The organism is Pseudomonas imperatae (assembly GCF_057128625.1).
Genome location: NZ_JBSKHP010000021.1, coordinates 1 through 57,671 on the forward strand (window position 1 = coordinate 1; position 57,671 = coordinate 57,671).

A 57,671-nucleotide genomic window follows, 5' to 3' on the forward strand; every position below is an offset into this window, starting at 1 on the left:
TGGCCAACGCCTCCAGTCGGCCCTGGCGCTTTATGGGGCACACAATCAAGATCAAAGGCCGCACGGGATCAAGATCAACAGCGGAACGCGGTGCGGCTCTTGGCTCACTTTAAATAAATTTCACCCCCGGACGCGGCGTTTCATCCACCACCAACTCGAAGACATCCGGCCGCGAATAGTGCCCAACCACGTCGAAATCATAGCGAGCACGCACTAAATCCTCACTGTCGATTTCAGCCACCAGCAACCCTCGTGCCCCCACCAACGGCCCCGCCAGCACATCCCCCAACGGCCCGATAATGACACTGCCACCATTGATCAACGGCCGTTCCGACGGCCAGTTGGCCACCTCGGTGCCCAGGGCCGCAGGCGAATCCTGCACCTGGCAGGCGCTGACCACGAAGCAGCGCCCCTCGCAGGCCACGTGGCGCATGGTCACCTGCCACATCTCGCGTTCATCCACCGTGGGCGCGCACCAGATGTCCACGCCCTTGGCATACATGGCCATGCGCAGCAGCGGCATGTAGTTTTCCCAGCACACCGCGCCACCGATGCGCCCGGCCGCGCCTTCCACCACCGGCAGGGTGGAGCCGTCGCCCTTGCCCCAGATCAGCCGCTCGGTGCCGGTGGGCATGAGTTTGCGGTGCTTGGCCACCAGGCCCTGTTGCGGACAGAAGTACAGGACGGTGCAGAACAGTGTGTGGCCGCTGCGCTCGATCACCCCCAGCACCAGGTTGGCGCCGGTGCGCTGGGCAAGGCCGGCCAGGGCCTCGGTTTCAGCGCCAGGCACGTCGATGGCGTTGGCGTGGTAGCGGGCGAAGGCGTCGCGGCCCTCGGGCAGGCGGTAGCCCAACTGGGTGCCGAAGGTCTCGCCCTTGGGGTAGCCGCCCAGCAGCGCTTCGGGCATGACCACCAGTTGGGCGCCGGCGTCGCGGATGGCGTCTTCGTAGCTGAGGATGTGCGCCAGGGTGTCGGCCTTGCCGCCGGGCAAGGCGCCGATTTGCAGGGCGGCAACGATGGATTTCGACATAGCAGGTAGCTTCCGTGTGCAGGACTGTTTGCACATTGTCGGCGGCTGGTGAATCATGAATAAAGCCCCATTCAATTCTGAATGATATGAACCAGATGAATATCGTCGACGTCGATCTCAACCTGCTGAAAGTCTTCGAAGCCTTGCACGACGAAGTCAGCGCCAGCCGTGCGGCCCTGCGCCTGGGCGTGACCCAGTCGGCGGTGAGCGCGGCGTTGCGACGCCTGCGCGAGGTATATGGTGACCCGCTGTTCGTGCGCACCGGGCGCGGCCTGGCGCCGACCCTGCGGGCCAACCAGTTGAAGCCGCTGATCAGCGAGGCGCTGAACAAGTGCAGGCAGAGCCTGACCTTGCTCGATCCCAACGCCAGCGACTACCGGGGCCGCGCGGTGAGCCTGGGGCTGTCGGATGATTTCGAGATTGCCTTCGGCCGCGCACTGATCGAGGAAGTGGAGCGCCGGGCGCCGGGGCTGCGCCTGATCTTCCGGCAAACCCACACGCAGATCGTCGCCCAGGCCCTGAGCGAGCGCACCCTGGACCTGGCCATCACCGCCGGCGGCTTCAACGAACGCATGCTCAGCCGCCAGGTGTTGGGTGAAGGCGATTACTTGAGCCTGGTGGACCCGGCCAGCCTGGCAGCTGGGCAGGCCGAGATTGAAGTGGACGAATTCGTCGCCCGTGAGCAGATCCTGATTTCCTCAGGTGGCTTCATCGGCATCATCGACGAAGCCCTGGCGGCCTTGGGCCGCACCCGACAGGTGCAGGCCTCGACCACCCACTTCGCCGCCCTGCCCTACCTGCTCAAGGGCTCACGGGCGATTGCCACGGTGCCGGCGCATGCGGCGTGGCGCATTGCCCAGGTGTGCGGGCTGGCGACCCTGCCCTGCCCGTTGAACCTGCCGCGCTACCCCATCGAAATGGGCTGGCGCACCCACGCGCAGATCGACCCGGCGCTGCTGCGCGTCCGCGAGGCCATCAGTGCCTGCGTGGGCGATGCGTTACTTGTTGGCGGCCATTAGCCGGTTGACCTCGGCACGTACCATGTTGGCGTACTCAGGCGGCGACATGCCATCAAGCTCTGCGCGTACCCATTCGGCCCAGCGGCCCTTGCGCTTGGACTTCTCGCTGATCAGGCGCGCGGCGTCGGCCTTGGCCTTGCCCAGGTTGGACTGCCAGAGGTCGAACAGGCGGGATTTCTCGTCCTCGATCATCGCCCGCTCGGCGAGGCTCATGTTGGCCAGATTGAAACTCATGGGGTAACCCTGCAGCGTGAAAATTGGCCGCTATCTTACACTGTCGGGCAGCCGGACCTGAACACCGCTGCAACTTTCGCCCACTGCTGCAATCCATTGTTCACTGCCATCAATTACCAGGAGCAACGCATATGGCCCGTAAAACTGCCTCGCAAGCCGCCGATCAGATCAAGGATCAAGCCTTCAGTGAACTGCAGGCGCTGATCGAGGAATCCGAAGCCCTGCTCAAGAATGGCGCGGAACTGGTGGGGGAAGAAGCCGAGACCTGGCGTGAACAGGTTGGCTTGAAGCTCAAGCAAGCCCGGGAGTCGGTCAGCGGCGCTCGCGACCGTGCCCAGCCAGTGGTGGAAGCCACCCAGGAATACATCGGTGGCCACCCCTGGCAGACCGTGGCCATTTCCGCCGGCTTCGGCCTGGTGGTGGGCCTGCTGCTGGGCCGCCGTTCGTAACGGGCGCGCAGGACGCCGCCTGACGGCAGCTGCTACACACTTCCCCCGTAGCAGCGGCCGCAGGCCGCGTCATTCACGCAGCGCCAGGGCCTGCAGGCGCGCCAACTCTTCCACGCCAATCTGCACACCTTCCTGTCGGGCCTTGGCCCGCGCGCGATAACGCCGCTCCCCGGCCATCCGCGTTACCCCCACTTCCTGCATGCGCTCCACCAGCTCGCGACTGCGCGCGGCGAAGTCATTGCCGGCCGCCTTGCTCGGGTCGATGACAATGATCAGCTGGCCGGTCCAGGGCGTCTGCGCCCCAGGGTGCTGGCTCCAGTCGAAACCAAAGGAGAAGTTGCCACCCGTCAGCGCAGCGGCCAGCAACTCGACCATCATCGACAACGCCGAGCCCTTGTGCCCGCCGAACGGCAACAACGCACCGCCATCGAGAATGGCCTTGGGATCGGTGGTGGGCTGGCCGTGGCGATCGACGCCGGTGCCGGGCGGCACGACCGTGCCCTGGCGCGCGGCGATCTGCACGTCGCCATGGGCCAGGGCGCTGGTGGCCATGTCGAAGACGATCGGATCATGGCCTTCACACGGCGCGGCGAAGGCAATGGGGTTGGTGCCGAACAGGGGCTTCTGGCCGCCATGGGGCACCACGCAGGTCATGCTGTTGACCACGCTCAAGGCCACCAGCCCCTCACGGGCGAAAGGCTCGACATCGGGCCACAGCGCGGCGAAGTGGTGCGAATTGCGAATCGCCAGCACCGCGATGCCGGCTTCACGCGCCTTGGCCAGCAGCAGCGGCCGGGCCGCCGCCAGGGCTGGCTGGGCGAACCCGCGCGCAGCGTCCACACGCACGAATCCCGACGCCACATCTTCGACCACCGGCACCGCTGCACCATCCACCCAGCCGCTCGCCATGGACGACACATAGCCCGGCACGCGAAACACGCCGTGGCTGTGGGCGCCGTCCTGCTGGGCGGTGGCACAGTTGTGCGCGAGCACCTGGGCCACCGAGGCCGAGGCGCCATGGCGCTGGAATATCTGGCTTAGCAACGGCACCAGCTGGTCGAAGGCCAGGGTCGTGGTATGTGGAGTGTCGACAGCAGGCATCACAAGCTCCTAGCAGGGGGGATAGCCGATTAATCACACCGCCCCCGCTCCCGTGTCAATAGCAGAGGCGCCGGAGGGGCGGTGGTACACAACTAACGCCGCCAACAGGCATGGAAAAACTACTTTGGGCGCCCATTTCGCGGCAATTGGAGCCGTCATGCCTACCCCTATCGTTCATGTGCCGTTTTTCCACCCCGACCTGCTGCGCAGCCGGTTTATCAGCAACGTCAGCCAGGCCTTCAGAGACGAACGCCTCAGCCAGGTGGAGCACGACTGGCTGCTGGCCGACAAATCGCCTGATACCTTGCGCGTCGACCAACCGCTGCTGGCCCCCGACCAGCGCCTGGACCCGCAGCTGGCAGGCGCCATGGTGTTCAGCCACCCCGACCCGGCAAACCCCTCCGTTTACCTGTGGACGCTGCTGGACGGCATCCAGCCCTTTACCGACCGCACGGCCCTGGAGACTCGCCTGCGCACATTGCAAGGGGCGCCGCAGGCGCAGTTTGAACTGGAGCAGGTGCAGCAACCCTTGTTCGACAGCATCAGCGCCACCTATGTGTTGCAACGCGCCGACCACCTGGCCGAAGCAGCCCGCTGGTTCGGGCAACTGCCCGCGCTGGACAGCCAGTTGCAGAACCGTGTGAAAGCAACCCTGACAGCGCAATACCCAGGCAAGGCCAACGACCCCGATAATGTCTGGCTGCAATACGTCAACAAGCAGGATGGCAACGTCAGCCAGACCCTTACCCTCGCCGAATATCACCTGCAAGTGTTCGCTGGCCAGCAAGCGCACAGTGAACAGCACCTCAAGTGGCTGCCCCATGACGACCAGCCAATGAGCGACAAGGCCCGCGATGCGCTGCAGGCGACTCTCGACGGCAGCTTCGCCGCCGTGCCCGATAGCTATGTCAAGGCCCTGCAGGAGGCCTGGCAGGCCCAGCGCGCAAGCCTGGCCCAGTTGTATGGCGCAGCCTTCTACCAGGCCTTGCTGCAAGCGCGCGCCAACGGTCAATTGCTGGGCGACCACTGGCCCTGGCTACGCGCGGCCCTTGTCGAGGGCCATGCCTGCGGGCTGGCCCTGGCAGAACATGGCGAATCCACGCCACTGGTGACCGTGGCGGGTGCACTGCTGATCGCCGACCCTGCCGGGCCCTCGGTGTATGTCTACGATGGCCAGGGCGAACTGCAGCGCCACGCCAGCCGTATGTCGTTGATGCTTTACCTGACCACATTGCCTGAAGCGCCTGCCGCCGTGGCGCGAGCCGACCATGAGGCATGGGCAGGGCTGGCACGCCCGCAGCTGCTGACCCCGCCCTTGGGCCCTACCCCGCTGCTGGCGTGCATGGACGCCATCGCCCAGTGCCAGGCGCGTAACCTGCGCAGTTGCCTGCAGCAACGGGGTGGGAGCCCGGGCCGCGCCATGGTGCTGGTTGACCAGGCCCTGGACGTTCGTGGGCTGCTCGACCAGCGTCTGCTGAACCTGGACCCAACGCGGCGCTGGCGGCCATTGCCGCTGCTGCAGCAAGGCGTGCTGCTGGCGCGGCCCGGCGCGCTGAAACAAACCGCCCAGTGGATGAAGCAACTCCACGAGTTCAACAACCGCCACCAAGCCTTGCGGGGCGGGACTGCCGACCTGGAGGAAAGTGCTGCCGATGTACTGGACCCGGCCTTGAGCGTGATCAGCGCACACCTGTCGAGCCAGTCAGTGACCTTCGACCTGAGCGCCCCGGGGGACGAACAACCGCTGTGGGTCAGCCTGGCGGACGTCCTGGTAGAGCGCGTCAGCCGCCCCGAAGGGCGCCCGCGCTGGCTGCCAGCGGCCCAGGAGCAACACGGTGGGGCGCTCCAGGCACTGCCGAAAAGCCTGGTGACAGCGCTGCTGAACCACGCAGGCTCACGCCTGGACAAGACCTTTAACACGGTGCTGGAAGCCGACCGCGGCTTGCGCCTGCAAGGCCTGTGGGCCTGGCCCCAAGCCGAATCCCGGCAGATCCGCGAGGGCCTGCTGCGCCTGGAGCTGGGCATGCAACGGCGTTTTGGCAAGCTTGCGGCCGGCGCCCTCGACCAGTTGCAGCAGGTATTGGACTATCCATTGGAACATCAGCGCCCCGCTGGGACGGGCCGGGCCAAGGCCCATGGTGTCAGTGTGCGCTTCAACGACCGGCCCGAGGCGGTGCTGAGCAACGTGTTCGTGGTACACACCGACGGCGATGATTCTGGCCAGGTGCTGCTCTGGTCGGTGCTGGCAGGCGTGGAGGTATTCAGCACCCGCACCTTGCTGCTGCAATCGCTGGGGGACCGCCTGCGTACCCCGCCACTGAACGTCGACTGGCTGTCGTTGTTGCCACCTGACGATGATGAAGCCTTGAGCCGGGCGCTGGGCCGCACACCCGAGGTGCCCCTGAGCCTGTCGACCTGGCCGATCACCGATTCGGTGCCCCGCCGGTTGCAACTCGATGAACGCCGACGTCAACGCCAGGCCGCCCGCAGTGCCTATCAACTCACCTGCACACTGCGTTTCAGCGGTGAGCTGGTTCGCCGCTACGTGCACCTCACCGCGGTCAAGGACGCCCTCACCACCTACCTGCAGGGACTGGATACTGCCCTGGACTACTGGCACCTGAAGACCACCCTGCCAAGTTGGCTCACCGATGCTTCCTCCCAGGAGCTCACCACCTATACCGCGCTGGTTGGCACCTGCGCGCGCCTGCAGGCATTGGGCGAGGACTATCTGTTCGACATCCCCGACCTCAGGACCTTCACCCGTGGGCGCGTGACTGAAAGGCTGCAGCAGGACTTGGGCGACAAGGCGCCGCAACCGGACGATGTGCTCATCACCCTGCGCCACTTTACCCCCGGCCTGGTGGGGGCCGGTGAAATCCCCTCGCAACTGCCTGCCGCTACCCAGGTGCAACGCGAGACCCTGACCACCGCCGCCATCGACCAGTTGACCTTGCTGCCCGGTACGCCTGCCATCCTCGAGATGACCGACGCCAGCCCATTGCCGGCGGGGCTGGACAGCGACTACGTCCGCAAGATGGTGGCCAGCCTCGACGTCGCCAGCCAGTATCGCCAGCTGCTGGCCACCCGCCTGAGCCCCGACGATGCCGACTACGCGACCCGACAGTTGCGCTACAGCCGCCAGCTGACGGCAGAACTGATCACCGCGGCCTATCAGCAAAAAATGGCGAAGCGCCTGAGCGATACTGCGTACCGCTATGTGGCGGCCGTGCTGACCATGCCCGATGCCCTGGCGCGGCAACCCTTGGCCGGTGTCGATGTGGTGATCCGCCCCCTGCAGTTTCAAGCCGCCAGCTACCTTGACCCGGACACCGCGACAGGCATGCACCTGATAGGCCCCAAGGACATCACCCACGGGCCACTGGTGCTCTACACCCCCTACAACGACCAATCGATGTTCCGTGAGTACGCCAACGCCGACGACCTGCTGGCCAAGTTGCGCGCCGACACGGCCATGCAGACCGAAGTCATCGCCCAACTGGACCCGGCCATCAGCAACCGTTACGCACGCCACGGGTTTAATCACCCCCACTTGCCCATGCTGGGTGAATCGCCCCTGGACGTGGAACTGCGGCCCGATGGCACCCAGCTCCACGCCGCCGACCCGGTCGCCGGCAGTGCGTTGCACTACCTGTTCCGGGATAACCTGGCGGTATTGAAACGCGTCAACAAGACGGCCACGGTGACCACCGAGGAAGCAAACTGGACGACCTTCCGCTACCTGATGACCCTGGGCATCGAGCAGGGCTCGATCCTCCTGCCAGGCTCCCTGGCCAAAGTGCTCAACCTGTGGCAGAGCGAGAGCTGGTTCCAGGCTTCGATCAACGCCGCGTCCCGGCAACGCTGGGGCGAAGCCTTGACCGACTTCGTTGCAGCCCTTGGCCTGCTCGCCGGCTCGGAAAACTCTGCCGAGCACATGATGGGCGTCGGCCGCCGCCTGTGGCCCGCCGCCCCGCGCCCTGCGCCAAGCCTGCCGGCTATTCCGAACTTCCGCCTGGAGGCGGCGAAAATAGAGCGCATCAGCCTGTTCGAGGCACAGGGGGTAGACCTGCGGCGCATGACCTTCGACGCCACCCGCAACGTCTATGTCTACGCAAATGAACTCTACGTAGTGATACAGGGGCGCGTATGCAAGGTGCGTGAGGAAAACGGCCAGTGGTTCCTTACCCGCGACCAGCGCGAGGGGCCACGCATCGAATGGCAGGCGAGCGGCGCTTGGGAACTGGTGATATCGGTGCCACCGTTGAGCAACGGCTACAACATCCTGCGCATCCTCGACCAGCATGGCACTGACCAGCAGATCAACCGTGTATTCATCACCCAGTACAAAGGCATGGCGCGCTTATTTACTGGCGACCCCGCGAAGGCCCAGCAGGTGTGCGCAGCCCACGCCCAAGCCTCCCATTACCTGATAACAGCCCTGGAGAACCTCAATGCCCGCCAACCGCAAAAGTCGCTGCCGGCCCGCACCGAATCGCTGTTGATGGACATGTTTGGCGTAGCCGCCACGACCCCGAAACTGCTGCACCAGGTGCGTCGTGCCCTGACCAGCGTGCTGTCGGGGCTGCAAGAGCGGTCGCTGGAACCGCTCAATTCCCAGCGGCTGATATTCGGCCTGAATCGGCCAGGCTACACCCGCACTCATGGTTTCGTGTTTCGCGGCGATCACCACCGGCGCATCTTCCTGACCGAACAGTTCTTTCAGCTGGACTTCAGCATCCTGCTCAACGTCGATCCGCTCAAGCGGGTGATCGACCCGTTACTTCACGCCCAGGCCACCACCCTGATTCATGAAGTGTCACACCAGGCCAACCGCACCACCGACATCGCCTACCTGAACTCCGGCTACCCGCCGGTCGATACCCTGTACAACACCAGCGCCGGCCAGCAATTCTTCATCCAGCAGCTGAACATGCACCGGCGCGGCCTGTCGCTGCAGACGCCTCATAACCGGCTGTTCAAGGTGGAAGACCGAACGAGCGGCGTGCTGCGTGATCTGGCCGACGCGGACGGCAAGGGGCTGGAGCGGGTGTACAAGCACACCGCAACCACGGAACTCGACGCGGCAAGGGAGGTGTTCATGCTCGACCCGTTGCGCCGCGCCCAGGTGATTCTCGACAACGCCGACTCCGTCACCCTGCTGGCAACGTCGCTGGGGCGTGAGCTCTGGTAACCCGCTTGCGCCAGCCCCCTGGCCACGGCAGCAGGGGGCCTCGATAAACAATAAGTGCGGGTCTATAAGCGAATTGCCATGATTGCGGGTTCCAGCCATTCGAGGCCAGGGGTTAGAATGGCGCATTGCTTCTGGAGCCTGCCATCGAAATGCCCGCCACCCCTGACCACTCTGACGCCATCACCGAGGCCGCCGCCCAGTGGTGCATGCGCCTGCACGCCGAGGATTGCTCGGCCCAGGAGCGCGCGCAGTTCGAACAGTGGCTGGGCGCAGACCCCTTGCACGCCCGGGAATATGCAGCCATGGCAGAGATCTGGACCCTGTCCGATCAGCTGCCGCGGCCTGCGCCAGCGGTGGTGGTGGCAATCCCCGCGCGCCGTCCTGCCCTGCGGCGCTGGGCCGTGGCTGCGGCCATCAGCGCCGTGGCACTGCCCCTGGCGGCCTACACCGGCTGGAGCGCCGGCTGGCTGCCGGATGCGTACCAGCACGAGACCAGCCAGGGCGCCCTGCGCCACGTGGTGCTGGGCGACGGCACCCGGGTCGAGCTGAACCTGGACAGCGAGCTGAGCTACACCAACTTCAAGGACCACCGCCAGGTGCGCCTGAGCCGCGGCGAGGCCTTCTTCGAGGTCACTCACGACGCCCAGCACCCCTTCGTGGTCAAGGCCGCCGAGGGCCGCATCAAGGTCACCGGCACCCGCTTCAACGTGTGGAAATACCAGGACCAGGTGCGCGTGACCCTGGTGGAAGGCTCGGTGCTGGTGAGCAGCATCAACGCCGACCCGGACGGCGGTTTCCGCCTGGGCCCGGGCATGCAGGCGCGCTACAAGGCCGGCGACTACGAGCCGCAGCTGAGCCAGACCTACGCCGGCGACAACAGCCTGGCCTGGCGCGACGGCAAGCTGATCCTCGACAACCTGCCGCTGGCCGATGCCCTGCCGCTGATCAACCGTTACCTGGAAAAGCCCCTGGTGCTGGGCGACGACCACAGCGCACACATCCGCATCGGCGGCATGTACGACACCTCGCGCATCCGCAACCTGGTGGCCAGCCTGCCCAAGGTGCTGCCCATCTACCTGACCCAGAACAACGAAGGCAACACGGTGCTCAACAGCATTCCTGCCCAGCCTTGATGTGAATCTTTTCCAACCTGTACACGGGGAAATCACGAATTTTCCACAGTTGGGGGTTCATGATTCAAGCGGTCCATTCGTCCTATACGTAGGAGCGATATTTCACCGGACCAGCTCTGGAACAGGAGTTTTCCCATGCACAACTCGCCAATGCCCACCCCCGCCCTGGCCGCAGCGCGCCCGCAAACCGCGGCGCAGCCCTTGCCCGAGCGCTGCAGCAACAGCCAGATCAAGGTACTGCTCAAGGCGTATGGCCTGCGCACCAGCCTGATCCGCCTGAAGGTGATCGACGCCCTGCTGGGCGCCGAGCGCGAGGGCCGCAGCATTGGCGTGCGGGCGGTGCACACGCACCTGCAGGAGCTGGACATCCCGCTGTCGTTCCTGAGCGTGCGCGAGGTGCTCAAGCGCCTGGGCAGCGAAGGCGTGATCGAGATGCACCCCGACAAGACCTACGGCCTCAGCGAGCACGCCCTGGGCATGCTGCGCCCGCATTGATCTCCACGGGTGTAGCCGCTGCCGCAGGCTGCGCTGGCCCGTTTGAACCCAGAAGATCTTCAGCGAGGCATAAGGCCAGCGCAGCCTGCGGCAGCGGCTACGTTGTTGTCATGGCCCTGCCGTCAGGGCTTGACCTTGCGGCGCATGATGCCGTTCAACACGACCACTACCACGGCGACGCCAATGGCGATGTACTGGAACAGTTTCTCGCTGATCAGGCCGTCCTTCTGCATCCACGACAGGCCCAGCATGATGGCCAGCACGGCGATGGAAATGAAGACGGAATAGATCAGGCGTTGCTTCTGGGTCATGGGGTACTTCCTGGTTCATTTGTATCGAATGGGTGTCAACAGCCACACCAAGCACATACCCGATCGCGGGGATGCGCCGGGGTTTTCAGGGTCTCATAGTACAGTGCCCATCCTGCTTTGTGGACGGGTGCTTCACTCTATGAGGATTTACCCATGTTGCGTCGAATCACTCTGCTGATTCCCCTTCTCATGATCGCATCGCTGAGCGGTTGCTGGATGTTCATGCCACCAGGCGGTGGCGGCGGTGGCCACGGTGGCGGTGGTGGCGGCGGTTTCGGTGGCGGCCATGGTGGCGGCCCCGGCTTCATGCAAGGACGCTGATTCCGGAAGCGAGCCTGCGGGCTCGCTTTTTCCATGCCCGTGGCAGCTTTTTTTATCCCTCCCCCATGCTTTCAGCACCCTCACGCTAGCGGCTAAACGCCACAACGCCTGTTTCTGCGCCCCTCCTCCTTGACACGCCGATTCGCACTACACAACAACGCCCATTTTCCTACCGCACACATCACCGTTGCCGTCTGTAGCTGCGCGCGATACGCCTTAGAATTTGCCTGGCACAACCCCCTATCTGGAAGGGCATCCAGCTCCTTCGCCATTACAAGGACGTCAGCATGGACATCAATGACCTCAAGCAAGTCGATATCAGCCAACTGCCCCATTCGCTGCAACGCCTGATCGACTGCATTGGCGTGGAGAACGCCTATCACCTCACCTGCCTGTACGGTGGGCGCCCCAAGTACATCCCCAAGCATGCGCAGCGCACGGCGCTGGCCAAGCACTTGCCGCCCGAAGCCCTGGCACGGCTGATTGAACGTTTCGCCGGGCTGGCGCTGGAGATCCCCAAGGCCGATCACTTCAGCCGGCAATTGCGCAACCGGCAGATCCAGGAGGAAAGTTCCAAGGGCAGTTCACGCAGTGAGCTGGCGGACAAGTACGGCCTGAGCCTACGCCAGATCGGCAATATCCGTCGCCAGGAAGCCGCGGCCCTGGCCGACCCGTCGTAAGCCATGGCAGCGGGTCCCGTAGCCGCCCACGGCGACTACGGGTTTGTCGAAGGCAGCGGTCAGAAATCGCGCTTGTAGAAGATATCCAATGAGCTGGCCACGCCGCTGGCCACTTCCACGTACACCTTCTTGCTCAGCTTGTAGCGCAAGGCAATGGTGTTGGCGGGCTCGAACACCCCCACGCCGTAGCGCAACGTGAGCTTCTCCGACAGGTTGCCGCTGGCCACCACGCTGGTGGTGGTGCCGCTGCCCTGGGTGTCGAGTTGGAAGTCCTGGATGCCCAGGTCCTTGGCCAGCGTGTCGGTCACCTTCGAACTGCCCGCCAGCCCCAACCCCAGCGCCGCCTGGGCGAGCATGTTGTTGTCCTCGCCGGTGGTGCTCAACGGGCGCCCCAGCACCAGGTAGGACAGCGCCTGCTCCTGGCTCATGGTGGGTTCGGAGAACACCTCGGTGGTCGGCTGTTCGGCGCTGCCGCTCAGGCGAATGCCGGCGATCACGTCATCGGTCTGGCGAATGGCTTCGATGTCCAGGTACGGCTGGGCGATGGGCCCGGCGAACAGCAGCCGCGCGCGGCGAATGGTCAGGCGCTGGCCATAGGCGCGGTAGCGGCCGTCGTTGAGGTTCAGCTCGCCGCGGGTGTCGAGGTTGTCACCGATGTGCAGGTGGCCGGCCAGGTTGGCGCTCAGGCCGAAGCCGGTGAAGGTCAGCTTGTCCTGCCCCACCTCGACGTTGATGTCCATGGCCATGGCCATTGGCGCGGCCGCAGGCGGCGCCTGGTGGCCGATGATCACCGTGTCCTCCGAGACCTTGACCGTGGACGGCGGCAGCTCGCGCACGGTGATCGCCCCCGTGGGGATCAACACCTTGCCGGTAACCGCCAGCTTATCGTCGGCCAGCACGATGTGCAGGTCAGGTGCGGCCTCAAGCTCGGCGTAGGGTTCGACGGTGACCGGCAGGCGCGTGCCCTTGAGGCTGATGTCCGCCGCCAGCGCCTGGCCCCACTGCAGTTGGCCGCCCAGGCTGCCCTGGCCGGCCTTGCCGCTTTTCCAGTCGCCCTGCAGGTGCAGGCTCTCGCCGGCGATCTGTGCCTGCACCTGCAAGTCGGTGAAGCTGACCGGCAGCTGCGCGCCAGCGATCTCGCCGCCGCTGAGCTTGACCGTGCCATTGACCTGCGGGGCCACCAGGGTGCCGGCCAGCTGGCCGCTGCCGTCCAGGCGCCCGGCGAGTTTCTCGACCATGGGCGCAAACGGCCGGGCGATGCCGATGTCCAGGCCCTGCAGGCGGAAATCGCCGCTCAGTGGCTTGTTGCGGGCCAGCGGGTCGATGCGGGCGTTCACCTGCAGTTGCCCCAGGCGCTCGCCCTGGAACTGCAACTGGGTGTCGATGCGCCGCGGGCCCAGGGTGCTGCTCAGACGCAGGACCTGGTAGGGGAAATCCAGCCATTGGTCCTTGTCCTTGAGGCGCAAGGTGCCACCGCTGGCGTCCACCAGCACTTGGCCCTTGGGCCCGCTGGCGGGCAGGTCCAGTTGCAGGTCGGCGTTGAGCAGGCCCTGCCAGGCGAAGTCCTTGGGCAGCCATTGGGCCAGGCTTTGCAGCGGGAACTGCTTGAGGTGGTAACGCAGCTTGGGCTCGGGCATCAGCCGCTGGTCTTCGCCACACAGGCTGGCGCCGCCCGACTGGAAGCAATGGGCGCCCAGGTTGAGGGTGCCGTTGGCCAGCCGCTCCAGCTTGGCGGGGCCGGCCAGGCGCCAGTCCTGGCCGCCGGCCTGAATGTCGGCGCTGGCCAGGCGGCCGCGCCAGTTGCCCTTGTCCAGGGTGCCGTCGAGGGCGGTGGCGAGCACCAGTTGCGGGCCCTTGAGGTCCAGTTGCAACTGCTGCTTGCGCAGGTCGCCGGCGGCCTTGGCGGTCAGCGTGCCCAGGGCGGTTTCGCCGGCGCGAATGCCGGAGGCCGTCAGGGCCAACGTACCCTGCTGGGCCTTGCTGAGCGTGGCCGCCAGGTCGATGGCCTGCAGGCGGTTGTCGCCCAGGCCCAGGCCCTGCCCCTTGAGGGCGAACTCGCCCTGGGGCGCCTGCAAGGTGCCGGCGGCATCGATGCGGCCCTTCAACTGGCCCTGCAACTGCGGCCACAGCTGGCCCAGGCGTGGCAGGTCGAGGTCGATGCGCCCGGCCAGGCGCTGGTCCAGGCTGCCGCTGCCGTTGATGTGGTTGTCGCCCAGGCGGATGTCGAGGTTGGCCAGGGTCCAGCGCTGGTCGGCGCCCTGGGCCTTGGCCTGGAGCACCGCCGGCTGGCCGCGCAGGCGGCCCTTGAGGTCGAGGTCGGCGTCCAGTTGCAGCTTGCCGCCGGCCAGCTCGCCCTTGCTGCGCAGAGGGCCCGCCAGGTTGCCGGGCAGCTCCGCGACCCAGAACGCAGGGTCCAGGTTGCTCAGGTCCAGGGCGGCGTCCCAGCGCACGGCATCGGCGAAATACAGCTTCAGGCTGCCGCTGGCGGTGCCCTTGCCGGCCGCAAGGTTGAGCTGGGGCAGGAATACCGCGCCCAGGTCGCCGCTGAACGGGCTGGCCAGGCTGAAGGCGCCGGCGGGGCCGTTGAAGTCGCCGCTGAAATTGCCCATGTACTTGCCGTTGCGGTACGCCACTTCAGTGCTGAAGCGGTGCACGCTGACCTGGGGCTCGGCGACGTCGGGGTACAGGTGGTGCCAGGGGAAGTCCAGCCAGTCCAGGCGCGCGTCGGCGCTCAGGCCGCCCTGCCAGCTCAGCTGGCCGTCGAGCTTGACCCGCTGGTTGTCGTTGGCGCCCAGTTGCAGGCCCTGGACCTTGGCGCCCTTGGCATCGGCGACGCCGGTCAGGGCCAGGTTCATGGCCTCGCCTTCGGCGGGCAACTGCGCCTTGCCGACGATCTGGTAGCCCGCCTTGAGGTCACCCTTGGCGCTCAAGTCCAGCTGGTTGAGCTGCAGCGTGTCAGGCAGGCTGGGCGCCGCCTTGAACGCAGCGGAGACGATATGCAGCTGGGCCGGAAGGTTGTCGGCCAGCGGCTGCAGCTCGCCGCTGACAGTGGCCGGCAGGTAGCCGCTGCTCTGGCCGTGCAGCTGCAGGCTGTCGAGCAGGTTGCCGTCGATGTCCAGCGCCAGCTGCCACGGCTGCTCGCCCACCTTGGGCAGTTGCAGCTGGGCGGTGGCCTTGAGCGGCCAGCGCCCGCCCGGGGCGATGGTGCCGCTCAGGTCCAGGGCCAGGTCGTCGCGCTGGGCGTGCAGCGAATCGATGCGCAGGCCATCGGCGGTCCATTGGGCGGCCAGTTTGAGCTTCTGCACCTGCTCGCTGCCGTCGATGGACAGGCTACCCAGATAGATCTCGCCGACTTGCAGCTTGATCGGCAGCTTCAGGTCCGGCAGTTGCAGCGGCCCGCTGTTTTCGGACGGCGCGCTGGGCGGCAGGGTCAGGCTGATCTGTTCCACTTCCAGGCGTTCGATGCACAGGGTCAGGTGCAACAGGCACGAGGGCGACCACTCCAGCAACGGCGTCTTGAGCAGCAGGCGCGTGCCGCCCTGCTCCCAGCGCACCTCGTCGGCGCTCCAGTGGCCACCCAGGTGGCCGCGGAAGTTGTCCACCGCAAGGCCCGGCACCTGGGCCAGGGCCCAGCGGCTGCCGCCAGTGGTTTCCAGCACCAGCACGGCGCCCGCCACCACCAGCCCCGCCACGACGGCCACGCCGCCACCGGCCCACAGCAGGCCGCGTTTCAACACCCGGTTCAAAGCTCAGGCCCTATGGAAAAGTGAATGCGGAAGCCGCCCGGGTCTTCCAGGGCGTGCGCCAGGTCGACGCGAATCGGGCCCACCGGGGACACCCAGCGGATGCCCACGCCGACGCCGGTCTTGAGGCTGGGCAGCTCCAGGTTGTTGAACGAGTTGCCCTGGTCGACGAAGGTTGCGATGCGCCATTTCTCGGCGATGGAGTACTGGTATTCGACGCTGCCGGCCACCAGGTAGCGGCCGCCGATCTTGTCGCCGTCGGAGTTTTCCGGCGACAGGGTCTGGTAATCGTAGCCGCGCACGCTCTGGTCGCCACCGGCGAAGAAGCGCAGCGACGGCGGGATGGCCTTGTAGCCGTTGGTGAGGCTGCCGCCGAACTGCACGCGACCCAGCAGGCGATGGTTCTCGCCCAGGGTGGTGAGGCCCTTGAGCAGGACGTTGCCGTGCACCAGGTTGGCATCCGAGCCCAGGCCTTCCTTGGCCACCTGGGTGTCGAACTGCAGGCGGTAGCCGTTGTGCGGGTCGACCTTGTTGTCGCTTTTCAGGTACGAGTAGCTGATGCCCGGCATCAGCAGCGTGCTCAGGCCGCTGTCGTTGCCCAGGCGGTATTCCTCGCGCTGCCACTTGAGCGAGATCACCCGCTGCCAGCCGCTGGGCAGTTTGCTGTGCCATTCGGGGCCCACGGTCAGCAGCTTGCTGAGGCTGTCGGTGTCGGCGATTTCCTCGTACTGGTAGCCGGCGGCCCAGCGCAGCTTGTCGGTGAGCGGTGGGTCCAGGGGGCGGTCGTACCACAGGCCGATGTTCTGCCGCGGTGCGGACACCTCGGCCTCGGTGCCGTAGCTGTCGCCGTGGGAGTTGACCCAGTGGCGCGTCCAGTTGGCCTTCACCCGCGGGCCCACGTCGGTGGAATAGCCGGGGCCGATGCCGATGGTGCGCGGCTTGCGGGTCTTGAGTTGCACGTCCACCGGTATCACCTGGCCTTCGGCGGAGGTAGGCGCGGCGTCCACGCGCATGCTTTCGAAATAGCCGCTCGATTGCAGGGCCTGGTTGAGCTCGGCCACCAGCTGCGAGTCATAGGGGGTGCCGGGCTTGAACGGCACCATGCGTTGCAGCAGGTCGTCGTCGAACGGCGTGTCGCCTTCGAAATGCACGGCGCCGAGGGTGAAGCGCGGGCCACTGTCGTACACCAGCTCGATGTCGGCCACGCCGGCGACCGGGTCCACGGCCAGCCGCTGCTGGGTGAAGTGGCCCTGGAAATAGCCGTAGCGCGAGGCCTGGTTGAGGATCAGCTGCTTGGCGTCCTGGTAATGGCCGTGGTTGAGCACGGCGCCGGGGCGCAGGTCAGCGCTGTTGGGCAGGCGGAAGCCCTTGAACTGGCTGGCCGGCCCTTCGACGCGAATGGTGACGTTGCGCAGGTGAATGGGCTCGCCCGGCTCGATGCTCAGCACCAGTTGCGGGTTCGCGCCGTCCTTCACCCGGCTGGCAATGTGCGCCTGGTAGTAGCCCAGGGCCTGGGCGGCCTTGGCGGCCTGCTCTTCGGCGCCGTGGCTGAAACGCTCGAGGGCTTCGGCGTCACGGTCGCCGAGGCTGCCGATGTAGCCTTCGACATTGGCCTTGAGCTCGGAATTGGCTGGTTTTACCTGTACCACCAGTTCGCTTTGCGCGTGCGCGGCAAAACTCGTGAACAGCAACACCAGACCGCGGGTAAATCGTCCTGAAAACTTCATGGCGCGGATGCTATCACGGTAAAGCGGCGTTTTAAGAGCGGATCGGCCCTCGCAAGATTCTGATTCTAGACACGAATGTGTTCCAAATGTTGCGGGCTTGCATGAAAAAACACATGTTCGCGGACCGGTCCCACGGCAATCTCGCCAATTTCCTCGTAGCCCTGGCGCTGGTAGAACGCCAGGTAACGGGGGTTGCCGGTGTCCAGCACGACCCCGTCGGAATGCTCGTCATCGGCGCACCAGTTGTGCACGGCGGTGAGCAACTGCTCGCCAAAGTGATGCCCCTGGTACTGCGGGTGCACCGCCAGCAGGGGCAGCACATGCACCGCTTCGCTGGGCAGGCAGGCCAGCACCGACTGGTAGTATTCCAGGTAGCGGCGCGTGCAACCCAGGCCGGTGCTGAGCAGCATGCGCAGGCGCCAGGCCCAGCTTTCGGTGATGCCCAGGCGGCGCTGGGGCGGTGCGATCAGGGCCACGCCCACCAGGCGGTCTTCATGCAGCAGGCCGATGCCGGGCAGGTCCTGGAAGAAATGCTGCTTGACCAGTTCGCGCACCGTGGCCCGCACCCGCTGCTCGTAGCCTGTGCGGTCGGCCTCGAACACGTAGGCGAAAGTCGGTTCGTGGCGATAGGCGTGGTACAGCAGCGAACGCACCTCGCTGGCGTAGCCGCCGTCCAGCATGACTACCTGGGCTGTCTCGGTGGCAGACTGGGACATGGTCAAGCTCCTGTGCACACGGCGCCGCTTGAGTGCGGCGCGTTCTTGTATTGGGGTACGGCAGGGTCGCGAGGTTCCATCCAACTGGACCTTAGCAGTGCCGGCCCCAGCTCGCCATGCTGGCCCCAACCGGGCCCATCCGTTAGCATCGGCGTTTTACCCAGGACTGCCGCCTCCATGAAGATTGTCTCGTTCAACATCAACGGCCTGCGCGCCCGGCCCCATCAGCTGGCGGCGCTGATCGAAAAACACCAGCCCGACGTCATCGGCCTGCAGGAAACCAAGGTCAGCGACGAGCAGTTCCCGCTGGCCGAGGTGCAAGCCCTGGGCTACCACGTGCATTACCACGGCCAGAAGGGCCACTACGGCGTGGCCCTGCTGTCGCGCCAGGCGCCGCTGGCCCTGCACAAGGGCTTCAGCACCGATGAAGAAGACGCCCAGCGCCGGTTCATCTGGGGCACCTTCGCCGACGCCAACGGCAACCCGGTAACCATCATGAACGGCTACTTTCCCCAAGGCGAAAGCCGCGACCACCCCACCAAGTTCCCGGCCAAGCAGCGCTTCTACGCCGACCTGCAGGCGCTGCTGGAAGGCCAGTTCAGCAACGACCAGGCGCTGGTGGTGATGGGTGACGTGAATATTTCCCCCGAGGACTGCGACATCGGCATCGGCCCGGACAACGCCAAGCGCTGGCTGAAGACCGGCAAGTGCAGCTTCCTGCCCGAGGAACGCGAGTGGATGGCGCGCCTGAAGAACTGGGGCCTGGTGGACAGCTTCCGCCACCTCAACCCCGACGTCGCCGACCGCTTCAGCTGGTTCGACTACCGCAGCCGCGGCTTCGAGGACGAACCCAAGCGCGGCCTGCGTATCGACCTGATCATGGCCTCGCACGGCCTGCTGCCACGGGTGGCGGATGCGGGCGTGGACTATGAACTGCGCGGGATGGAAAAGCCGTCGGACCATGCGCCGATCTGGTTGAAGTTGAGCTAGGCGTACAAACCCCGGCGGGGCGGCAGGGAGGCTGCCCCCGCAGGGATGCTGTGCTTGTTTAACCGATTTTCTAAACGTTTTGCTGCAAAAAAGCCCTTTTCTAATCGTTTTACTTCAGCTCTAATCGTTTTACTCATTTCCATCCCGTTTCTCCCCCTCGTACAGCACGCCTTTCAACAGGTAAACCACCCATGCCCGACATCGGTTATACCTGGATTGCAAAACACACCGGCATCTCGCCCGTGCAACCCTTCGCCGTGGTCAGCCAGGTCAACGGCCGCCGCGCCACGATGTACGACGGTGACCTGCGCAAAGAGCTGTACCCCGAGCGCTATCGCCCCCAGAACCTGCTGATTGACCAACTGGTGTTTGCCCTGCGCTACGAGGGCATCCACCTCGAGTTCCTGGCGCGGCTGTTCGCCCGCGATGCCATTCGCGAGCAGCTGGAACACTGGATCAACGCCGAGCCATCGGGCATCTACGCACGCCGGGTGGGTTTTTTCTGCGAATGGCTGACAGGCCGACAGCTGACCCTCAGGCAGCCTGTGCAAGGCAATTACATTGATGCACTGGACCCCGCTTATTACGTCACCGGCACAGCCACCCGCGTGCCCCGTTGGCGGATTCGGGACAACCTGCCTGGCTCCTCGGACTACTGCCCGTTGATCCGCCGAGTGGAAAAAGTCGTCGCCATTGAACATTACGATATCCGTGCCCGGCTGGACGACCTGCAGGCCGACTTCGGCCTCGACCTGCTGTTGCGCAGCACCGTCTGGCTGACCGTGAAGGAAAGTCGAGCCAGCTTCCTGATCGAACACGAACACGATCAGGAGGACCGAATCCATCGCTTCGCTGCGGTAATGGAGACCGAGTGCGGGCGCCATCCCGACCCGCTGGCACCCAACATCCTCGAACAACTGCAAGCCAGCATCCTGGGACCATCGGCATTGCGCTACGGGTTGAGAAAATCACCTGTCTACGTGGGCCATGTAGCGAGGTTCGCCCCCGTGGTGGATTACATTGCCCCCCACTGGGAAGCCACAGCCGGGCTGCTCGCGGGCTTGAGCCAGTTCCTGCAGCGAACCTCGGCCACCCACCCGATCATTCGCGCGGCAGTAGCCTCCTTTGGCTTCGTCTACGTGCACCCGATGGCGGACGGCAATGGGCGCATGTCTCGTTTCCTGATCAACGACATCCTGCGGCGCGACGGTGCCGTGCCGGCCCCCATCATTCTTCCCGTCTCGGCGACCATCACCAACAGCACCTTCAACAAGGCCGCTTATGACCAAACCCTTGAACGCTTTTCCCGGCCCTTGATGCAGCGCTACGCGGGCGCCTATCACTTTGGCGAAAAGCGCACCGGGCAAGATGGCGTCGAGTACAACCTGCACTTCGATGCCTACGACGACGCCCTGCCCGCGTGGCGCTACCCGGACCTGACGGCTCACGCCATCTACCTGGCCCAGGTGATCGACACGACGCTGACCCACGAAATGCGCCAGGAAGCCCAGTTCCTGCAAAGTAATGAAAACGCGCGCCATGCCATCAAGCAGTTCCTGGAAGCGCCGGACAACGAACTGGACAAGCTCATCCACTCGATCCGGGGGAACGGCTATGTGCTCTCCGGCAAGCTGCGCAAGCAATACCCCTTGCTCGAGCAGCGCCCTGGGCTGGCTGAGCGCCTGGTCGAGGCCGTTCGCGATGCGTTTGCCCCTGGGCCTGATCGGCCGCGACAAGCACCTGTCACACCCCCGTAACCCCGCTGTCTTATTCTCCCCGGCACCCCTTCGGCCTCCCCGGTGCCTGCGACGATGTCCCGCCTCCCCCGCCTGCTGTTTTTCATCTGCCTGGCCCTGCCCCTCACGGCCTGGGCCGAGGTGCCAGTCCTGCGTATCCAGGGTTCCAATACCATCGGCGCCGAGCTGGGCCCGGCATTGGTGCAGGCGATGCTGCAGGACCAGGGGTTGAAGCAGGTCAAGGTGGAGCCCGGCGCCCACGCCAACGAACAGCAGGTGTCGGCCGTGACCGTGGATGGCCAGCAGCTGCGCATCGAGATTGACGCCCATGGTTCCAGCACCGGTTTCAGCGCGCTGGAGCATGGCGAGGCCGACCTGGCCGCCGCCTCACGGCCCATCAAGGACAGCGAGCTGGTGGCGCTGGACCGCCTGGGTGACCTGAAGAGCGCCGAGGCCGAGCAGGTGATCGCCATCGATGGCGTGGCGGTGATCGTGCACCCCGACAACCCCTTGCGGCAGCTGAGCACCGAGCAACTGGCGCGGATTTTCGCCGGCGAGGTGCGTGACTGGGCCGAGGTGGGCCTGGGCCACGGCCCCATTCACCTGTACGCACGCGATGACCAGTCCGGCACCTGGGAGACGTTCAAGGAGCTGGTGCTGACCCCGCGCGGCAAGAACCTGGCGCCCCAGGCCCTGCGCCTGGAGTCCAGCGAACAGCTGTCGGACGACGTCAGCCGCGACCCCCAGGGCATCGGCTTCATCGGCCTGCCCTACGTGCGCCAGGCCCGCGCCCTGGCCATCGGCGACGGCGCCGCGCAAGCCATGGCGCCCACCATCAGCCTGATCGCCACCGAGGATTATCCCTTGTCGCGGCGCCTGTATTTCTACCTGCCGCCGGCGCGCAACAACCCCTGGGCCCAGGCGCTGGTGCGTTTTACCCAGAGCGACAAGGGCCAGGCCATCGTCGCCCGCTACGGTTTCGTCTCGCAGACCGTGCAGGCCATCCAGGTGCCCGCCACGGCGAACATGCCCGCCGACTATCGCCAGCTGGCAGCCGACGCCCAGCGCCTGTCAGTGAATTTCCGTTTCGCCGAGGGCAGTGCCAGCCTCGACAACAAGGCCATGGCCGACGTGCAGCGGGTGCTGGCCTACCTGCGCGCGCGCGGCAAGACCTTCAAGGACGTGACCCTGGTGGGCTTCGGCGATGCCAAGGACGACAGCGCCCGCGCGCTGCTGCTGTCGCGCCTGCGGGCCATGACCGTGCGCCGCGAGCTGGCGCGCAGCGGCGTGGTGCTGCGCGACATTCGCGGGCTGGGGGCAGAGATGCCGGTGGCGACCAACGATATAGACGAAGGCCGCATCAAGAACCGGCGGGTGGAGGTGTGGGTGTATTGAGTGCGGACGCGGCCTGCGGTCGCTGCTACGGGTGCGGTGTGCGATCTGTAGCAGCGGCCATGGGCCGCGTCCTGGCCCGCGCGGTGCCCGGGACGCGGCCTGCGGCCGCTGCTACGGGGGCGGTGTGCGCAGGATTTCGCGCTGCCGCAGAGATAGCCGCAGCAATCTGCGCCAAGACAGTTGCTGCTACACCGCTGGAGTCAACCCTGCTCGCGCGCGCTGCGCAGCAGCTCCTTGGGCACGTACTTGCCGATCTCGTATTTGCCAATGGCCGCGCGGTGCACTTCATCCGGGCCGTCGGCCAGGCGCAGGGTGCGCTGCATGGCGTACATGTAGGCCAGCGGGAAATCCCCGCTGACGCCGGCGCCACCGTGGATCTGGATGGCGCGGTCGATCACCCTCAGCGCCACGTTGGGCGCCACCACCTTGATCTGCGCAATCTCGCTCTTGGCCACCTTGTTGCCGGCGGTGTCCATCATGTAGGCGGCCTTGAGGGTCAGCAGCCGGGCCATGTCGATTTCCATGCGCGAATCGGCGATCTTGTCGATGTTGCCGCCCAGCCGCGCCAGCGGCCGGCCGAAGGCGGTGCGCTCGACCGAGCGCTTGCACATCAGCTCCAGCGCCCGCTCGGCCATGCCGATGGAGCGCATGCAATGGTGGATACGGCCCGGGCCCAGGCGCCCCTGGGCGATCTCGAAGCCGCGCCCCTCGCCCAGCAGCACATTGTCGTAAGGCACGCGCACGTTGTCGAACAGCACCTCGGCGTGGCCGTGGGGTGCGTCGTCATAGCCAAACACCGGCAACGGCCGCACGATTTTTACCCCGGGGGTGTCCACCGGCACCAGAATCATCGAATGCTGCTGGTGACGCGGCCCGTCCGGATTGCTCAGGCCCATGAAGATGAGGATCTTGCAGCGCGGGTCGCAGGCGCCCGAGGTCCACCACTTGCGGCCGTTGATCACCCACTCGTCACCCTGGCGCTCGGCGCGGGCGGCCATGTTGGTGGCGTCGGACGAGGCCACGTCCGGCTCGGTCATGGCGAACGCCGAGCGGATCTCGCCGCGCAGCAGCGGCTCCAGCCAGCGGCGCTTGTGCTCCTCGCTGCCGTAGCGCACCAGCACCTCCATGTTGCCGGTGTCGGGCGCCGAGCAGTTGAACGGCTCGGGCCCCAGCAGCGAGCGGCCCATGATCTCGGCCAGCGGCGCGTATTCCAGGTTGGTCAGGCCGGCGCCCAGTTCCGACTCGGGCAGGAACAGGTTCCACAGGCCTTCGGCGCGGGCCTTGGCTTTCAACTCCTCCATGATCGCGGTGGGCTGCCAGCGGTCGCCTTCGGCCACCTGGCGTTCGAACACCGGCTCGGCTGGGTAAACGTATGCATCCATGAACGCGGTCACGCGTTCACGCAATTCCTGAACCTTGGGCGAATAAGCGAAATCCATGGGGCAGCTACCTTTGAGCAAGGGTTGTCGTGGGCATGGATTCGATGCTAGAACAGGCACCAAGATTTATCTAACCTATTCTCGGCGTCTATTATCATTCATCACCGATATAGGATGACGCGATGCATCGGCACAACCACAACAAGAGCGCTGCCACATGAATCTGAGCAAGGTCGACCTGAATCTGTTCATCGTCTTCGACGCCATCTACACCGAGGCCAACCTTACCCGCGCCGGGCAGATCGTCGGCATCACCCAGCCGGCGGTGTCCAACGCCCTGGCCCGGCTGCGCGAAACCTTCAATGACCCGCTGTTCGTGCGCACCGCCCAGGGCATGGTGCCCACGCCCATGGCGCAGAACATCATCGGCCCGGTGCGCAACGCCCTGTCCCTGTTGCGCGTGTCGGTGCAGGAAAGCCGCATCTTCAACCCGTTGCAGGCCAGCAAGACCTTCCGCATCAGCATGACCGACCTCACCGAGGCGGTGATCCTGCCGCCGATGTTCCAGCGCCTGCGCCGCCTGGCACCCGCCGTGGTGATCGAAAGCTTCCTGTGCAAGCGCCGCGAGACCACCAAGGAGCTGGCCGCCGGACGCCTGGATTTCGCCGTGGACGCGCCGTTGAACACCGACCCGCAGGTGCGCCACGTCAAGTTGATGGAAGACCAGTACGTGTGCGCCCTGCGCAAGGGCCACCCGCTGAACAAGGAAAAGATCACCCTGGACGACTACCTGGCGCTCACCCACATCCACATCTCCAGCCGCCGCAACGGCCTGGGCTACGTGGACCTGGCGCTGGGCAAGATGGGCCTGCAGCGCAAGATTGCCTTGCGCTCGCAGCATTACCTGATGGCCTCCCAGGTGTTGCAGCAGACCGACATGGTGATGACCGTGCCTGAGCGTTTCGCCCGCCGCCACGACCTCAACTACGTGGCGCTGCCGGTGAACGACGTGCCGCCGGTGGAAACCCACCTGTACTGGCACGAAAGCACCGACCAGGACCCGGCCAACCGCTGGATGCGCGAGCAGATGATCGAACTGGGCCAACTGGTGAGCCGCGCCGACCACCTGCCCCAGGCCGCCAGCGCCGGGCGCTGACGGCCATGGCGGTCACGGTTCCAGCGGTTGGAAATACTGGCGCGCCTGGGCCGGGCTGATGGGGCTGCGCCACACCCTGGCCGGTGCATTCTGCGCTTCCCATTGCGCCCCCAACCGCGCCTGGTCAGCCCGCTTCACATGGGCCGCGGCGAAGTTGTCGAAGGCGTAGCGCAGCTTGCCGTAGTGGAAATGCGCCACCCACAGGTCCCCCCCGCTGGCCACGTCGACCATCACGTATTCCTGCAGGAATTGCTGGGTGTCCAGTTCCGGCACCCGCCCTGCACGGCGCTCCAGGCGAATGGCCTGCTGGCCCAGCAGGTACTCGGCGTGCGCCATGGTGGGATGCGGCATGGCCTTGGTCAGGCGAATGCGCAGGCGCGTGGCTTGGGCGACTAGCTCCGTGCCCCGCCCCCGCAAGCGCTCCACCAGTGCCACCGTGTCATCGGCGGCGGTGGACAGGCGTTCAATACTCGTCGCCAGCTGCAGCAGCCCGCGGCCTTCGTTGCTGATCAGGTCATCGATGCTCGCCAGGACCATGCCACGTCGGGCGTAGCCTTCGGCGCGCAGCACCAGGGCCTCGCTGCTGTCGAGCTGCACCCGTGCCTGTGCCTGCAGGTCCGCCAGGCGCGCCTGGGTGGCCGCCGCTTGGCGCAGGGCCCAGCGGTTGTCGGCTTCAAGGTCGTAATGGCGTACCGTGCCATCGCCCAGTTCCACGGCCATGGAGCGCTGGGCCCCCGTGCCACTTTCGGTGCCGATCAACACCTCGTCATCCACCGTTTCGAACACCCGCCTGCGCGGGCCGCCCTCCGGCTGCGGGCGGCGTGGCCGCTCGGGGCTTGCCGCCAGCCCGCGCGTGGCCTCATCCACCAACGCCTTGAGGTGATTGACCAGGCGCTTCTGGTAACGCAGGTCGATGTACTGGGCGTAGACACTGGTCCACTCCTCCAGCCGCCAGCGGAACAGCTCCGTGGCCGTGGCAAACTGTGACAGCACGCGCTGGCGCTGGGCAGCACTGAGATCGACCACCTCGGTGTCGCGCCAGGTGGCGAGCAGAATATCCAGCTGACGCACATCGCGTATCACCAGCTGGCCCAGCAGCAAGCGCTCCGGGCTGGTGGACAGCTGCGGCTTGAGCACCAGCTTGAGCAGTATTTCTGCCTTGACCGCACCGTCCATCCGGGGTCGGTAATCGTAACCGCCCTCGCGCATCAGGCGCTCGATTTCCGCCCGCCGTGGCGCATCCAGCGAAGCGCTGTGCCACTCACTTTCAAACCGCGCGCTCCATTCATGAATGAAATCGGCAATTTCCAGCAGCTTGATCCGCACCTCCTGGGTGGCCCCCAGCGTGCGGTTCATGGCATCGGTAAAGGCGCCGAGGGTCAGCTCCCCGCGTTCTGCCGCGTCGATCAGGGTCTGGTGCGCCGCCTGCCGTACGCCGAACTCTTCGCGCAGTGCCTGGCGGCGAATCTTGCCCATGCGTATCAGCAACTGCATGCGGTCCATGCCCTGGTAACGGGTGCCCTGGTAAGCGCGGCGATAGACGCCCTCGGGCAGGTACGCGCGGTGCTCCGCAAGGCTTGCAAGGTAACGCTCGCAGGCTTTCACCTCTTGAATGGCCAGGTCGACCACGGTCTTGCGCAGCGCCTCGTCGGGCACACCGGCCGCGGCAAAACGTGAGCGAGCCGCTTCGGTGGCACGCAGCCGTTGGGTGGTGTCACGCTCGTCGGCGATCAGCCGGCTGAAAATCCGCCGTTGCCGGCGCACCATGGCGTCGCCTAGCCAACGCGGCAACCGCGCCTGGATCGCCAGGGGCAGGCGTTCCACCAGGCTGTCGGCCACCGCGCTGACCGCCGCACCGCCCCCTGCCAGCCCGCCGTCCACCAGGCGTCCGGAAATTGCGCCGTGGGTTTGCCACTGGCCACGGGCATCCAGCCTGACTGGCTGGCGGTAGGTTTTCAACGCGGTGCCGCGCAACCTCCAGGTGTGGTAAGTAGCGTCCCATTGCACCGCGTACGCATGCCCACCGCGCAGGATGTACTGCCCACCGGCATAGCGGTAAATCCCTTGCTCGGCTGTCTGCAACAAGGCAATCGCCAGGTCGCTTTCATAACCGCGAAACGCCGACACATGGCCTGGGCCATCCAGCGGCGCCAGGCGCGCCACCGCCTGGGCCTGGCGGGCACGGACCCTGGCACGCAGCCCCTTCACGTTGCCAAGGCCGCCGGCCACGGTACCGGGCAGTATGTCCATGGCCGCGCCCACCAGGGACGCCAGCATGTTTTCCAGCTCCAGCAGACCGTTCGCCCCCTCACCGCGACGGAACGCCTTGACCGCTTCGACGGCACTGTCGAAAGCGTCGTAGACCGCCACCACGGAGCCGGCGAATGGCAGCAGCCCGACCAACACCTTGATAACCATGAAAATACTGTCGTGACTGCGCGCGGCGGCTTCGAGCCACAACTGGTCCTGGGAGCGCGCGGTGGCGCGGTGATTGCTGATCAGGCGGCCCATCTGCAGGTTCAGCTGGTACTCGGCCACGCTGCTGGCCACGCCGATGCGCTCGCCGGGCACCAGCCAGCCATCGAAGTTGCGTAGCTGGGCCTCACGGATGTAGGCGCCGTGGTCGCTGGCCAGCCCGCTGGTGACCAGCGCTGCCAGATAGTCGACCATGCGTGACTCCAGGCTCATCTGCACCAGCCGGCGGCAAGCCTCGGCCATGCTCCCGTGCTGGGTCAGCACCTGGCCGTTGGGCGCGTCAGGCAGGTACAGCACCGTCAGCCCGGTGCCCGGGTCGTTGATCAACACCGCCCCGGCCAAGGCGCTGCCAGCGGGCGTGCCGGTGCCCTTGAACAGCACCCAGTGCAACCGGGCCTCAGGGTTGTCCAGCAACGCCAGCGCCTGGGCATCGAGCCGCGAGCGGCGCAGGGCCAGTTGGCCGTGCAGGCGCAGGCTGGCCTGCCAAGGTGCCAGCAAGGCAGTGCGGCGGGCCAGGATGGCTTCCTGGCTTTCACCGGGCAAGCCCTTGAAGGCATCGCGCAGGCTGCGCTCGTAGCGAGCCGGCAGATCCAGTTCCTCGAACAGCACCCGCAGTTGCGCCAGTGTCGGCAGCGCCACGCTGGCCGCCATGCCGCGCGATTCAACGTGGGCAAAATGCAGGCGCTTGGCGATTTCTTCGTCTACGCCGGCAAGCGCCAACTGCACCAGGGACAGTTGCTCACGAGCTTCGCTGGGCCGGGTGATCATGATCAACGGGGTGCCGGGCGCCCCTGAGCCGGGGACTGTCTCGCGCACCGTGGCCAGCGAGACGGGCAGGTCGATGACCAGGTTTTCCGGTTGCAGGCCGAAATCCTTTTGCAGGCGCTGCGCGAGGGCTGCGCCAGCGAACTCGTCACGCGGCGGCACGTCGCGCGCCAGCAGCCCCTGTGCCTTGTCCAGGGCGGCGAGGTAGTCGGCCAGGCGCTGGCTCAACTCTTCCTGGGCCTGCGGGTTCAACCCGCGCAACCAGGTTGGCAAGCCCTCGGCCAGGGTTACGGTCTCGTGCTCGAACAGCACGTCGAAGAACGCCTGGTCACGCGCGTCGTGGCGGGGCGCCTCCAGCGCCTGCAAGGCTTCCTGGCGCCAGCGTTGCATCGACGCTGCGGGCGAGTCGGCATCAGCGTAGAAGCGCTTGCCCTGCTCGATGGCCAGGGCATGCTGATGCAACTGGCGCCATTGGCGCTTGAGGCCTACATCGAAGGCGTTACCCACGATAGGTGCGTAGGAAAACGACACCTGCGCAGGCAACGTCGGGTCGGCCTCGGCAAGCCCCTCCAGCACGGCCATCTGGAAGGCGTCCAGCGACTCGAAATATGCCAGGCCGCCGTGGGTGCCGGGCCAATACACCTGCACGCCCCAGGTGCCGGCGGTGTCATGCACGGCGCTGGCATGGGTAATGACCATGACCCCAGCCAGCACATCGTTGCCATCGGCACCCAGCAACGCCACATCGGCAACCAGGGTGTTACCGACGGGCCGCTCGGCATCGTCCGGGTGGTCCAGCAACGCTTCCAGGCGGCTGGCCTGCTCGCCCTTGAGCTGCCCCAGCGCCTGCATCATATCGAACTCGGCGCGCAGGGCCTTGGCGTGGGCCGCGCTGAGGGTGTCGAAGAGGATATGGCCAGGGGCAAGCTCAGCCCAGGCGTCGCTGCGGCCGAGCAGCGGACGCGCGGCCAACAGGCAGGCCTCACGCGCGGCCCCGATCGCCTGTTGGTAACCGCTAAGGGTGCGCCATAGCGCCGACTTCAAGTCGGCATTGTCACCGACAGTAGCGCGGACGGCCGCCTGCTGCTGGCTGACTTGCCAATCACGCCAGTACGGGTCGATTTCTTCGGCAAAGGCGCCAAACAGCAGCGCGGGGGGAGCAAGCGGTAGATCGGTCATGGGCTGCAGTCCTTGCAGGGGAATGAGCGCCCATTGGGCCCGGCTGCCCGGCGTGCCAGGTGGTAATTACCTAACGGCCCTGCTTGACGTTAACGTCAAGCAGGGTTTACGTTGACGTCAACCATCCTGTCGAGCCTGACCATGACGTACAGCATCTCCGACCTGTCCCGCGAACTGGACATCACCACCCGCGCCATCCGCTTCTATGAGGAGCAAGGCATGCTCAGCCCCGAACGGCGTGGCCAGGAACGCATCTACTCACCGCGGGACAAGGTCACCCTGAAGCTGATCCTGCGCGGCAAGCGCATCGGTTTCTCCCTGGCCGAGTGCCGCGAGCTGATCGAGCTGTACGACCCCAGCGGCAATCACAAGCAGCTGGCCAGCATGCTCGCCAAAATCACCGAGCGCCGCGCGCAACTGGCCCAGCAACTGCTCGACATCCAGCAGATGCAACTGGAACTGGACACCGCCGAGGAGCGCTGCACCCAGGCCCTTGCCGAGCTCGGCGCCCACCCTGTTACCGCCCAGGAGTAACACCATGGCCCTGCCCCACAGCGTGCGCCTGGTCGAAGTCGGCCCCCGCGACGGCCTGCAGAACGAGGCTAGCCCCATCAGTGTCATCGACAAGGCGCGGCTGGTGAACGAGCTGGCTGCCTGTGGCTATGCCTATATAGAGGCCGGCAGTTTCGTCTCGCCCAAGTGGGTGCCGCAAATGGCCGGCTCTGCCGAGGTGTTCGCCAGCCTCCAGCGCGTGCCAGGGGTGAGCTACGGCGCGCTGACACCCAACCTGCAAGGCTTCGAGGCGGCACTGGCGGCTGGCGCAGACGAGGTGGCGGTGTTCGCCGCAGCGTCCGAGAGCTTTTCCCAGCGCAACATCAATTGCTCCATTGCGCAGAGCCTGGAACGCTTCGCGCCGGTGATGGCAGCGGCCAAGGCCGCCGGTGTGCCGGTGCGCGGCTATGTGTCGTGCGTGCTGGGCTGCCCCTACGAAGGCGCCATCGCCCCCGCCCAGGTGGCCGCCGTGGCGCGCGAGCTGCACGCCATGGGCTGCCGGGAAGTCTCCTTGGGCGACACCATCGGCGTCGGCACCCCCGGCGCTACCCGCAGCCTGTTCCAGGCGGTGGCCCGGGAGGTGCCGCTGGCGCAGCTGGCCGGGCACTTCCATGACACCTACGGCCAGGCCCTGGCCAATATCTACGCGGCGTTGCTGGAAGGCGTCAGCGTGTTCGACAGCTCCGTGGCCGGCCTGGGCGGCTGCCCGTACGCCAGGGGCGCCAGCGGCAACGTCGCCAGCGAGGACGTGCTGTACCTGCTGCAGGGCCTGGGTATCCAGACCGGCATCGACCTGGACCGGGTGATTGCCGTGGGCGAGCGCATCAGCCAGCAGCTGGGCCGCGCCAACGGCTCGCGGGTAGCACAAGCGCGCCGGTGTGGCTGAGGGGTGTTACCCCTCCCGCGCTTTCCGAGTATCAGGGAAACACTTTGAGCGTTCCTTTTCCGACACCCGCGTGCCTCGGAGCGACCAAACCCCCGTTTTCATTGGGTTTCGAAAAGTTGGCACGGCATCTGCTTTATCTCTTGCACAACAAAAACAAAAAACTCAGTACCACCCAATAAAAACAACACGTAACGGCTCTGGCATAACAAGAACAAACGCGGCAGAGGCGAAGCTAACAGATTTTTTTGGAGAGGATGCGCCACCGGGGCTTGCCCCACACCGTACACAGAACAATAAAACTGCCCCGAGGCAGCGACGTACCGGTGACAGGCGAATCAGCGCTCAAAAAAATACGTTTGCTCTTGACCCAGGATGTGGGTCACACGAAACAGCGGTAAAGGGTCACGGTCGCCAAAAACAACAACAGGCCGCCCCTCAATAATAAAAAAAGAGCAGGCAACAAGACCTTGAGGGGAGCTTCGGCTCCCCTCAGTGCTTTCCGGCATTCCCCACTTCCCCCGTAGCAGCTGCCGAAGGCTGCGTCCGCCTCCCTCCATTTACCCGCTGAACCGCAGTGCCCATGACGCGGCCTGGCGGCCGCTGCTACGAAAAACCGTGTGCGGCCGCTGCTCGGACGGATTTGACAACCCGCACAGGGGTGCGACAAAGTGTCACCTCACCCGCACACTTCCCCACGAAACGGGTAACAGGGAAACACATCGGGGGTGTGAAAACCCGGTGAAAAATTCCTGAAAACGGCGAAAGCCCCGAATTCATTGGGTTTTGAAAAGTTGGCACGGGACCTGCTATATCTCTCGTACAACAAAAACAATAAAACTGCAGTACCCAATAAAAACAACACGTAACGGCTCTGGCATAACAAGAACAATCGCGGCAGAGGCGAAGCTAACAGATTTTTTTGGAGAGGATGCGCCACCGGGGCTTGCCCACACCGTACACAGAATAACAAAACTGCCCCGAGGCAGCGACGTACCGGTGACAGGCGAATCAGCGCTCAAAAAAATACGTTTGCTCTTGACCCAGGATGTGGGTCACACGAAACAGCGGTAAAGGGTCACGGTCGCCAAAAACAACAACAGGCCGCCCCTCAATAATAAAAAAAGAGCAAGCAACAAGACCTTGAGGGGAGCTTCGGCTCCCCTCAGTGCTTTCCGCGATTTATTCCCTCCCCCTTCCCACCGCACCGATTTGACAGCCCGCGCCAGCAGGTTTACGTTAACGTAAAGGTCAGCATTCATTTCATAAAAACAATCCATGAAGGGCCACCCATGCGCTACCCGACCCTCAATTTCGCCCTGGGCGAAACCATCGACATGCTCCGCGACCAGGTGCAGGCCTTCGCCGCCGCCAAGATCGCCCCGCGCGCCGCGCAGATCGACCGTGACAACCTGTTCCCCGCCGACCTGTGGCGCCAGTTCGGCGACATGGGCCTGCTGGGTGTTACCGTGCCGGAAGGATATGGCGGCGCGGGCCTGGGCTACCTGGCCCACGTGGTGGCCATGGAGGAAATCAGCCGCGCCTCGGCGTCGGTGGCGCTGTCGTACGGGGCACACTCCAACCTGTGCGTGAACCAGATCAACCGCAACGGCAGCCACGCGCAGAAGCTCAAGTACCTGCCCAAGCTGATCAGCGGCGAGCACGTCGGCGCCCTGGCCATGAGCGAGCCCAACGCCGGCTCCGACGTGGTGTCGATGAAGCTGCGCGCCGACAAGCGTGGCGACCATTACGTGCTCAATGGCAGCAAGACCTGGATCACCAACGGCCCCGACGCCAACACTTATGTGATCTACGCCAAGACCGACCTGGAAAAAGGCGCCCACGGCATCACCGCCTTCATCGTCGAGCGCGACTGGGCCGGCTTCACCCGCAGCAACAAGTTCGACAAGCTGGGCATGCGCGGCTCCAACACCTGCGAGCTGTTCTTCGACGACGTGCAGGTGCCGGAAGAGAACATCCTCGGCGTGCTGAACGGCGGCGTGAAGGTGCTGATGAGCGGCCTCGACTACGAGCGCGTTGTGCTCTCGGGCGGCCCCACCGGCATCATGCAGGCCTGCATGGACCTGATCGTGCCCTACATCCACGACCGCAAGCAGTTCGGCCAGAGCATCGGCGAGTTCCAGCTGATCCAGGGCAAGGTCGCCGACATGTACACCCAGCTCAACGCCAGCCGCGCCTACCTGTACGCCGTGGCCCAGGCCTGCGAGCGCGGCGAGACCGCGCGCAAGGACGCCGCCGGGGTGATCCTGTACACCGCCGAGCGCGCCACGCAGATGGCCCTGGACGCCATCCAGATCCTGGGCGGCAACGGCTACATCAACGAATTCCCCGCCGGGCGCCTGCTGCGCGACGCCAAGCTGTACGAGATCGGCGCCGGCACCAGCGAGATCCGCCGCATGCTGATCGGCCGCGAGCTGTTCAACGAAACCCGCTGACGGAGCGCGCCCCATGGCTACCCTGCACACCCGACTCAACCCGCGCGCCGCCGACTTCATCGCCAACAGCGCGGCCATGCTCGAACAGGTGGGCGCCCTGCGCAGCCTGCTCGCCCAGGTGCACGAAGGCGGCGGCGCCAAGGCCCAGCAACGCCACACCTCACGCGGCAAGCTGTTGCCGCGCGAGCGCATCAACCGCCTGCTGGACGCCGGCTCGCCGTTCCTGGAAATCGGCCAGCTGGCCGCCCATGAGGTGTACGACGAAGCCGTGCCGGCCGCCGGCGTGATCGCCGGCATCGGCCGCATCGAAGGCGTGGAATGCATGATCATCGCCAACGACGCCACGGTCAAAGGCGGCAGCTACTACCCGCTGACGGTAAAAAAACACCTGCGTGCCCAGGCCATCGCCCAGGAAAACCGCCTGCCGTGCGTGTACCTGGTGGACTCGGGCGGCGCCAACCTGCCGCGCCAGGACGAGGTGTTCCCCGACCGCGAGCACTTCGGCCGGATCTTCTTCAACCAGGCCACCATGAGCGCCCAGGGCATCCCCCAGGTCGCCGTGGTCATGGGTTCCTGCACCGCCGGCGGCGCCTACGTGCCGGCCATGTCGGACGAGACCATCATGGTCCGCGAGCAGGCGACCATCTTCCTCGCCGGGCCGCCATTGGTGAAAGCCGCCACCGGCGAGGTGGTGACCGCCGAGGCCCTGGGCGGCGCCGACGTGCATTGCAAAGTCTCGGGCGTGGCCGACCACTACGCTGACAACGACGAGCACGCGCTGGCCATTGCCCGGCGCTGCGTGGCCAACCTCAACTGGCGCAAGCTGGGCCAGCTGCAGTGCCAGGCGCCGAGCGCCCCGCTGTACCCGGCCGACGAGCTGTACGGCGTGATCCCGGCCGACGCCAAGCAGCCCTTCGATGTGCGCGAAGTGATCGCGCGGCTGGTGGACGGCTCGGTGTTCGATGAGTTCAAGGCGCTGTTCGGCACCACCCTGGTGTGCGGCTTCGCCCACCTGCACGGCATGCCTGTCGCCATCCTCGGCAACAATGGCATCCTCTTCGCCGAGGCCGCGCAAAAAGGCGCGCACTTCATCGAGCTGGCCTGCCAGCGCGGCATCCCGCTGTTGTTCCTGCAGAACATCACCGGCTTCATGGTCGGGCAGAAATACGAGGCCGGCGGCATCGCCAAGCACGGCGCCAAGCTGGTGACCGCGGTGGCCTGCGCGCGGGTGCCGAAATTCACCGTGATCATCGGTGGCAGCTTCGGCGCCGGCAACTACGGCATGTGCGGCCGCGCCTACGACCCACGCCTGTTGTGGATGTGGCCCAACGCGCGAATCGGCGTGATGGGTGCCGAACAGGCCGCCGGCGTGCTGGTGCAGGTCAAGCGCGAGCAGAGCGAACGCGCCGGTGGCAGCTTCAGCGCCGAGGAAGCAGCGGCGCTCAAGCAGCCGATCCTCGAACAATACGACCGCCAGGCCCACCCCTACTACTCCAGCGCCCGCCTGTGGGACGACGGCGTGATCGACCCGGCGCAGACCCGCGACATCCTCGCCCTGGCCCTGTCGGCCGCCCTCAACGCGCCCATCGAACCCAGCCGCTTCGGCATCTTCCGGATGTGACCATGAACGATTTCGATACCCTGGAACTGACCCGCGACCCGCGCGGTTTCGCCACCCTGTGGCTCAACCGCCCCGAAAAAAACAACGCCTTCAACGCGCAGATGATACGCGAACTGATCCTGGCGCTGGACAGCGTGGCCGCCGACGCCAGCCTGCGCTTCCTGCTGATCCGCGGCCGCGGCAAGCACTTCTGCGCCGGCGCCGACCTGGCCTGGATGCAGGCGTCGGCGCAGCTGGATTTCAACACCAACCTGGACGATGCCCGCCAGTTGGCCGAGCTGATGTACAACCTGGGCAAGCTCAAGCTGCCGACCCTGGCCGTCGTCCACGGCGCGGCCTACGGTGGCGCGCTGGGGCTGATCAGCTGCTGCGACATGGCCTTGGGCACGGTGGATGCGCAGTTCTGCCTGTCGGAGGTGCGCATTGGCCTGACCCCTGCGGTCATCAGCCCCTTCGTGGTCAAGGCCATCGGCGAACGCGCCGCGCGGCGCTACGCGCTGACCGCCGAACGCTTCGATGGCCAGCGCGCCCATGAGTTGGGCCTGCTGGCCGAGACCTGCGCCAGCGCCGAACTGGAACAGCGCCTGGCGCACTGGGTGGACAACCTGCTGCTCAACAGCCCGCAGGCCATGCGCGCCTGCAAAGAGCTGCTGCGTGAAGTCGCCCACGGCGAAACCACCGCCGCCGTGCGGCGTTACTGCGAGAACGCCATCGCCCGCATTCGCGTCAGCGGCGAGGGCCAGGAGGGCCTGCGCGCCTTCCTGGAAAAACGCACCCCGGCCTGGCAGGAGCAACCACAATGACCACCCTCACCTCCCTGCTGGTGGCCAACCGCGGTGAAATCGCCTGCCGGGTGATGCGCACCGCCAAGGCCATGGGCCTGACCACCGTGGCCGTGCACAGCGCCATCGACCGCGACGCCCGCCACAGCCGCGAGGCGGATGTGTGCGTGGACCTGGGCGGCAGCAAGGCCAGCGACAGCTACCTGGACATCGACAAGATCATCGCCGCCGCCCGCAGCAGCGGCGCCCAGGCTATCCACCCCGGCTACGGCTTTCTTTCGGAGAACGCCGCATTCGCCCGCGCCATCGAACAGGCCGGGCTGATATTCCTCGGCCCGCCGGCTGCGGCCATCGACGACATGGGCAGCAAGTCAGCCGCCAAGGCACTGATGGAAACCGCCGGCGTGCCGCTGGTGCCCGGCTACCACGGCCAGGCCCAGGACCTGGAGACCTTCCGCGCCGCCGCCCAGCGCATCGGCTACCCGGTGCTGCTCAAGGCCACCGCTGGCGGCGGCGGCAAGGGCATGAAGGTGGTGGAGCGCGAGAGCGAACTGGCCGACGCCCTGGCCTCGGCGCAGCGCGAGGCGCAGTCGTCATTCGGCGATGCGCGCATGCTGGTGGAAAAATACGTGCTGCAGCCGCGCCACGTGGAAATCCAGGTGTTCGCCGACCAGCACGGCCACTGCCTGTACCTCAACGAGCGCGACTGCTCGATCCAGCGTCGCCACCAGAAAGTCGTCGAGGAGGCCCCGGCGCCAGGCCTCTCCCCACCATTGCGCCAGGCCATGGGCGAGGCCGCGGTGAAGGCCGCGCAGGCCATCGGTTACGTCGGCGCCGGCACCGTCGAGTTCCTGCTGGACGCCCGCGGCGAGTTTTTCTTCATGGAGATGAACACCCGCCTGCAAGTGGAGCACCCAGTCACCGAGGCCATCACCGGCCTGGACCTGGTGGCCTGGCAGATTCGCGTGGCCCAGGGCGAGCCGCTGCCCATTACCCAGGCCCAGGTGCCGCTGCACGGCCACGCCATGGAAGTGCGGCTGTACGCCGAAGACCCGGACAACGAGTTCCTGCCCGCCACCGGCACCCTGGCGCTGTACCAGGAGAGCGCCCCAGGCCCCGGCCGCCGGGTGGACAGCGGCGTCAGAGAGGGCGACAGCGTGTCGCCGTTCTACGACCCCATGCTGGGCAAGCTGATTGCCTGGGGCGAGACCCGCGAACAGGCGCGGCTGCGCCTGCTGGCCATGCTCGATGAGTTCGCCGTGGGCGGCGTGCGCACCAACCTGGCGTTCCTGCGGCGCATCATCGGCCACCCGGCGTTCGCCGCCGCCGAGCTGGACACCGGCTTCATTCCCCGTCACCAGGCCGAGCTGCTGCCCGCTTCGGCCGAACTGCCAGAAGCGTTCTGGCAGGCCGCGGCTGCCGCGTTCGTGCGCCCGACCGGCAGTGACGCCTGGGCCGCGGCCAATGGCCTGCGCCTGGGCTTGCCAGCACAGACGGTGGTGCACCTGCGCTGCCGCGACCAGCGTCAGGTGGTGCACCTGCAACCGTCCCCGCCTGCGGCGCCAGCCTTCCTGCGCGGTGACACCCTGTACCTGCGCTGGAACGGCGAAGTTCACCCGGTGACCCGCGTTGACGCCATCGCCGAAGCCGACGCCAGCCACGGCCAGCAGGGCGGCCTGAACGCGCCCATGAACGGCAGCATCGTGCGGGTGCTGGTGGGCGTCGGTGAGCAGGTGGAGGCCGGTACGCCGCTGGTGGTGCTGGAGGCCATGAAGATGGAGCACAGCATTCGCGCACCGGAGGCGGGGGTGGTGAAGGCGTTGCATTGCCAGGAGGGCGAGATGGTTGCGGAGGGGGATGTGCTGGTAGAAATGCAATCCGGGTGATTGGACGCGGCCTTCGGCCGCTGCTACAGAAGATCCGTAGCAGCGGCCGAAGGCCGCGTCTCTTTTCAGGCAGCTACTTCGTAAAGCTTCACCACCGCAGCCTCACCGTCGCGCAAACACTGGCGCAAGCGCTGCGCTTCCTGCTCGGCCACGCCCACCGCCTTGTCCTTCACGTGCCCGTACCCACGAATCTGCTCCGGCAGCCGTGCCAGGCTCAGCGCCGTGTGGCGGTTGGCTGGGGTCAGGTGCTGAAGAATCAAGGCGATGTCAGCCTGGTAAGCCGCGATCAACGCCCGTTCCTGGCGACGCTCCTGGGTATAGCCGAACGGGTCCAGCGGCGTGCCGCGCAGGAACTTGAACGGCGCCAGCAGCCCGAACGCCTTGAGCATCCACGGGCCGAAACTGCGCTTGCCCTGCTTGCCCTGCTTACCCAGCCACGACGGCGCCAGGTGAAACTCCAGGCGGTAGTCGCCTTCGAACTGCCCCTGCAACTGGCGGGTGAACTCGCCGTTGCTGTACAGCCGCGCCACCTCGTATTCATCCTTGTAGGCCATCAGCTTGAACGCGTAGCGGGCCACGGCCTCGGTCAGCGCCAGGGGCTGGCCGGGCACTTGCCGGGTTTCGCTGGCGCGCACCTGCTCCACCAGCGCCAGGTAACGGTCGGCATAGGCCTGGTTCTGGTACGCGCGCAGGGTCGCCGCGTTGGCGGCCAGGCGCTCGTCCAGGGTCTGCTCTACCGGCACCTGCACCGCTGGCTTGAGCACCGCTTCCACCGCCCGTGCGTCATGGGCCGCGCGGCGCCCCCAGAGGAAGGCCTGCTGGTTGAGGTTGACCGCCACGGCGTTGAGTTCGATGGCCTTTTCAATGGCCTCGGCCGTCAGCGGAATCAGCCCCAACTGGTAGGCGTAGCCGAGCATGAACAGGTTGCTGGCGATGCTGTCCCCCAGCAGCCCCACCGCCAGGCGCGTGGCCTCGACGAAATGGGTCTTGTCGGCGCCCACCGCGTCGCTGATCGCCTGGGTCATGGCTGCGGCCGGGAACTGCGCATCCGGGTCGCGGGTGAACGCCGCCGTTGGGGTCTGCTGGCTGTTGATGACCGCGTGGGACTTGTCCAGGCTCAGCTTCGCCAAGGCATCAGGCCCTGACGCCACCAGCAGGTCGCAGCCCAGCAGCAGGTCGGCATCACCGGCGGCGATGCGCACGGCGAACAGGTCTGCCTGGCGCGCGGCGATGCGAATGTGGGTCACCACCGGGCCGAACTTCTGCGCCAGGCCGGCCTGGTCGAGCACGCTGCAGCCCTTGCCTTCCAGGTTCGCCGCCAGGCCCAGCAGGGCGCCCACGGTGGTCACGCCGGTGCCACCGACGCCGGGCAGGAGGATATTGAACGGGCGCTCCAGGCTCGGCAGCAGCGGCGCCGGCAGCGCCGCGAAGGCCTGGTCACGGCTGGGCAACTGCGGCTTGCGCAGCTGCCCGCCGTGCACGGTGACGAAGCTGGGGCAGAAGCCTTCCACGCAGCTGAAATCCTTGTTGCAGGCGTGCTGGTCGATCTCGCGCTTGCGCCCTTGGGCGGTCTCCAGCGGCAACACCGACAGGCAACCGGATTTCACCCCGCAGTCGCCACACCCTTCGCACACCGCCGGGTTGATCAGCGCGCGCTTGTTCACCTCGGGCATCGTCCCGCGTTTGCGCCGGCGGCGTTTTTCCGTGGCGCAGGTCTGGTCGTAGATGATCACCGACACGCCCTTGAACTCGCGCAACTCGCGCATGACTGCGTCCAGGTCGCGACGGTGATGGAACGTGGTAATCGGCGCAAAGCCGGCGCGGCTGGGGTATTTGTCCGGCTCGTCGCTGACCAGGGCGATGCGTTGCACGCCTTCGTCGAACACCTGGCGGCTGAGCTGGTCGACCCGCAGGATGCCGTCGATGGGCTGGCCACCGGTCATGGCCACGGCGTCGTTGTAGAGAATCTTGTAGGTGATGTTGACCCCGGACGCCACCGCCGCGCGCACCGCCAGGTGCCCGGAGTGGAAATAGGTGCCGTCGCCCAGATTCTGGAACACGTGGGCGGTCTCGGTGAACGGCGCCTGGCCGATCCAGGTCACGCCTTCGCCGCCCATCTGGGTGAAGGTATCGGTCTCGCGGTCCATCCAGATGGTCATGTAGTGGCAGCCAATGCCGGCCAGCGCGCGGCTGCCCTCGGGCACCTTGGTGGAACTGTTGTGCGGGCAGCCAGAGCAGAAATGCGGGGTGCGCTGCACGTTGTGCAGAGGGGCCTGAAGGGCCTGTTCCTTGTCTTGCAGGAAACGCAGCCGCGCCTCGATCTGCGGGCTGCTGTAGATGGGTGCCAGGCGTTTGGCGATGACCCGGGCGATCATCGCCGGGGTCAGCTCGCTGAGGTTGGGCAGCAGCGAGCGGCCTTCCTCGTCGAACTCACCGACCACGCGCGGGCGCTTGTCCACGGGCCAGTTGTACAGCTGGCCGGTGAGCTGGTCCTCGATGACGCTGCGTTTTTCCTCCACCACCAGGATCTCGTCCAGGCCCTGGGCGAAGTCGTGCACCGACACCGGTTCCAGTGGCCAGCTCATGCCGACTTTCAGCACGCGAATGCCCACGCTGGCGCAGAGCGTTTCATCCAGGCCCAGCTCTTCCAGGGCCTGGCGCACGTCCAGGTAGGACTTGCCGGTGGTGACGATGCCCAGCCGCGGCTGCGGCGAATCGAGCACCACCTTGTTCAGCTGGTTGGCGCGGGCAAAGGCGCGGGCGGCGTAGATCTTGTAGGTGTTCAGGCGCGCTTCCTGGGCCAGGGGCGGGTCGGGCCAGCGAATGTGCAGGCCGCCCTCGGGCAGGACGAAATCGGCGGGCTCGCAGGTTTGCACCCGCAGCGGGTCGACCTCCACCACCGCCGAGGAATCGACGTTCTCGGCAATCGTCTTCATCGCCACCCAGCAGCCGCTGTAGCGCGACAGCTCCCAGCCGATGATGCCATAGTCGAGCATCTCCTGGACGTTGCTGGGGTTGAGCACCGGAATCATCGCCGCGATGAAGGCGTGCTCGCTCTGGCTGGCGATGGTCGAGGACTTGCAGCCATGGTCGTCGCCGGCCAGCACCAGCACGCCGCCGTGGGGCGCCACGCCGGCCGAGTTGCCGTGCTTGAACACGTCGCCGCAGCGGTCCACCCCCGGCGCCTTGCCGTACCACAGGGCGAACACGCCGTCGTACTTGCCCTGGGGAAACAGGTTGACCTGCTGGCTGCCCCACACGGCGGTGGCGCCCAGCTCTTCGTTGACGCCGGGCTGGAAATGGATGGCGTGCTTCTGCAGGTAGTCGCGGGCTTCCCACAGGCTCTTGTCAAGGTTGCCCAGGGGCGAGCCCCGGTAACCGGAAATGAAGCCTGCGGTGTTCAAGCCACGGGCCTCGTCGCGCTGTTTCTGCAGCATGGGCAGGCGCGTGAGGGCCTGGGTACCGGTGAGGTACAGGTGCCCGGTGGCGAGGCGGTACTTGTCGTCCAGGCGGACGTCGGCTAGGGACATGCGGCACTCCTGTTATTTTTATGGCGGCCATGACTCATCAGTCAGTGGCTAAAAATATGCCTTTCGGAGTGAGGCTTTTTCTTTCTAAATTCGGGCATTTCTGCTGTTATGGCGCATGAACGTTGCGCTAAAAACAAGAAAAGGGAAATGATCATGCAGTCCAAACTGAGCGCCCTCGACCGCCGCATCCTGCGCCTGATCCAGCACGACGCCGACCTGTCGGCCGCCGAAATCGCCGAGCGCGTGGAACTGTCGCAGTCACCGTGCTGGCGGCGCATTCACCGCATGCAGGAGGAAGGCCTGATCGAGCGCAAGGTCGCCCTGCTCAACCCGCAGAAGCTGGGCCTGACCATGACCGTATTCGTCAACGTCAAGCTATCGGGACACGGGCGGCGTTATCTGGCGGAGTTCGAGGAAGCGATCACCGGCTACCCGGAGGTGCTGGAGTGCTACACCATGGCCGGCGGGATGGATTACATGCTCAAGGTGGTGGCCCAGGACATTGGGGCCTACGAACGTTTCCTGCGCGACCATCTGTTGCAGAAGCCGCATGTGCAGGAGGCGCATTCCAACATCGCCATGAGCGAGGTGAAACGCACCACGGAACTGCCGCTGGATTGAGCGAAATAATTTTTCACAAACGCGGCAAGAAATCATTTGACTTGCAAATGATAACGATTATTATTGAGCCAACTGATCGCGAGATCGGTTGGGTAATCCGAAAGGCCTTAGGTCGGACTTTCGAATTATCTCCTCATCAGGCTAATCACGGTTTTTGACCCGGCTTTTTGCCGGGTCTTTTTTTTAGTTTCTTCAGGCTAATGAAGAAGGGTGTTGCTTGAATTCGATGGCGCGCATGATAGCAAAGGACTATTGCTCGAGGAAAGCGCTCATCGCTAATTTTCAGCTAGCAAATCAGCTATTTAGCCGGAATTGTGGCAAATCGTTTCTTGAGAATAACTCTCAAATACACTAAGCTGCGCCTGCGTCAGGGAAGACGCCCCCCTCACGGATGCGTTCGCAGCCCGCAATCGACCAGGCCCATGGCGGCCAGGAGGACGTTTCGATGACCCATCTGCTCACGCCCCTGCACAACCTTTTCCAGCACCAGCCGGTCGACCAGGGCCAGGATGCGCTCTACCTGCGCCTGAAGAAGTTGCCCCGCCGCGTGCAGCAGGTGTTCCTGCTCAGCCGCCTGGATGACCTGCCCTACCCGGCCATTGCCCAGCGCCTGGACCTGAGCGTGGAGCACGTCGAACGGGACATGCTGCAGGTGCTCGAACAATGCCGCAGCCCCGCTGGCAGCCAGGCGGCCAGCGCCTGGTACGTGAAGCTGCAGAACCCGCACACCACCGCCAGCGAACGCATCGACTTCCGCCGCTGGCTGGACGCCGACGCCACCCACCTGCAAGCCTTCCACGCCACCGAACTGCGCTGGCGGCAACTGCTGGCCGCCGCCAGGCACCTGGGCGAGTCGGGCTGGCAGCATCGCCGCCGCCACACCGGCCTGCTGGGCTGGGGCATGGCGCTGCTGGGGGCACTGCTGCTGGGCGGGCTGGCCGGCTGGATCTGACTGGCGCCACGCTTGCGTGTAAAGTACGAGCGTCCTCGACTTTATAAGGAAGCGAACAATGGCCGCGGCCCCCCTCACCTTCAGCGCTGATTTCGACAGCGGCAACATCCAGCTGCTCGACGCCAGCGACCCACGGCAGGTGCGCCTGGCGATCCGCCCGGACACCCACAGCGACCATTTCCAGTGGTTTCATTTCAAGGTCGGTGGCCTAACGCCTGGCCAACCCCATGGCTTCAGCCTGACCAACGCCGGGCAGTCCTCCTACAAGAACGCCTGGGCCGGCTACAACGCCGTGGCTTCCTACGACCAGAAGACCTGGTTCCGCGTGCCGAGCCAGTTCGACGGCCAGGCGCTGACCTTCAGCTTCGAACCCGAACAGCCCCAGGCCTGGTTCGCCTATTTCGAACCCTACAGCCGCGAACGCCACGACTGGCTGATCAGCGAGGCCGTGACCCAGGCCGGCCTGCAGTTGCTGGCGGTGGGCAAGAGTGCCGAGGGTCGCGACCTGCAACTGCTGCGCAAGGGCGACGGCAGCGAAGGCAAGAAAAAGGTCTGGCTGATTGCCCAGCAGCACCCCGGCGAGCACATGGCCGAGTGGTTCATGGAAGGCATCATCGAGCGCCTCAAGCAACGTGATGATGCCGAGCTGAACGCGCTGCTCGCCGAAGCCGACCTGTACCTGATCCCGCACATGAACCCCGACGGTTCGTTCCACGGCCACCTGCGCACCAACGCCAAGGGCAAGGACCTCAACCGCGCCTGGCAGGACGCCAGCGCCGAGTTCAGCCCCGAGGTGTTCTTCGCCCTGCAGCAGATGCAGAAATACGGCGTGGACCTGTTCATCGACGCCCACGGCGACGAGGAAATTCCTCACGTGTTCACCGCCGCCTGCGAAGGCAACCCGCAGTACACCCCGCGCATCGCCCAGCTCGAGCAGCGCTTCCGCGACCTGCTGTGCCAGCAGACCGCAGACTTCCAGCAGGTGCACGGCTATACCCGCGACGAGCCGGGCCAGGCCAACATGACGCTTGCGTGCAACGCCGTGGGAGCGAAGTTCGACTGCCTGTCGCTGACCCTGGAGATGCCGTTCAAGGACCACGACGACAACCCCGACGCGGTCACCGGCTGGTCGGGCAAGCGCTCGGCGCAGTTGGGCAAGGACGTGTTGAGCGTGATTGCGAAAATGGCTCGCGGCCTGCGGTAACCGCGGACGCAGCCTGCGGCAGCTGCTACGGGATCGACCTCGTAGCAGCGGCCGAAGGCCGCGTCATGGGCGACTGGCCTTGTCCCCCGAGGTCATGCTCTGCAACACCCCGTCGCGGCGGATCCAGCCGTGGTACAGCGCCGCGCCCAGGTGCGCCAGCACCGTCAGGAACAGCAGGTACGCCAGCAACCCGTGGGCCTTGCGCAACAGCGCATAGGTATGCGGCTCGGCCGGCAGTATCGGCGGCAGGTGCAGCGAGGCGCCCAGCATTATCGGGTCGCCGGCCGCCGAGAGCATGCCCCAGCCCACCAGTGGCAGCACCAACATCAACGCATACAGCAGCCAGTGCGACAGCTTGGCCGCCAGCTTCTGGATGCCCGGCAGGTCGGCCGGCAGTGGCGGCTGGCGGGTGCACCAGCGCACCAGCAGGCGCACGATCACCAGCGCCAGGATGGCGATGCCCAGGGGCTTGTGCAGGTGCAGCAGCCACTCATGGCGCTCGGACACGGTGCTGACCATGCCCACGCCAATGAACAGCATGGCAATCAGCAGGATCGCCATCACCCAGTGCAACACCCGGGCAGCCGGGGCGAAATGTTCAGGGCGGGCTTTCATGGCTTGGCCTCCGCGGCGGGCGCATTGGCGCTGAGTTGATCGACTTCCGAGGTGCGGCGCAGGTACGAGCTGGCGTAGGCCGCCGAGCGCGCGGCCAGCAGTGGGTCGTTGGACGCCTCGATGCCGCTGGGCAGTATGGTCGGGTCATAGTTGACGTCGCGGCACTGCCCTGTGATCTGCGGCTGCATGCGCTCCACCACCAGGGTGCCGGCGTCCACGGTCTTGCGCCCGGCGGGCCAGGCCTTGCTGGCGTCGTCCACCGGGTCGCCCGGTTCGGCCAGGGTCATGCGCAGGGTCCAGCGCAGCGGGCCACCGGCCAGGCGCTGGGCCAGGTCGGCCTGGAGGAAATCGGCGCCTGCGTTGGGGCCGGCCGGGGTGCTGTCGGTCGCCTCGGGCACCACCGACCAGCGCACGGCCTGGCGCTGGCCGTCGGCGTTGTCGAGGTAGAAGGCGTTGATGCTGTTATAGGTTTCCGTGGCGTAGCTGGCCGACGGCTTGGCGCCCTTGACCCAGGCCAAGAACGGTCCGGTCTCGGGGTGGGCGGCGAAGAACGCCGGCATGGCGTCAGGCTTGGGCTTGCCGGTGGCCGGGTCCGGGGTGCCGGCCTTGAGCATGGCGTAGAAGGCTTCGGGCGTGCCCACCGGGAACACCGACATGCTGTTCATGCCCGTGCGCCACTGCTGCCCGTTGGCCAGGTTGAAGCGCAAGGCGAAACTGCGCAACGGCACGCTGCTGTCCGGCGCATAGGGGTTGCCGCTGGGCAAGGCGAAACGCCCGACCACCGGCGTGCGGCCCTGGGCGAACACGCTGCTGCTGGACAGCGCCTGCAGCTGGCCGTTGCCCTCGAAATAGCCGATCACACACACGCCCTTGGCGTGGTTGCGACGGTAACCGGGGTGCACGCCGTTGTTGGTCTGCAGCGCGTTGACCAGGTCGCGGGGCTTGAGCCGGTCCGGGTCCAGGCGCCCGCTGACATAGGCAAAGGCGGCCACGGCGACGGCCAGGATCGCGGCGATGCCCAACAGGCGCACGGCCTTGTCGAACAGGGTCAAAGGTGGGGGCGTTGGATCAGGCATGAGCGACTCCAGAATCGGTGGGGTGCTATGAGACGAAGGCCAGCGCGATTTATTCCCTGTCCCGCCGCTGAATAATTTGAGGTTAGGCAAGTTGGAATAAAACGCCCCGTCATTCGTCTTGCTAGCCTCTGTACGAAATGCATCCCAGCTCGGCCATGCTGCGTTGAAAACAGGCTCGGAATGCTCATTTACAACCCGTAAACTCCGCTTCCTCGCCTGTTTTCGCCTTGCCTGGCCTTCGCTGGAATACATCTCGTACAGAGCCTAATCTTGAAACAGAGCCCCACCGTGCAGGCCGCCATGAACGAGTTTGATGATCAATTGCGTATCCTGTTGCCGCGCCTGCGCCGTTTCGCGTTGTCGTTGACTCGCGAGCCCAGTAGCGCCGACGACCTGGTGCAGAGTTGCCTGGAAAAGGCCTTGAGCCGGCGCGCCAGCAAGGACGCCGAGGGTGAGTTGCGCGCCTGGCTGTTCCAGATCCTGTACCGCCAGTTTGTCGACAACCACCGGCGCGCGCGCCGCTATGCGCGGTTGCTGGAGTTTTTCACCGGCCGCGATGACTATCAGCCGTCGGTGGAGCGCACGGTCATGGCCCAGTCGGCCCTGCAGTCGTTCGACCGCCTCAGTGATGAGCAGCGCGCGCTGCTGCACGCCGTGGCCGTGGAAGGCCTGAGTTACCAGGAGGCTGCCACCGTGTTGCAAGTGCCCATCGGCACCGTCATGTCGCGCCTGTCGCGCGCCCGCCAGGCGCTGCGCCAGCTCAACGAAGGCGAGATCCATCGCCCTGCCCTGCGGATATTGAAATGATTACCTTGCCGCCGACCGAACACGACCTCCACGCCTACGTGGACCTGCGCCTGAACCCCGCCGACCGCCAGCGCCTGGAGACCTGGCTGAACAGCCATCCCGAGGCCGCCGCCCAAGTGAAAGGCTGGCAGAAAGATGCGCGCCTGCTGCGCTCGGTGCTGGGCAGCTCGCCCCTGGCCGACAACCCGGCGCTGGACCCGGCCACCCTGCGCGTGCGCCGCCGCCACCGTTACCAGCAACACCTGGCCCGCGCCGCCGTGCTGGTGCTCGCCGTGGGCCTGGGCGGCCTGGGCGGCTGGCAGGCCCACGAGGCCCGCCACCCCAGCGTGGCGCCGATGACCGATGCCCTGCAGGCCTACCGCCTGTTCGCGCAGAAAGACGTGCTGCCCGCTGACTTCAAGGTCAGCGACGCCACCGCCCTGCAACCCTGGCTGGACCGCAACTTCACCAACGCCAAACGCCTGCCCGACCTTAGCCAGGCCGGCTTCAAGCCGGTGGGCGCGCGACTGCTCAGCACCGACCAGGGCCCGGCCGCCATGGTGCTGTACCAGGACGTGCGCGGCGCGCGGGTCACCTTCTACATCCGCCCGCCAGGCCCGGACAACAACCTGCTGCCACGCGGTTCGCGGCGTGAAGGCAATTTGCAGGCGGACTACTGGTCGGGCCCTGGGTACAACTACGCCATGGTGGCCCCGGTCGACATTGCGCCGAAGACCCTGCAAAACTTGTAACAGACGCAGCCTGGCGGCAGCTGCTACGGGGGGCATAGCATTCAGAAATGTTTGTGTAATTGACACATTGCCGTCAGGGGTCGAAAATACGGGTTGAGGACTGCAATGCGCATCTCTGGGCATGGGCTCCAGTAACGCCCCCCCAGAATTTTGGCAGCAGAGATACTGGCACTCTCTGAAGTAGTGACGATGGGTTATCTCATCGGATCCTGAACCCAAGACCAGCAATGGTCCGGAGCTAAAGAATCGCTGCGACTACTCCTCATGAACTTTAAAGGCGCCCCACGGGGCGCCTTTTTCATGCCTGGCCTGTCGCTATGGTTATTTTCCCGACCAGAGTCCCGTCCAGCCGCCGTTTTGGGTACCAGGTGACGACGTAATAGCCGAAACCCCGTCGCTCATTCCTCGGCTCCAACACCACGGAGCCAGTTGGTGTTTTCATGATTGCCAACCGATGGTTGCCCCGAAGTTCTCGAAACTCGCAATAGATAGGCGCCCCCACGACGATCATTCGGGCCAGAAGAGCGGGTATTTCGTCCATGTGGCCGCAGCCATGCTTCCTCAGCTCCGATTGGTGCGCCTCCCATATGTGGCGAATGCCGTACCCTCGGTTTTCAGCTATGTGCACGCCCACACGAACGAATATATCCCCACCCGGCAGGCCAAAGGCAGGCATCTGCGGGACAGCCCCGAAACTCAGCCCGCCGCAAGGATGACATACCAGCGCATTTGCTTTGAGATTGAGCAGATCAGACAAATGACGACCCAATGATGGAAAGGTGAAGGCCTCACCAGAAGCGCACGATTGTGTCACGCCGAACGCCGAAAGGATCAAGCTAACGCCCTGTTTTAGCTGGCAATTATGTAAGCGTATCTTTCCCTGCCCCCTTCCCCCAGGCGCCTCGTTAAAACGCCACATCCACCACCACACTGTCCTGATACCCCCCCACCGGCGGCGTCACCTGGTCGGTGTACACCTTGCCATTGAAGTTGAACACCTGGCTCCCCGTCCCCGTGCCGTTGCCCGGGTTCACCTCGGCGTCGCTGCTGCTGCGCCGCGCCGCCCCAGTGCTGCCCCAGCGCACGCTGCCGGCGCTCTTGAACAGGTCGTAGGCCAGGTAGTTGCTGCCGGAGATCATGCGCCGCCGCCCGCCGGCGCTAAGCGGGTAGCCGCCATCGCTGAGGCCCACGGTGTAGGCACTGCCCAGGGTGCAGGCCACGCTGATGCTGCTGTTCACCGTGGCAAAACCCAGCACCAGCGGCGCGCTGCCGAAGTCGAGGTTGGGCGCGGTGATCTGGCAGTCGTTGGTGACTTGCAGGGTGACCTGCATAGTGGTGGCGCCCGAACCGATGTCGCGGCCCAGGCAGATGGCACCAATGCCGATGCCCGAGCAATAATTCCAGCTCCACGCCAGGTTCAGGGTTTCGGTGTAGATGCCCGCCGGCACGTTGCTGCCGATGATGGTCTTGAGGTACAGCGGCACCGACTTGGGCGAGGAGCCGGCCAGCAGGCCCAGGGCGTCGATGATCGAGTTGCGCGCAAAGTCGTAGGCCACGCCGCGGGTCAGCGGGTAGCTGGTGCTGTCGTTGGCGTAGACGGTGTAGCCGATCACCGCGCCGCTGCTGCCGACCTGCAGGCCGGCCTGGCTGGAGGTCACGGTGAGGTAGAAGTGATCGCCGCTGCCCAGCAGGCTCAGCAACGATCCGGTACAGGTCAGCGCGCCATTGGTGGTGGACGTGGACTGCACCGTGGTGCGCAGCAGCACCGAGCTGACCTGGCCAAAGGTGGGCGGCGTTGGCGTGGAGATCGCGCAGGCAGCCTGGGCCCCGGTGCCGGCCGCCAGCAGCGCCAGGCCCGCCGCCAAGCACGCCTTCACTGGCACACCAACGGCCCCAACAGGGGCACCTCGCCCTGCTGCTGCACGTCCAGGTCGAACTGCACCCGGCACTGGCTGCCGTCGCCCCGCTCCACCACCAGGCTGTTGTGCGCCGCCAGGTTTTCCAGGTACACCAGGCCGTCCCAGCCGACCACGGTGCGCGCGCCACTCTGTTCGTGCAGCACGTTGCTGCCCAGGGCCAGGTGTTGCTGTTGGGCGTCCACCAGCACCAGGCTGGCGGCCACCACCCGGGTCAGCGGGAACTCCAGCAAGTAGCCACTGCCGCGGCGCACGGCCACGCGCTGTTCCACCGAAGGGCTGCGCACGTTGGCCGGCAGGTTGAGCGGATCGATCTCGTATTTGCCGCGGTAGTAGCCACTGGTCCACGGCACTAGCAGGTGCCCGCTGCGGTCGGTGTCGCCGACGCGCTGGTTTTCGTAGCGCACCGGCACACCGCCGTAGCCGTCGGTGCTCACCAGCACGAAGGCGTCGTCGATGCGGTTGGCGGCGAACAGGCTGCCGTCCATCCACACCAGCGAACCAGCGGCGTCGGCCCAGCGCGTGGTCTGCTCGCTGGTGCCATAGGCGCCCACCTGCAATTGCACCGACTGCAAGCGCCAGGTCGCATCGGCCTGGCGGTAGGTCTGCTGGTCGCCGCGCGAGTAGCCCAGGTTGTAGCCGACGCCGCCCTCGGTGGGCACCGCGCGGCTGTAGTTGACCCGTTGCTGGGTCTGGCCCTGCTGGTTGCGCTCGATGCCAACGCTGAGGTTGCCGCGCAGGTCGATGGGTATGGTCACCTGCGCTTGCACGGCCCAGTTGCTGGCGCCGATTTCATGGTTCGCCGACAGGTAGAAACTGCTGTTGCCCCACAGCGGTTTGCTCCAGGTGAGGTTGAGCAGCCGGGTGCGCGAATCGTCGCCGGCGCGCACGTCGAAATAGCCGGCGCCCAGGCTGCCGTAGCGGTCCAGGTTGACGCTGAGGGTGGCCTGCTGGCTGCGCTGGCTCATGCGCGTGTAGGGCGAGTCCACCAGGGTCAGGTCGGCATAGTCGTCGCGACGTTGCAGGCGTTGGTAATTGAAGCTGAAACGCGGGTTGTTGTACTGATAGCCCAGGCTGTACTGCTGGCCGCCGAGGCCGTCGTAGCGGCTTTGGCTGACGGCGGTGTTGAGCACGCCGAGGTTGCCCAGGCGCAGGTTGCCGCCCACGCCGCCCAGGTTCAGGGACTGCGCAGCTTCGGCGTGGCCCTCCAGGGTCAGGTAGTCGCTGAGGCCATAGCGCACGCTGCCGGTGGAGGCGCCGGGGCCGTAGGCAAAGTCCTTGAGGCCGTAGTCCCGGCGCACGCTGCCCGCCGCCACGGAGAAATCCATCAGGCCTTGCTGCAACAAAGTGCTGGTGACGTAGAACGGCAAGGTGGTGGACACCTGCCGCCCCAGGGCGTCGGTGGTCACCACCACCGCCTCGCCGGCCCCGTTGATGTAGGGGATGTTGGTGAGGGTGTAGGGGCCGGGCTGCAATTGCGCACTGGTGCTCTTGTAGCCGTTGATGAACAGGTCCACCGACGACGGCACCGCCGCCTCGCCGGCAAACGCCGGCAATGGGTAGGTGACCAGGTCCGGCCGCACGGAAAAGTCCCGTGACAGCTGCACCCCGCCCAGGCGCACCGAGTTGCTCCAGGGCAAGGAACCGCTGACCAGGTCGCCGGCCTCCACGGTCAGCAGGCGTTCGTCGTCGCTGTAGCGCCAGGTGGTGTCGTAGCGGCGGAAACGGCTGGTGTCCGCGTAGGCATTGCCCGACAGGCTCTGGCGCAGCTGCCCGGTGCTGGACACCGTGCCCCAGCTGTCGAAAATGCGCAGCTCGTTGTAGGCCGCCAGGTAGCGGCCCAGGTCGTCGGTGTCGTTCAGGTACAGGTCGTAGTTGAGCAGCGCGCCGAAGCTGCTCATGGCCTGGCTGCGCGGGTAGGCCTGGCTGCTGCCTATACGCTGGGCCGGCAGCCAGTCGGGCGGCACGTCCAGCAGCAGGCGCTGGGCCTGGCTGTCGTAGTCGGTGTGCAGGCCCTGCACGCTGTCCAGCGCCACCTCGGGGCCAGCGACACCCGACAGTTTCAGCCCGGCGGCCTGCAGGTCCGACAGCGGCAGGTAGAGTTGCCCGGCCCGTTGTTGCACCTGCACCACGCGGCCCGTGCTCATCTGGTTGACCACCAGTTCAAGGTACAGCGACGCATCGGGCACAGCCTCCTGGCCGGTGGGCGGCGGCGGTAGCTCCCCGGCCAGCGCGGCACAGGGGTACAACAGCCACCCCAGGGTGAACCACGTCAGTGTCGAGGGGCATCCGTGCCGATCGATGGGGCATCTCCCTTATCAAGCCAACCACGAAAACGCCGCTCAGCGCGCAGGCGCCAGGGCTTGCGGCGCGTCACCGCCATTGACCCGGCCTTGCAACGCCGACACCTGCGCCGTTGCCGGCAGCGGCCAGCGCATGCTCGCCCCCGGCAGCACGTAGCCCAGCAAGCCCTCGCCCAACGCCCGGCGCTGCGCGCCCTGCTGCAGCGCCACGTCCGTGAGGCGCGCGTGCACCGGGCCCTGGTTGCGGATCTCGACGAAGTCCTTGCCGCCCTCGCTGACCGTTCTCCAGGTCAACGCCGGCACGCCCGCGCCCTTGGGGTCGCGCTCGCGGCTGGGGTCGGGCTTGCTCCACAGGCCGGCGCCGTAGGCGAACAGCGGTACTGAATAGCGCATCTGGAAACGGATGGCCGCGGCAGTCTTGCCCTGGCCGTCCGGCCCCGGCGCCTGGGCAGCGGGAATCTCGTCGATGATGATGCGGTAGGCCTGCTCCTGGCCCGGCGGTATTTCCCGGGTGCGGGTCAGGCGTACCAGCTGCTTCTGGCCGGGCGCGATGTGCGCCACCGGCGGGCTGCCGATCACGTCGCGCTGGTTCTGGTACTGGTCATCGAAACCGCTCTGGCTCCAGCCGAACACGCGGATCTGCAAATCAGCCGGCTCGCTGCCACGGTTCTCCAGCCACAGCGCACTGGCCTGCTGGTCGGCCTCCAGCACCGGGTCGATGGGCCAGATCAGCACCGAACTGGCCGCTTGCACCGCGAACGGCAACAGCACCCCACAACACACACTGCCCCAACGCCACATACATTCACTCCACAGGCAACATTCGAGGGCGCCCCGGCTTACCAGGACAATTCCACTTGCAAGACATCGCTGTAGCTGCCCGCCGGCACATTGCCCGGCAGGCTCAGCCGGCCATAGATCGGCAGGCTGATGTTGGTTGAATCGCTGTACGCCACGGTGACGCTCTGGCTGATGCCAAGCGCCTGGCTGTAGGCCGCGTCGCGAAACAGCTGGTAGGCCACCAGCGCGCTGCCGGCCTTGAGGTTGCGCGAGGTGCCGGCGTTCTGGCCGCCGTCCACTTTCATGTTCAGGGTCACCCCCGGGGTGCACTGCAGCTTCACCCCGGTGCCGGGCACCGCCGCCGTTGCCGTGCCGGTGGCCAGCGCCGACCAGCTGCCGAAGTTGAGGCTGCCGTAGTTGCTGCCGCCACCCACCACCAGGCAACCGCTGGTGATGGCCGCGTTGACCAGGAAGGTGCTGGTGGTGGCGGCGTCCAGCGGCCAGGGCGCCGCCAGGCTCGCCAGTAGCAGCGCGCCCTTGAGGCCGACCATGGCTAGAACGTCAGCTCGACCGCTACCGTGTCCGTGTAGGTGCCCGCCGGCAGTCCGGCGACGCCGATGGCGCGGCCGTAGAGGTTGACCGTCTGCGCCACGCCGGTGCTGGTCGCCAGGCTGATGGTGCCGTCGATGGCCAGCAGGTTGGAGAAGCCGGTGTCGGTGAAGAAGTCGTAGGGCACGAAATGCCCGGCGCCGTCGGCCAGCGCCCGGGCACCACCGGTGGCCTGGCCGTCATGGCTGCCGGCGCGCACCTTCACCACCGGCACGGTGCCGGCCGAGCAGAGTATCGACATGGCCCCGCCGCCACCGCCCAGCACCTGGCTGCTGGCCTGGGTGAACAGGCTGCTGGTGGTGCCGAAGTTCAAGTTACCGAAATTGATATTGGTGCTGCCGGCCACGCCGTTCACCAGGCAGCTGCTGGTCAGCACCAGGCTGGCGGTAACCTGGCCGGTGACCGTGGTGGCGGCCTGGGCGGCGGGCGTCATCGCGGCCAGCAAGGCCAGGGCCGGTAACAGGGCGGCAGAACGAAAAGCCTGTGCGTGCATGATTCACTCCTTGTGTTACCAGTGCTTGTGTTACCAGTTCAGGGTCACCCGCAGGGTGTCGCGGTAGATGCCCGCCGGCAGCGCGCGGGGGTTGGCCACCACGGCGCCGAAGATCGGGATAGGGATTTGCCCGCCACTGCTGACGGCGAAGGTCTTCTGCTCGCCGATGCTGTAGCGCTCGGTGCCGGCGGCGTTCTGATACAGCTGGTATGGGATGGTGCGGCTGCCGTTGCTCAGGCGCCGGGTGGTGCCGTCGCCGTTGGCGCCGCCATCGATGGTGACGCTGAAGCCGGTGACCGTCGGGTTGCAAGCCACCTGCAGGGCGCTGCCGCCGTTGGCGACGTTGGCGCCGATGGGCGCGTTCCAGGTAGGGCCCTGGTCGCCGAAATCCAGGGCGCCCAGCGAGCCGGTGGCCAGGGTGCTGCCGGCGCTTTGCACCTCACAGCCGGCGGTGATCACCAGGCGCGCCTGGATCTGCCCGCTGACGCCATTGACCGCGGCCACGGCATGGCCGGCCCACAGCAGCGCGAGCACGGCGGCCAGCCAGTGGCCTACCATGTCACGGTCACCTTCAACAGGTCACTGTATTGCCCGGCACGGGGCACCTGGGCCAGCGGTTCGATGCGGGCGTACAGCGGCAGTTCGATGGTGCCGGTGGCCGGCACGCGGCCGCTTAGCGGCTGATCGACAGCAAAAGGCACGCGGCGCGCCGGGTCACTATAGAGGCGGTAGGGAATGGCGTTGCCAGCAGCGCTGGCCAGGTAGCGCACGTCGCCCACCCCGCCGTGCTGGCCGCCGTCGACCTGCACCTGATAAGCGGTGTCGGGGTTGCATTCGAGGCGCGGCAGGCGGGTGCGGGGCAGTTGCGCCGACAGTGGGCCAGCGGGGTCGTCCAGGCGCGCGGCGCTGCCGAAATCCAGCAGCCCCAGGTGTTGCGGGCCAGCGTCGCGCACCTGGCCCAGCAGCACGCAGCCGCGCTGCACGTTCACGCGCACCTCGACCTGCAACTCCGTGGCCAGTGCCGGGCCGCCGAGCATCAGGCTCGACAGCGCGGCGATCGCTAATCCCTTCACACCCTCACTCCTTGCGAGGCGCATCCGTGAACTGGAGGCTAGCATTCGAGGCAGAAGTTGCCACTTCGGTCAGCGTATTGATACACGCACAAGCCTTGCCTGGCGCGCGCCAGCAGCGGGTTTTCAGCCCTTTTTGTCAAAGTTGATGCGTGACGCGCCAGAGGCAATCGTCGTCTTGATGCACCGGGTAAAACGTTTCAGCTACCAGCTGTCATACCTTGGTACTGATCCGGTCAAGTCCTGGCGCAACAGGTCGATGCACTGATCAGGCACCCCATTAAAAATCTGCCGCCCAAAGGTCCCGAACCCGATGAACCCTTTCCGCTTTCTCCGCCAGGCCACATCGAACGCCCCCGGGACCGCCAGCGTGCTGTGCACCTTCAACGCGCTGGGCAGCACGCTGCAAGGCGTGAAGCTGACGCCCACGTTCATCGCCGGTTTCATCTCGCCACACCTGGACCTCGACGCCGTGGCCCGGCAACTGCGCCAGCGCTTCCCCCAGGCCACCCTGAGCCTGTGCACCACCGCCGGCGAGCTGTGCAGCGCCAGTGACGCGCTGTACTGCAACGCCCAGGGCCAGTGGGACCGCATCGTGCTGCAGCTGTTCGACGCCAGCGTCATCGCCAGCGCCGAGCTGGTCAGCGTGCCGCTGCTGTCCGAGGACATCCGCGCCGGTGGCAAGCGCCTGCCCATGCGCGAACGCATCGCCAGCCTGGCGGCCACCCTCAAGCGCACGCGGGTCAGCCTGCCCATCGACAACCGCGACACCCTCGCCTACGTGCTGTTCGACGGCCTGTCCGCCTCGGAATCGTTCTTCATGGAGGCGCTGTACGAGTCCGGGCGCTTCCCCTGCCTGTTCGTCGGCGGCTCGGCGGGCGGCAAGGACGACTTCAAGGCCACCCTGTTGCACGACGGCCAGCGCAGCTACCAGAACCACGCGCAGATCGTCTTCCTCAAGTGTGCGCCACAGGTGCGCTTCGGCGTGTTCAAGAGCCAGAATTTCGAGCCCACGAAGCTGTCGTTCAGCGTGCTTACCGCGTCGCTGGAAGAGCGCTACATCCACCAGGTGTTCGACGCCGCCGGCAACATCAAGACCATGGTCGCGGCCCTGTGCGACGCGTTCAAATGCGCCCCCAACCAGCTGGACAAATACCTGGCCGAATACTCCTTCGCCATTCGCGTGGGCGAGGAGCTGTTCGTGCGCTCCATCGCCCGCATCGACTACGCCCGCGAGACCGTGCACCTGTTCTGCGACGTGGCCCCCGGCGAAGAGCTGGTGATGGTCAAGCGCACCTCGCTGCGCGATTCTACCCAGCGCGACTTCCAGCGTTTCCTGCAGGGCAAGGGCGGCCAGCCGCTGGTGGGCCTGCTCAACGACTGCATCCTGCGCCGGGCCAACAACGCCGGCAAACTGGGCGAGATGACCGGGGTGTTCGGCGACGTGCCGGTGGCCGGCTTTTCCACCTTCGGCGAGATCCTGGGGCTGAACCTGAACCAGACGCTGACCGCGATCTTCTTTTTCAAGGTGGCCAACGACGCCACGTTCAGCGACGACTACATCGACAATTTCGCCAGCCACTACGGCGAGTTCAAGGCCTTTTTCCTGCGCCGGCAGATCCAGAAGCTGGCGGGTTTGAACCGCGTGGTGGTCAAGCAGATCGACGCCTTCAAGCACCAGCAATTCACCAGCAGCCTCGACACCCACGGCCTGGACGCCAGCGTGCTGCCGGTGTTCGACGGCCTCGCCGACCTGGGCATGGTGCTGTCCCAGGCCACCCACCAGCAGGAAGAGATTGCCCGGCAGCTGCAGCACTACTCCGGCGAGCTGCACCTGTCCATGGACGAGCTGACCGGCACCATCAACCAGCAGAACAGCGTCACCGCCCAGGCCGGCAACACCGTGGCCGGGCTGTCCAGCCACGCCGACCAGGTAGTGGGCAGCGCCCGTGACCTGGCGCAGTCGAGCCTGCGCATCCAGTCCATTGTCCAGGTCATCCAGCAGATCGCCGGGCAGACCAACCTGTTGGCCCTGAACGCCGCCATCGAAGCCGCGCGCGCCGGCGAGACCGGGCGTGGCTTCGCGGTGGTGGCGGATGAGGTGCGCAAGCTGGCGGAAATCACCCGCAAGAACGCCGGCGAGATCGGCGTGGACATCGACGCCCTGGCCGGGGAAATCCAGAACGTGGCGTTGCAGATCGAGGAGCAGTCGACAGCCGTGGGCACCCTGCGCGAGCTGCTCGGCGACCTGGAGAATTCAAGCCGGATGACCGAGGGCACCTCCCAGCGGACCAAGAAAATCGCCGATACCCTGACCGGCCTGACGCACCTGGACGGGCGTTAAACCGCCGGCGTGCGCACGCAGTCTTGCGGCCCCACCAGCCGCCCCTGCTGCGAACGCACCTGCAGGGGCGCCAGCGGCTGGCGGGCGTCGGCGTCCAGCAGCAGGGAATGGGCTTCGCCCGCCTGATACAGGTGCTGCTCGCCCCACTGGCGCAGCGCCACCACCACGGGAAACAGCGCCCGCCCCTGGGCCGTCAGCACGTATTCCTTGTAGGCGCTGCCGTCCGACGCCGGGCGCAGGTCGAACACCCCCGCCTCCACCAAAGCCTTGAGCCGCGCGGCGAGGATGTTCTTTGCCAGGCCCAGGCTTTTCTGGAACTCACCGAAGCGTCGCAGGCCGTCGAAGGCATCGCGCACGATCAGCAGCGACCAGCGCTCGCCGACTGTCTCCAGGCTGCGAAACACGGGGCATTGGGCTTGTTGCGAGGCGCTGGGTGAGGTCATGGCGAGATACCGGCCGGGCATATGTGGTTGCATATTAAAACCAGAATTGCTAGAAACGCAAAACCTGGTTTCTTTTTGAAACCTCATTGCCTGACAGGACAGCCCCGCAATGAATCACCTCTCACCGCGCCTCACCTGGCTGCTGGCGCTGACCGCCGGCCTGGCGGTGGCCACCGTGTACTTCATCCAGCCGCTGCTACGCTCGATCGGCGCAAGCCTGGGCGTGGCGCCTGGGGACCTGGGGTTGCTGGTCACCCTCACCCAATGCGGCTACGGTGCCGGGCTGCTGTTGATCGTGCCGCTGGCCGAGCGCCTGGACCGCCGGCGCATGATCATCGGCCAACTGCTGCTTTCCTGCGCGGCGCTGGTGCTGGGTGCGCAGGCGGGCCAGTGGTGGTTGCTGCTGGCGGCCATGCTGGGGGTGGGCCTGATGGCCGTAGTGGTGCAAGTGGTGGTGGCCTACGCCGCCAGCCTGGCTAACCCTGCGCAACGGGGCCAGGTGATTGGCACGGTCACCAGCGGCATCGTCGTCGGCATCCTGCTGGCCCGCCTGCTGTCGGGCGCGGTCGCCGACGTGGGTGGCTGGCGCCTGGCGTTCGCCGGCTTCGCCGGGCTGATGCTGGGCATGGCGCTGCTGCTGGGTAAGGCCATGCCCGGGCCGGCCGCCGTGGCCACACGGCAGACCTATGGGCAATTGCTGCGCACCATGGCCCGGCTGTTCCTGCACCACCGCCTGCTGCGCCAGCGCGGGGTGCTGGCGATGCTGGTG

General features: G+C 66.0%; 45 protein-coding genes (1 of these 45 running past the window's edge). 24 read left to right on the forward strand and 21 right to left on the reverse strand.

What is annotated here, in order from left to right; genetic code table 11:
* Positions 1-109: 109 nt before the first annotated feature.
* Complete coding sequence (locus ACWKWX_RS23215; protein WP_416425252.1) at positions 110-1,030, reverse strand: carbon-nitrogen hydrolase family protein; 921 nt, start codon at positions 1,028-1,030, stop codon at positions 110-112.
* Positions 1,031-1,116: 86 nt separating this feature from the next.
* Between ACWKWX_RS23215 and ACWKWX_RS23220 the strand changes: the two genes are divergently transcribed.
* The gene (locus tag ACWKWX_RS23220; RefSeq protein WP_416425253.1) at positions 1,117-2,049 is read left to right on the forward strand and encodes a LysR family transcriptional regulator; all 933 of its coding nucleotides are present in this window, start codon (positions 1,117-1,119) and stop codon (positions 2,047-2,049) included.
* Here ACWKWX_RS23220 and ACWKWX_RS23225 read toward each other — a convergent pair.
* The gene (locus tag ACWKWX_RS23225) at positions 2,029-2,283 is read right to left on the reverse strand and encodes a hypothetical protein (protein ID WP_416425254.1); all 255 of its coding nucleotides are present in this window, start codon (positions 2,281-2,283) and stop codon (positions 2,029-2,031) included. The genes ACWKWX_RS23220 and ACWKWX_RS23225 overlap by 21 nt on opposite strands.
* A gap of 131 nt (positions 2,284-2,414) precedes the next feature.
* Between ACWKWX_RS23225 and ACWKWX_RS23230 the strand changes: the two genes are divergently transcribed.
* A complete protein-coding gene (locus ACWKWX_RS23230; RefSeq protein WP_416425255.1) occupies positions 2,415-2,732 on the forward strand; it encodes an ElaB/YgaM/YqjD family protein in 318 nt (105 codons plus the stop codon).
* Positions 2,733-2,801: 69 nt separating this feature from the next.
* On the opposite strand, the gene ACWKWX_RS23235 is transcribed toward ACWKWX_RS23230, so the two are convergent.
* The gene (locus ACWKWX_RS23235; RefSeq protein WP_483829028.1) at positions 2,802-3,833 is read right to left on the reverse strand and encodes an Ldh family oxidoreductase; all 1,032 of its coding nucleotides are present in this window, start codon (positions 3,831-3,833) and stop codon (positions 2,802-2,804) included.
* A 157-nt stretch (positions 3,834-3,990) separates the two neighbouring features.
* On the opposite strand from ACWKWX_RS23235, the gene ACWKWX_RS23240 reads away from it, so the two are divergent.
* The 3 genes from ACWKWX_RS23240 to ACWKWX_RS23250 all read left to right on the forward strand — a co-directional run bounded on the left by ACWKWX_RS23240 (position 3,991) and on the right by ACWKWX_RS23250 (position 10,655).
* Positions 3,991-9,027, forward strand: coding sequence for a dermonecrotic toxin domain-containing protein (locus ACWKWX_RS23240; protein ID WP_483829029.1), 5,037 nt, complete (start codon positions 3,991-3,993; stop codon positions 9,025-9,027).
* A gap of 149 nt (positions 9,028-9,176) precedes the next feature.
* On the forward strand, positions 9,177-10,160 hold the full coding sequence (locus tag ACWKWX_RS23245; RefSeq protein ID WP_483829030.1) for a FecR family protein: 984 nt from the start codon (positions 9,177-9,179) through the stop codon (positions 10,158-10,160).
* A gap of 135 nt (positions 10,161-10,295) precedes the next feature.
* A complete protein-coding gene (locus ACWKWX_RS23250; RefSeq protein ID WP_483829031.1) occupies positions 10,296-10,655 on the forward strand; it encodes a fe2+ zn2+ uptake regulation protein in 360 nt (119 codons plus the stop codon).
* 122 nt (positions 10,656-10,777) lie between these two features.
* Here ACWKWX_RS23250 and ACWKWX_RS23255 read toward each other — a convergent pair whose 3' ends face one another.
* Positions 10,778-10,966: a hypothetical protein gene (locus ACWKWX_RS23255; RefSeq protein WP_416425260.1), complete on the reverse strand. Its 189-nt coding sequence runs from the start codon at positions 10,964-10,966 to the stop codon at positions 10,778-10,780.
* Positions 10,967-11,119: 153 nt separating this feature from the next.
* On the opposite strand from ACWKWX_RS23255, the gene ACWKWX_RS23260 reads away from it, so the two are divergent.
* A complete protein-coding gene (locus ACWKWX_RS23260) occupies positions 11,120-11,287 on the forward strand; it encodes a hypothetical protein (protein ID WP_473003129.1) in 168 nt (55 codons plus the stop codon).
* 287 nt (positions 11,288-11,574) lie between these two features.
* The gene (locus ACWKWX_RS23265; protein ID WP_416425262.1) at positions 11,575-11,967 is read left to right on the forward strand and encodes a Mor transcription activator family protein; all 393 of its coding nucleotides are present in this window, start codon (positions 11,575-11,577) and stop codon (positions 11,965-11,967) included.
* A gap of 59 nt (positions 11,968-12,026) precedes the next feature.
* Here ACWKWX_RS23265 and ACWKWX_RS23270 read toward each other — a convergent pair whose 3' ends face one another.
* From ACWKWX_RS23270 to ACWKWX_RS23280, 3 genes are all read right to left on the reverse strand, one after another.
* Positions 12,027-15,701 (reverse strand): translocation/assembly module TamB domain-containing protein, encoded by a 3,675-nt coding sequence (locus ACWKWX_RS23270; protein WP_483829081.1) that lies wholly within the window; start codon positions 15,699-15,701, stop codon positions 12,027-12,029.
* A gap of 8 nt (positions 15,702-15,709) precedes the next feature.
* Entirely contained in the window at positions 15,710-17,437 is a 1,728-nt protein-coding gene (locus tag ACWKWX_RS23275) for an autotransporter assembly complex protein TamA (protein WP_483829032.1), read from the reverse strand.
* 65 nt (positions 17,438-17,502) lie between these two features.
* Complete coding sequence (locus ACWKWX_RS23280; RefSeq protein ID WP_416425265.1) at positions 17,503-18,153, reverse strand: GNAT family N-acetyltransferase; 651 nt, start codon at positions 18,151-18,153, stop codon at positions 17,503-17,505.
* Positions 18,154-18,330: 177 nt separating this feature from the next.
* Here ACWKWX_RS23280 and xthA point away from each other — a divergent pair, with 177 nt between their 5' ends.
* The 3 genes from xthA (at position 18,331) to ACWKWX_RS23295 (ending at position 22,274) form a co-directional block, all read left to right on the forward strand.
* The gene (gene xthA / locus ACWKWX_RS23285; RefSeq protein WP_416425266.1) at positions 18,331-19,143 is read left to right on the forward strand and encodes an exodeoxyribonuclease III; all 813 of its coding nucleotides are present in this window, start codon (positions 18,331-18,333) and stop codon (positions 19,141-19,143) included.
* A gap of 191 nt (positions 19,144-19,334) precedes the next feature.
* Positions 19,335-20,900 carry a Fic family protein gene (locus ACWKWX_RS23290; protein ID WP_483829033.1) on the forward strand — a complete coding sequence of 522 codons (1,566 nt, stop codon included), beginning with the start codon at positions 19,335-19,337 and terminating at the stop codon, positions 20,898-20,900.
* A gap of 54 nt (positions 20,901-20,954) precedes the next feature.
* Positions 20,955-22,274: a substrate-binding domain-containing protein gene (locus tag ACWKWX_RS23295; protein WP_483829034.1), complete on the forward strand. Its 1,320-nt coding sequence runs from the start codon at positions 20,955-20,957 to the stop codon at positions 22,272-22,274.
* Between the two features lie 200 nt (positions 22,275-22,474).
* On the opposite strand, the gene ACWKWX_RS23300 is transcribed toward ACWKWX_RS23295, so the two are convergent.
* A complete protein-coding gene (locus ACWKWX_RS23300; RefSeq protein ID WP_416425268.1) occupies positions 22,475-23,713 on the reverse strand; it encodes an acyl-CoA dehydrogenase in 1,239 nt (412 codons plus the stop codon).
* Positions 23,714-23,870: 157 nt separating this feature from the next.
* Between ACWKWX_RS23300 and ACWKWX_RS23305 the strand changes: the two genes are divergently transcribed.
* Entirely contained in the window at positions 23,871-24,809 is a 939-nt protein-coding gene (locus ACWKWX_RS23305) for a LysR family transcriptional regulator (protein WP_416425269.1), read from the forward strand.
* Between the two features lie 12 nt (positions 24,810-24,821).
* Here ACWKWX_RS23305 and ACWKWX_RS23310 read toward each other — a convergent pair whose 3' ends face one another.
* Positions 24,822-29,228 carry a dermonecrotic toxin domain-containing protein gene (locus tag ACWKWX_RS23310; RefSeq protein ID WP_483829035.1) on the reverse strand — a complete coding sequence of 1,469 codons (4,407 nt, stop codon included), beginning with the start codon at positions 29,226-29,228 and terminating at the stop codon, positions 24,822-24,824.
* A gap of 135 nt (positions 29,229-29,363) precedes the next feature.
* Here ACWKWX_RS23310 and ACWKWX_RS23315 point away from each other — a divergent pair, with 135 nt between their 5' ends.
* The 6 genes from ACWKWX_RS23315 (at position 29,364) to ACWKWX_RS23340 (ending at position 37,408) form a co-directional block, all read left to right on the forward strand.
* On the forward strand, positions 29,364-29,762 hold the full coding sequence (locus ACWKWX_RS23315; protein ID WP_416427419.1) for a MerR family transcriptional regulator: 399 nt from the start codon (positions 29,364-29,366) through the stop codon (positions 29,760-29,762).
* 4 nt (positions 29,763-29,766) lie between these two features.
* Complete coding sequence (locus ACWKWX_RS23320) at positions 29,767-30,666, forward strand: hydroxymethylglutaryl-CoA lyase (RefSeq protein WP_483829036.1); 900 nt, start codon at positions 29,767-29,769, stop codon at positions 30,664-30,666.
* 1,289 nt (positions 30,667-31,955) lie between these two features.
* Entirely contained in the window at positions 31,956-33,119 is a 1,164-nt protein-coding gene (locus ACWKWX_RS23325) for an isovaleryl-CoA dehydrogenase (protein ID WP_483829037.1), read from the forward strand.
* 13 nt (positions 33,120-33,132) lie between these two features.
* A complete protein-coding gene (locus ACWKWX_RS23330) occupies positions 33,133-34,740 on the forward strand; it encodes a carboxyl transferase domain-containing protein (RefSeq protein ID WP_473003145.1) in 1,608 nt (535 codons plus the stop codon).
* A gap of 2 nt (positions 34,741-34,742) precedes the next feature.
* The gene (locus ACWKWX_RS23335) at positions 34,743-35,543 is read left to right on the forward strand and encodes a gamma-carboxygeranoyl-CoA hydratase (RefSeq protein ID WP_416425274.1); all 801 of its coding nucleotides are present in this window, start codon (positions 34,743-34,745) and stop codon (positions 35,541-35,543) included.
* Positions 35,540-37,408, forward strand: a complete 1,869-nt coding sequence (locus ACWKWX_RS23340) for an acetyl/propionyl/methylcrotonyl-CoA carboxylase subunit alpha (protein WP_483829038.1) — start codon at positions 35,540-35,542, stop codon at positions 37,406-37,408. The genes ACWKWX_RS23335 and ACWKWX_RS23340 overlap by 4 nt, the downstream gene beginning before the upstream one ends.
* A 65-nt stretch (positions 37,409-37,473) precedes the next feature.
* On the opposite strand, the gene ACWKWX_RS23345 is transcribed toward ACWKWX_RS23340, so the two are convergent.
* A complete protein-coding gene (locus ACWKWX_RS23345) occupies positions 37,474-40,938 on the reverse strand; it encodes an indolepyruvate ferredoxin oxidoreductase family protein (RefSeq protein WP_483829039.1) in 3,465 nt (1,154 codons plus the stop codon).
* Positions 40,939-41,091: 153 nt separating this feature from the next.
* Between ACWKWX_RS23345 and ACWKWX_RS23350 the strand changes: the two genes are divergently transcribed.
* From ACWKWX_RS23350 to ACWKWX_RS23360, 3 genes are all read left to right on the forward strand, one after another.
* Positions 41,092-41,559: an Lrp/AsnC family transcriptional regulator gene (locus ACWKWX_RS23350; protein ID WP_416425277.1), complete on the forward strand. Its 468-nt coding sequence runs from the start codon at positions 41,092-41,094 to the stop codon at positions 41,557-41,559.
* A gap of 445 nt (positions 41,560-42,004) precedes the next feature.
* Entirely contained in the window at positions 42,005-42,511 is a 507-nt protein-coding gene (locus ACWKWX_RS23355) for a sigma factor-like helix-turn-helix DNA-binding protein (protein WP_416425278.1), read from the forward strand.
* A 58-nt stretch (positions 42,512-42,569) separates the two neighbouring features.
* Positions 42,570-43,715: a M14 family metallopeptidase gene (locus ACWKWX_RS23360; protein ID WP_483829040.1), complete on the forward strand. Its 1,146-nt coding sequence runs from the start codon at positions 42,570-42,572 to the stop codon at positions 43,713-43,715.
* Positions 43,716-43,778: 63 nt separating this feature from the next.
* On the opposite strand, the gene ACWKWX_RS23365 is transcribed toward ACWKWX_RS23360, so the two are convergent.
* Together ACWKWX_RS23365 and ACWKWX_RS23370 are read right to left on the reverse strand one after the other, a co-directional pair.
* Positions 43,779-44,330 carry a cytochrome b gene (locus ACWKWX_RS23365; RefSeq protein ID WP_476295853.1) on the reverse strand — a complete coding sequence of 184 codons (552 nt, stop codon included), beginning with the start codon at positions 44,328-44,330 and terminating at the stop codon, positions 43,779-43,781.
* Positions 44,327-45,406, reverse strand: coding sequence for a catalase family peroxidase (locus ACWKWX_RS23370; RefSeq protein ID WP_483829041.1), 1,080 nt, complete (start codon positions 45,404-45,406; stop codon positions 44,327-44,329). The genes ACWKWX_RS23365 and ACWKWX_RS23370 overlap by 4 nt, the downstream gene beginning before the upstream one ends.
* A 300-nt stretch (positions 45,407-45,706) precedes the next feature.
* Between ACWKWX_RS23370 and ACWKWX_RS23375 the strand changes: the two genes are divergently transcribed.
* Both ACWKWX_RS23375 and ACWKWX_RS23380 read left to right on the forward strand, forming a co-directional pair.
* On the forward strand, positions 45,707-46,213 hold the full coding sequence (locus tag ACWKWX_RS23375) for a sigma-70 family RNA polymerase sigma factor (protein ID WP_416427420.1): 507 nt from the start codon (positions 45,707-45,709) through the stop codon (positions 46,211-46,213).
* Complete coding sequence (locus ACWKWX_RS23380; protein WP_483829042.1) at positions 46,210-46,944, forward strand: anti-sigma factor family protein; 735 nt, start codon at positions 46,210-46,212, stop codon at positions 46,942-46,944. Before ACWKWX_RS23375 ends, ACWKWX_RS23380 begins: the two co-directional genes overlap by 4 nt.
* A 298-nt stretch (positions 46,945-47,242) precedes the next feature.
* On the opposite strand, the gene ACWKWX_RS23385 is transcribed toward ACWKWX_RS23380, so the two are convergent.
* The 8 genes from ACWKWX_RS23385 to ACWKWX_RS23420 all read right to left on the reverse strand — a co-directional run bounded on the left by ACWKWX_RS23385 (position 47,243) and on the right by ACWKWX_RS23420 (position 54,082).
* Positions 47,243-47,779, reverse strand: coding sequence for a hypothetical protein (locus ACWKWX_RS23385; RefSeq protein ID WP_483829043.1), 537 nt, complete (start codon positions 47,777-47,779; stop codon positions 47,243-47,245).
* A 70-nt stretch (positions 47,780-47,849) separates the two neighbouring features.
* The gene (locus ACWKWX_RS23390; RefSeq protein ID WP_416425283.1) at positions 47,850-48,821 is read right to left on the reverse strand and encodes a Csu type fimbrial protein; all 972 of its coding nucleotides are present in this window, start codon (positions 48,819-48,821) and stop codon (positions 47,850-47,852) included.
* A complete protein-coding gene (locus ACWKWX_RS23395) occupies positions 48,818-51,109 on the reverse strand; it encodes a fimbria/pilus outer membrane usher protein (protein WP_483829044.1) in 2,292 nt (763 codons plus the stop codon). Before ACWKWX_RS23395 ends, ACWKWX_RS23390 begins: the two co-directional genes overlap by 4 nt.
* Positions 51,110-51,202: 93 nt before the next feature.
* Positions 51,203-51,964 carry a fimbrial biogenesis chaperone gene (locus ACWKWX_RS23400; protein WP_416425285.1) on the reverse strand — a complete coding sequence of 254 codons (762 nt, stop codon included), beginning with the start codon at positions 51,962-51,964 and terminating at the stop codon, positions 51,203-51,205.
* A 38-nt stretch (positions 51,965-52,002) separates the two neighbouring features.
* A complete protein-coding gene (locus tag ACWKWX_RS23405; RefSeq protein WP_416425286.1) occupies positions 52,003-52,494 on the reverse strand; it encodes a Csu type fimbrial protein in 492 nt (163 codons plus the stop codon).
* A gap of 2 nt (positions 52,495-52,496) precedes the next feature.
* Positions 52,497-53,045, reverse strand: coding sequence for a Csu type fimbrial protein (locus ACWKWX_RS23410; protein WP_483829045.1), 549 nt, complete (start codon positions 53,043-53,045; stop codon positions 52,497-52,499).
* Positions 53,046-53,075: 30 nt separating this feature from the next.
* Positions 53,076-53,603, reverse strand: a complete 528-nt coding sequence (locus ACWKWX_RS23415; RefSeq protein ID WP_416425288.1) for a Csu type fimbrial protein — start codon at positions 53,601-53,603, stop codon at positions 53,076-53,078.
* Positions 53,597-54,082: a Csu type fimbrial protein gene (locus ACWKWX_RS23420; RefSeq protein ID WP_473006883.1), complete on the reverse strand. Its 486-nt coding sequence runs from the start codon at positions 54,080-54,082 to the stop codon at positions 53,597-53,599. The genes ACWKWX_RS23415 and ACWKWX_RS23420 overlap by 7 nt, the downstream gene beginning before the upstream one ends.
* A 346-nt stretch (positions 54,083-54,428) precedes the next feature.
* On the opposite strand from ACWKWX_RS23420, the gene ACWKWX_RS23425 reads away from it, so the two are divergent.
* Positions 54,429-56,459: a methyl-accepting chemotaxis protein gene (locus ACWKWX_RS23425; RefSeq protein WP_416425289.1), complete on the forward strand. Its 2,031-nt coding sequence runs from the start codon at positions 54,429-54,431 to the stop codon at positions 56,457-56,459.
* On the opposite strand, the gene ACWKWX_RS23430 is transcribed toward ACWKWX_RS23425, so the two are convergent.
* The gene (locus ACWKWX_RS23430; protein WP_483829046.1) at positions 56,456-56,902 is read right to left on the reverse strand and encodes a winged helix-turn-helix transcriptional regulator; all 447 of its coding nucleotides are present in this window, start codon (positions 56,900-56,902) and stop codon (positions 56,456-56,458) included. The two genes, ACWKWX_RS23425 and ACWKWX_RS23430, sit on opposite strands and share 4 nt — an antisense overlap.
* A gap of 109 nt (positions 56,903-57,011) precedes the next feature.
* Here ACWKWX_RS23430 and ACWKWX_RS23435 point away from each other — a divergent pair, with 109 nt between their 5' ends.
* Positions 57,012-57,671, forward strand: the 5' portion of a protein-coding gene (locus ACWKWX_RS23435; RefSeq protein ID WP_483829047.1) for an MFS transporter. 546 nt of this gene lie beyond the right edge of the window; only the first 660 of its 1,206 coding nucleotides appear in the window; the start codon lies at positions 57,012-57,014; the stop codon falls past the right edge of the window.

Bases quoted from the DNA above. Each gene is read 5' to 3' on its own strand.
- ACWKWX_RS23295 (WP_483829034.1), top strand. From the start codon at position 20,955: ATGTCCCGCCTCCCCCGCCTGCTGTTTTTCATCTGCCTGGCCCTGCCC.
- ACWKWX_RS23230 (WP_416425255.1), top strand. From the start codon at position 2,415: ATGGCCCGTAAAACTGCCTCGCAAGCCGCCGATCAGATCAAGGATCAA.
- ACWKWX_RS23420 (WP_473006883.1), bottom strand. From the start codon at position 54,082: ATGCTCGGCGGCCCGGCACTGGCCACGGAGTTGCAGGTCGAGGTGCGC.
- ACWKWX_RS23360 (WP_483829040.1), top strand. From the start codon at position 42,570: ATGGCCGCGGCCCCCCTCACCTTCAGCGCTGATTTCGACAGCGGCAAC.
- ACWKWX_RS23275 (WP_483829032.1), bottom strand. From the start codon at position 17,437: ATGAAGTTTTCAGGACGATTTACCCGCGGTCTGGTGTTGCTGTTCACG.
- ACWKWX_RS23365 (WP_476295853.1), bottom strand. From the start codon at position 44,330: ATGAAAGCCCGCCCTGAACATTTCGCCCCGGCTGCCCGGGTGTTGCAC.
- ACWKWX_RS23220 (WP_416425253.1), top strand. From the start codon at position 1,117: ATGAACCAGATGAATATCGTCGACGTCGATCTCAACCTGCTGAAAGTC.
- ACWKWX_RS23325 (WP_483829037.1), top strand. From the start codon at position 31,956: ATGCGCTACCCGACCCTCAATTTCGCCCTGGGCGAAACCATCGACATG.
- ACWKWX_RS23380 (WP_483829042.1), top strand. From the start codon at position 46,210: ATGATTACCTTGCCGCCGACCGAACACGACCTCCACGCCTACGTGGAC.
- ACWKWX_RS23350 (WP_416425277.1), top strand. From the start codon at position 41,092: ATGCAGTCCAAACTGAGCGCCCTCGACCGCCGCATCCTGCGCCTGATC.
- ACWKWX_RS23345 (WP_483829039.1), bottom strand. From the start codon at position 40,938: ATGTCCCTAGCCGACGTCCGCCTGGACGACAAGTACCGCCTCGCCACC.
- xthA (WP_416425266.1), top strand. From the start codon at position 18,331: ATGAAGATTGTCTCGTTCAACATCAACGGCCTGCGCGCCCGGCCCCAT.
- ACWKWX_RS23375 (WP_416427420.1), top strand. From the start codon at position 45,707: ATGAACGAGTTTGATGATCAATTGCGTATCCTGTTGCCGCGCCTGCGC.
- ACWKWX_RS23310 (WP_483829035.1), bottom strand. From the start codon at position 29,228: ATGACCGATCTACCGCTTGCTCCCCCCGCGCTGCTGTTTGGCGCCTTT.
- ACWKWX_RS23255 (WP_416425260.1), bottom strand. From the start codon at position 10,966: ATGACCCAGAAGCAACGCCTGATCTATTCCGTCTTCATTTCCATCGCC.
- ACWKWX_RS23330 (WP_473003145.1), top strand. From the start codon at position 33,133: ATGGCTACCCTGCACACCCGACTCAACCCGCGCGCCGCCGACTTCATC.
- ACWKWX_RS23430 (WP_483829046.1), bottom strand. From the start codon at position 56,902: ATGACCTCACCCAGCGCCTCGCAACAAGCCCAATGCCCCGTGTTTCGC.
- ACWKWX_RS23215 (WP_416425252.1), bottom strand. From the start codon at position 1,030: ATGTCGAAATCCATCGTTGCCGCCCTGCAAATCGGCGCCTTGCCCGGC.
- ACWKWX_RS23425 (WP_416425289.1), top strand. From the start codon at position 54,429: ATGAACCCTTTCCGCTTTCTCCGCCAGGCCACATCGAACGCCCCCGGG.
- ACWKWX_RS23405 (WP_416425286.1), bottom strand. From the start codon at position 52,494: ATGGTCGGCCTCAAGGGCGCGCTGCTACTGGCGAGCCTGGCGGCGCCC.
- ACWKWX_RS23245 (WP_483829030.1), top strand. From the start codon at position 9,177: ATGCCCGCCACCCCTGACCACTCTGACGCCATCACCGAGGCCGCCGCC.
- ACWKWX_RS23370 (WP_483829041.1), bottom strand. From the start codon at position 45,406: ATGCCTGATCCAACGCCCCCACCTTTGACCCTGTTCGACAAGGCCGTG.
- ACWKWX_RS23355 (WP_416425278.1), top strand. From the start codon at position 42,005: ATGACCCATCTGCTCACGCCCCTGCACAACCTTTTCCAGCACCAGCCG.
- ACWKWX_RS23260 (WP_473003129.1), top strand. From the start codon at position 11,120: ATGTTGCGTCGAATCACTCTGCTGATTCCCCTTCTCATGATCGCATCG.
- ACWKWX_RS23225 (WP_416425254.1), bottom strand. From the start codon at position 2,283: ATGAGTTTCAATCTGGCCAACATGAGCCTCGCCGAGCGGGCGATGATC.
- ACWKWX_RS23265 (WP_416425262.1), top strand. From the start codon at position 11,575: ATGGACATCAATGACCTCAAGCAAGTCGATATCAGCCAACTGCCCCAT.
- ACWKWX_RS23410 (WP_483829045.1), bottom strand. From the start codon at position 53,045: ATGCACGCACAGGCTTTTCGTTCTGCCGCCCTGTTACCGGCCCTGGCC.
- ACWKWX_RS23305 (WP_416425269.1), top strand. From the start codon at position 23,871: ATGAATCTGAGCAAGGTCGACCTGAATCTGTTCATCGTCTTCGACGCC.
- ACWKWX_RS23415 (WP_416425288.1), bottom strand. From the start codon at position 53,603: ATGGTAGGCCACTGGCTGGCCGCCGTGCTCGCGCTGCTGTGGGCCGGC.
- ACWKWX_RS23300 (WP_416425268.1), bottom strand. From the start codon at position 23,713: ATGGATTTCGCTTATTCGCCCAAGGTTCAGGAATTGCGTGAACGCGTG.
- ACWKWX_RS23290 (WP_483829033.1), top strand. From the start codon at position 19,335: ATGCCCGACATCGGTTATACCTGGATTGCAAAACACACCGGCATCTCG.
- ACWKWX_RS23400 (WP_416425285.1), bottom strand. From the start codon at position 51,964: ATGTGGCGTTGGGGCAGTGTGTGTTGTGGGGTGCTGTTGCCGTTCGCG.
- ACWKWX_RS23235 (WP_483829028.1), bottom strand. From the start codon at position 3,833: ATGCCTGCTGTCGACACTCCACATACCACGACCCTGGCCTTCGACCAG.
- ACWKWX_RS23340 (WP_483829038.1), top strand. From the start codon at position 35,540: ATGACCACCCTCACCTCCCTGCTGGTGGCCAACCGCGGTGAAATCGCC.
- ACWKWX_RS23280 (WP_416425265.1), bottom strand. From the start codon at position 18,153: ATGTCCCAGTCTGCCACCGAGACAGCCCAGGTAGTCATGCTGGACGGC.
- ACWKWX_RS23250 (WP_483829031.1), top strand. From the start codon at position 10,296: ATGCACAACTCGCCAATGCCCACCCCCGCCCTGGCCGCAGCGCGCCCG.
- ACWKWX_RS23320 (WP_483829036.1), top strand. From the start codon at position 29,767: ATGGCCCTGCCCCACAGCGTGCGCCTGGTCGAAGTCGGCCCCCGCGAC.
- ACWKWX_RS23240 (WP_483829029.1), top strand. From the start codon at position 3,991: ATGCCTACCCCTATCGTTCATGTGCCGTTTTTCCACCCCGACCTGCTG.
- ACWKWX_RS23335 (WP_416425274.1), top strand. From the start codon at position 34,743: ATGAACGATTTCGATACCCTGGAACTGACCCGCGACCCGCGCGGTTTC.